Origin of the sequence: Methanococcoides burtonii DSM 6242 (assembly GCF_000013725.1) — an archaeon.
GTDB classification, from domain to species: Archaea; Halobacteriota; Methanosarcinia; order Methanosarcinales; family Methanosarcinaceae; genus Methanococcoides; species Methanococcoides burtonii.
Genome location: NC_007955.1, coordinates 1,438,255 through 1,495,925, shown reverse-complemented (window position 1 = coordinate 1,495,925; position 57,671 = coordinate 1,438,255). Strand labels below are relative to the sequence as shown.

Sequence of the window (57,671 nt, the reverse complement as noted above, 5' to 3'; positions counted from 1 at the left end):
GTTGGGTGGTTTAGACTCCTGTGACCAGATTAAGTAAAAATACACTTATAACTGTTATAAATATATCCGCACTGTTGATGATCACGGGAATCTTTTCTATTCCATATAAATCTGCAGGGACTGTACCGCTTCCTATCATCCGAGCGATTACTACTCCGGAGAACGATCCTATCATCGCTCCTATTAATCCCAATATCCCACATTCAAGGATGAATATTCTGCTTATTGTAGATACCGGGGTTCCCATTGTCATGGGAGTAAGGCGATAGATGGGTAGGTGGGATGTCAGTGATCTCTAAGAAAAACTGTGAGTTTTTATTTCCTCATCGATTGATTGTTAATTACTATAATTTTGCCAAAAATCAATATCGAATAGCTTCAAATGAATTCGTAGTTTAAGATATGGATATATAGGAACGGGTCATTTCTGTTATTAGGAGATATTACAATGAAACGATATACACGAATGTGCATTCTCGTACTTATTTCAATTGTGGCAGTTACAGTTGCGGCATTTTCGATGGGTTGTACGGATACTGGCACTACTGATGATCCTCTGGATGTTGATGATACGGTTGTTTCAGGAACTGTCTTTTCCGAAGAAGCGAACAGCAGTGAGATATCTCTTAAGATGGGCGACAGTATAGTTCTGAAGCTCAATGAGAATCCTTCCACAGGTTATTCGTGGGACCTTTCTCTTCCTGAAGGCATCGTGCTGGTAAAAGATGAGTTTGTAGGTCCGGATGAGCCAATGCCGGGTGCGGGTGGTGTTCACGAATGGACTCTCAAAGCTTCATCTGAGGGAAATTATCAGATAAATGCTATTTACAAGATGTCCTGGGAGAATGTGACCGGCAACGAGGATACGTTTACTATGAATGTAGTTGTCTTGGCTGACTCGCTTGCATCCGATGACACTGGTGAGGAATATATAGTTGGTACTGCTGTTGTGGATGATGTTCAAATAATGGTCATGGAATCATTCCCCCTTCAGATAAGTGTGACAGCAATCGGGAATCTGCCTGATGGTTGCACTTTCATCGATGAGGAGAACATTGAGACCGTTAATACTGGAAATGGATTTGATATCGCACTGAAGACCAAAAGACCAAAGGATGTAGCATGTACTCAGGCACTTGTTCCTTTTGAAGTAAACATTCCTCTGGATGTATATGGTCTTGAAAAGGGTGTTTATACCGTAAATGTGAACGGTGTTACTGGTACATTTGAGTTCATCATTGACAATGTAATGGAATGAGGTTCTTAAGAACCTCTTTTAATTCATATTTTCTTTGTTCCCTTCTTCCTCTTCCGGGATCATTCCAAGACGCACTCTTATGAAGTTGCACATTTCCTGTGCGATATCTATGCCACAACAGCTTTCCACACCTTCAAATCCTGGCGAGAAATTCGCTTCACATACTTTGAAGTGTTCTCCATCGAAAAGCAGGCCCATTCCTGCGATCTCAATACCGAAAACACTTGCACTTTCGGTAGCCAGCCATTCTATCTCAGGTGTCATTTCAAAGGACCTTATCATTCCTCCTCTTGATAATTTATCTTTGAAATCTCCTTTCTTTGCTACCCTTACCATGCGGGCTATGGCACGTCCTCCAATAATTATGACACGAAGGTCCCGTCCCATACTGGTACTTACGAATTCCTGTAGGGTCAAAAGAGTACGATTATTTTTAATTTATTCTCTGCACATAATTTATTATTGTCGTATAAAGATCGGTACATAATAATTTCAATCATTTCTCACTATTATATATTCAGTTGAATGTATGTGGCAGAAGTTGGGGTATGATGTACACAAGGGCGGATTGATGGCTCAAAGGCAGGAATATGTATGGCTCATAGTTCCATTTCATGTTGGCATTGCTAATGAATTTCTTTGATTCCCAGCGAAAATATGAGCAATTTCAAAATGTAAAAATGTTAAAAAATTGCAGAATTGAAATGATACATTCCGGATATCCGAAATGACCACTTATTCTCCTTCAGAAGGTGTCTCGATCTCAACTATCTCGGCATCCATGGCATTGTTCTTGACAGACTTTATACCATTCATGCAGCCTGCTTTGGTCGCATAGCCCTGCCCTGTTGCTACGATCTCTCCATTCTTTGCTTTGAGCCTGAACCTGTATTTTCCACTCTTGTCAGTATATATTTCAAATTTTGACATATTCTTCCCCTTTTCAGTAATACAATCCATTTACAATGTTTTACACATCAGCAAAACGCTGATGCATTACTCCCATTAAATTCTTGTGCGGTTTGGGTTAAATACCTTTTGTCCAGAAAGGTTGTGGGACAAAAATAAGTATAAACATCGTTCTTTTTTTAACCCTGAAAACAAAAGTTATCAGAAACTAATTGTAGCTATAAGTTCATTGCTTTTCATGGGAAAACTCAAGGATGTGGCTTTACAAACTATTAAAAGATGGATTGCTGACGATGGTACCTCTTTCAGTGCAGCTCTTTCATTTTATTTAATACTCAGTCTTCCTTCCTTACTTTTATTTTCATCATCCCTGGGAGGAATGTTCTTGAAAGTGGAACTACTTCAGGCAACAATTATCGATTACATTTCACCTTTTGCAGATGAAGAAATTATAAATTCATTTAATCTACTCTTCCATCAATTACCGGAAACAAGTTCCCTGACATTTGGATTGATAATCAGTTTTTTACTTTTCCTCTGGAGTGCTGGCAACATCTTCTTACAGTTCCAGAAAACGATCGATCATATGTGGGGAGTTTTGGATTCTAAAAAAGGATGGAGTCAAAGATTGTTCAAGAAACGTATCTCTTCATTTGTTGCGGTTTTTATCTTTAGCTTGTTGCTGATAATAAGCATTCTTGCAGAGATATTTTTAGTAGTGATCTCAAACATGCTCACTATCATTCATCCGTTGCCTTTGGAGCTTATGCAATATATTTCCTCTATCGTAACCTTCTTCGTACTTATATTCTTTTTTATTTATCTTTATATGGCCCTTCCTGACAAGAAGGTCAAAATTAAGTATATTGGCATAGGCTCATTTCTGACTGTCTTTTTCATCACCCTTGGCAAACATCTTTTTAGCTTATATATCTCATATAGCAATTTTACAACTGTTTATACGAAAATTGGTGCTTTTCTCGCTATCTTTTTGTGGATGTATTACTCTTCCATCATCGTAACACTAATGGCTGAATTTATCAAAATTTACTCAGATCTTGAACAATAAATTGTGTAGCCTGCAAATTTCACCAAGAACTTAACTTCTTTTAATTAGTTAAACTTAGATTAAATAGTAAATTCAAAAAAACATCGTTTCTTCTCTTTCTGAACTTAAGATAAATGAACGTGTAATCGGTTCATATCCAACACTGGAAGAGTTCGGAAGAATAAAAGAAGACCTTACACAGCTATTGGTTAAACTAATCCACTTAGTCGACCATTTAGGCTTAGAATACATCACAGATGAATACTTTGAAGGTGGAAAACGCTTCTATCCTCGTCACGATTTTCCAGAATGGGACTACAAGAAAAACCCAGAATCAGCAGAAATACCATTGCCTGATAATCTGGCATCCCTGCGTTTCCTTTCATTTGTAGCATTCAATAAGAATGGATTTCAAGTTTTAGAGACATAGTAGATGCTACCGGAATACCTGAAATGTCAGCGTGGCGATACTTGGAACAATACCACATACTCGGAGTTCTGGATACAATCAGAGATACATGTACAAGGGTCTTTTTCGAAAAGAGAACACATGGATAAATATCAAAGATGCCCTTATCAAGCTCTCCAACTATCTTGATTTCGGCTACAAGAGCGTTTATGGGCACATCATTTATGATACAAAAAAGGTTCGTGCATGGAAAGACAGAGACAAGAACTTAATTCCAATGACACGACACAATAAAGCCATCATAAGAGTGGATACACAACAATATTATGATAGACTAAAAAGAGAGTTCGATGCTCTCGGAATTGTTCGCCGTCTGGTTTTAACCGGACTTGGCGGCTTCAGAGCATCGATGTATAGAGTTTGAGTGGTGGAAGCTATGGATTTTATGATCTAATATCATAAGTTTGACAAACCATGCGAATAATGTAAGTACTCATTTAGATTTCTAGCAAATTCTTTGAATTTACTCAACTCTGAGGGTTATATTATTGGACCGAATCACTCCTTCCCAGTAAGGTTTGGTGAAAGTATTCAAACCACGAACAAAATATTTTGCAGACAGGGAGTGATTACCTTTGCTAAATGGGTTCCACCCGATTGGGTTTACATTGATAGATAATGATTCGTTTGGTTTCAACTCAACAAGTGACTCATCACCCATTAAATCAAGTGCAGGCATATGTTCATATTCAATATCAGAACCATTAGAATAAATTATATTATAAGTAGAAAACTCTTCAAGTATAGCTACATTAACTGTATAATTTCCTTCATTTTTTAAAGTAAGTTGAAGAGTGGATAATTCATTTATCTCTTTGATAGACAATTCAGTTGGCATTAAACCAAGTGTCAGATTCACATCACTAGGATTCATTGATTCTTCAACTGGAGGGTCATTGTCAATTCCAGTGCATCCAGATACTAAAATGCATATGGAAAATAAAATGACGTATTTCAGTAAATGTCTATTTTTCATGTTAACTAAAGTAGCGTTTTCTCTATAAATATTTGTTGGGTTCTCAATATTTATATAATAAAATTATCAAAAATTTATATTTTATTCAATGAAAATGTATCGATATAGTGTATTAATTTTAAGTATGACTAATAATATATTGACTGTGTCGTTAGTCAAATATATTTTTTGTAAATGAAGTGCTAACGTCAAAAATAGAGAGATAAAATGAGAAAACATATAATTCAAACAAGTTCACTTATTTTAATAGGTTTGCTCTTGTTAGCAAGTGTACCAAATATAAGTGCACAGGCTGAAAACAAATATTATGTATAAATGGAAAATGTAGATGCAAAACGAGAATCTGGTGATTCACTGAAAAATGTGGGAAATTTTAATAGTGCCATATTTACAATCAAACCAGATGTATTTAATAACGCGGTTAATGAAAACAAAATTATTGTACTGAATCTAATGGGAGAAGAAGTGGCATTAGATTTACATGAAACACATGTAATGGGTAGGGATACAAAGGTAATTACTACTGATGAAAAAGGAACATGGTTTTAGTTGATGCTCCTGACATCCGAACATACCATGGAAAAGTGGTAGGGGATGAAGATAGCAAAGTTGCAATGACCATCAGTAACAACCTTTTGATAGGTATGATCGATGTAGATGAAAATGCGTATTATATTGATTTTACAAAAAATGAGATAGGTGGAAAAAATATCCATAACATTTACAGAGCTGAATCGATTGAGTTTGATCTTACAGACGAACTGAATTTTGAGATCGATGAAAGTGCTGATTATGATAGCAAACTCGAATATTCTACTATGAGCGATAACTTGGTACTTATGTCTGTGGGAATAACATCATTTAATATTTTGCTATGTTATGATAGTGCTTATAAAGATGTATACGGAAGTTACACTTTAGTAGAAATGGAAATTTCAGATATGATTAATACGGCCAATTTAGGACTTGATGATCACGATGCAATGTTGACTTTTGACTATTATAAAAGGTATGGTTCCTTGGACAATGGTACAAGTCAAGAAATTATAGATTTCTTTAAAGATGATATTCCGCCATATAGAGATATTACAGACAGTGACCTTACAACTCTATTTTATGGGCAAGATTTTGATGATAATACCTTAGGGCGGGGATCAACTTATAATGGAAGTTCAGATCGAGCCTACAGTGTACTTCAAATGGTTCCTAGTACAGGATCATATGGAGCAAGTTACTCTGAAAGATGTATTGTTTTAACTCATGAAATTGGACACAATTTAGATGCAAGGTACGATGAACACTATGAATGGGTAGCTCCACCTTTTACTTATTATACAGTGATGTCACCCTTCGTTGTCTATAACAGCACACACCGAGTAAGACCATTGTTTTCAGATGGAGATATTTATGGAAATGCAAGCTGCAATAATGGTCAATATATAGAAGCATGTAAAGCTATGGTGGCTGCCTTCCGCACTGAAATTTAAAAATATTACATTAACAACTGTGAAATTCCACAGTTGTTTCCTTTTTCATAGCTGAGTATTACACACATGATTTAATTCTCTAACTTGCATATTTGAACTCCAGTAATAGCATATTATCTTATCATAATTTATCCTTCTTTTCTCTTTTTTTCCGTGTTTGCTCTGATACATTTCCAATACATCCGTTCGAAAATAGATAGCTCTGGATACCATTAACAAAAACAATTAATAAACCTTATGATGTCGATTTCTAAAAAATATCTAAACTTTTCGGCGCTCGTATTCGGCAATTTTTGCGGCACAATATGCCGTATGTGGCTTTTTTTACTTGTTGCCTTAGCTACACGATTAAGGACTGTGTGCCACAATTGGCACAGACTCCCCAATCCCTCTAAATTACAACCTTCGAAACTCCAACTGAAATTAAAGTAAACTCTAATTTAGTGGGCATTGGTATTTAAGTAGAGTTTATATAGTATCAGGGCCTATGTTTGTGCATGAACTGTCCCAGGTGCAAGAGCTCAAATCATAAAAAGAACGGTAAAATCGATGGACGCCAACGCTACAAATGCCATGATTGTGGGTATAGCTATTCAGTAGAGATTAAATCAACTGCTAGTCCCATGTCTGTTAAACGGCAGGCTTTACAACTCTATCTCGAAGGATTAGGATTTCGTTCAATTGGACGTTTTTTAGGAGTTAGCCACGTTTCTGTCCAAAAATGGATAAAGAAGTTTGGTCGTGAATTAGAGGATCTAAAGAGCGAAAATGAAATATCGATTGTTGAATTAGATGAAATGCACACTTATATTGGGAACAAAAAAAATATTGTTGGATCTGGATTGCTGTTGATAGAGATGGAAAAAGGTTCATCGACTGCTCTTTTGGTAGCAGGGGAACGGAAACAGGACTAAAACTCTGGAAAAAATTAAAGGGGAAGGAGATTGGAGAAGTGATGACTGATCACTGGAGGGCATATGCAGAGTTTGTTCCAGAGAAAATTCACACTCAATCCAAAGCTGAAACATATACTGTTGAAGGATATAACAGCATATTCAGGCACTTTCTGGCAAGATTGAGAAGAAAGTCAAAGTGTTATACTAAGAGTCTTGAAATGTTGAAGTACTCTGTTCTTCTTTTGATGAAGTACAGAAATAAAGAATTAGCGATGTTTAATTAACAATGCCATTTAGTGATCTTTCAACTCATGACAAACCTTCTTTGAGTGGTGTTTTCTCCCCAATAGGGGTATAATATCACTTTTACAAGGAACGGTGTTCACGTCACTAATGTTGAGTTATGCCCAATCATCATTAAACTAAGTGGAGTGAATATATTAGGATTTAAACATAAAATAGAACGCCGAGGTTGGGATTCGAACCCAAGCACTCCGTTAGGAGAAACAGGTCTCGAGCCTGCCGCGTTTAGACTCCGCGGCATAAATACACCGTTGGATTAGTCCGCTCTGCCACCTCGGCACTGTTCTGTGTGATAGTGTTAATTGAATATAAAAGTGTCGTAAAAGTTATCAGAAATCGAAAAGGGAACTCTGGGCTTTTGTTTTATTCTGGTTTTGTGGTTCTTTTCCCTCGTTCTTTGAGCCTGGTAGCTCTATGTGGCCGTATTCTCCGCCGCCACCAGGGTGAATAATCACTTCACCGTTTCTGAATGCCATTATAGCATCGACTATCCTTTGGTCTACTATATTAAGCTGTTCTGAATTGGTATCAAGAAGAACTGCTACTTCGTTGCCGAATTTTTCGATAAGGGTTGTCCATGCTGAAGTTACACCTTTTGTGGTGATGCTGGCATGTCCGAGTGCCATCATAATTATTTCGGCAAGTGGGGCAAGGTGTAGGTAATCGGGGCGGTGGTCGGGATGTTCTGGCAGCTCCAGGTCTGCAAGTTCGTTCACCCTGTCATGAACTCCCTTCTTGATCAGTCCTCTGCATTCGGAACATCTCCAGTTCTGCCTTATGCATTCTTCATGGGTATAATGGGTGTAGCATTTGATGCACGCGGATTCGTTATATTTTCCTTCTCCCGGGAAGAATCCTACGTTAAGGGTTGCTTTGTATCCTTCCTTGCGTAGTATTGCTTTTTCAAGTCCTTCAAAGTCGATACTCGGGACCTCGAATCTTGTGAATTCGCGTGCGAGCTTGTTGGACCAGGGGGAATGTGCATCGGAGTTAGTGAGGAAAGTAAGTCTGTGCAGCTCGCTTATGCGGTCCGCATAATCGCTGTCTGCGCTTAATCCGAGTTCGAGGAATGATATGTAGTCCGTCATGTCTCCATAGCAGCTCCCAAGTGAATCGTGATGTGCATAAAGGGCAGTCCAGGGTGTGAAAGCATGGCAGGGTCCGATAAGAGCACCAACTTCCTTTGCTATCTGTGCAATTTCACAACCGTCAAGGCGTACTGTGGGTCGGCCATCAACGGCGAGGTTTCCATATTTCGACATAGCCTCTGCCAGTTCTTCGGCTTTGGATATCGATGGCAGGATCAAAAGGTGGTGTACTCTATTCTTATCCTCGATCTCAGTCGTGGGTATGAAATGAGTCTCATTGATAAAAATAGTCTCATTGTTTGTGGCAGCTTGTTTAATTTCTTCAAGCCATTTCGGATGTATACAGTCTCCTGTGGCAACAAGGTCAATTCCCTTTTTCTTTGCTTCAATAGAAATTGTTGACAGCTCCATATTCTTGGAGCATGCCATGGAATATTTTGAATGAAGGTGAAGATCAGCATTGATCTGCATCAGACCATCTTACCCGATATATCTTAGATCTTCATCTGTGGCAGTGTCTCTCAACATTTCCGGTGGTTGCTGCTGTTCCTGTTGTTTTGCTTCCATCAGGTTTGCAACGATCTTTTCCATGTCCTTAGCTCTTTCTTCGAGTTCACTTACATCTACTTCGATGCTCAGTATCTTGCTAAGTAATGCGAGGAGTGCCTGTGCACTTTTCGGATCGACAAGGTATCCTGAAGTGAGTCCCATCAAGCATGCTGCCCTGATGTTCTTGAACTTGCTAAGCCCGAGTAAAAGTCCGGAAGCACCAACGATACCCCCTCCGGGTTCGTTTGGTTTAAATGTGACCTCATACTCTTTGAGCTCTGTTACCATTTCCAGATCATTGGCAGCGCCCATAATCTCATCAGTATGCGTCAATTGACCTGTGGGGAAGCCACCAAGGGTGAATATCCTTTTAACTCCGAGTTCTTCAGCAATGTCAATATAAATTGCACCCAGCTCGTAATGGCCTTCTGTACTTGTGCTTTGATGATCGCCTGCAAGTAGTACGATGTCATTTCCGTTAGCTTTGCAAATGTATATCTCGTTATTGACGAGTTTGACCGTACTCTCTTCGTTCACCATTACCTGTGGTGGGAAATGGGGGGAATATATCTCAAATACCTTTTCAGCATCGAGCTTTTCAATAAGGTGGTCGACAACAAGTTTACCAACATGCCCGACTCCGGGTAATCCTACAAGAAGTGTGGGATTCTTCAGTCGGATATCTTCCTTAAGGCGAATTACGGTTGTTTCACGCATGTTCCATCTCCCGTTTTTTAGAGATACGTCTGTATTTCCCATAAGTATCAAGTGGAGAAAATCGTGCCGGAAGGGGATTGCCTGAGCTTTCACCACATTCCGGGCAGTTGTCTTTCAAAGTATAAATGTTGCATTGGGTGCATTTTCTAAGCTTATTTCCCAATGAAAATCACGCCTTTGCTGTTTCTATATGTCTGTGGAAAATACCTTTTCCGCCCTTCTTCTCAATTGTCTCGATAGCTTTTTCAGAAGCTTTCTTCAAAGCAGCTTCAGCGGTCTTGTACTCTGGTGCGATTACCTTGATCCTATATCTTGGTGCACCGGTGTAAGTGACATCTATTCTTACATCGTCTATTTTGACCTTTGCTGCTGCTTTCAATGCTTTCTTTATTAGCTCGATCCCGTCAGGAAGATTGCTTGTAAGGTCCACATATCCTGCGATATCTACGAATGGAAGTTTAATGTTCTCTTGAGCGATACTGGCTATCTTTTCAGCAAGTTCCTTGCTAATAACAATGTCTTCGAAAGCATCTTCGCCATTAATGGCTGCTTCTTCAAAAGCTATGTAGCAACTTCCGAACTCATTAGACAGTGTAGCTGTTACAGCTCCCATCTCTTCCGGACTGGTGCCCATGTCCTCTGCTACGAACTGAAGCCATTTTGTAGCTTTCTGCTCGTTCTTCCAGTCCTGTATTTTTGCACGCTTCTGGTGCTCGTTCACATCTTTCAATGAAAGATCGATGTGACGTCGGTTTGGATCTACGTTCAGCACTTTGCAGACGATCTTCTGTCCTTCCCTTACGTAATCACGAACATATTTTACCCAGCCGGCCTTGACCTCGGAAATATGGATGAATCCTTCTTTGCCTCCATATTCTTCAAGAGTGGTGTAGGCCCCAAAGTCGACTACGTTCTTTACAGTACAAACTACAAAGTCGCCGCTTTCTGGCCAATTATTATTATCCATTCTACACCCTTTATTCAAGGACTTCTAGAATATGTGTTGTTATTGTTGACTTTCCGCCGGTAGACTCCGCGAGTGTTCTTCCACAAACAAGGCAGTTCACCTTGCGGCTTGCACTACCAAAGATCACCTGTTCGTTAGAACAGTCGTTACATTTTACACGTAAAAATCTGCTTTTAGGGTTTGTCATGATCATCATTCCTTAAACTCGAATTTCTTTGCTCTGAAGCATGGTCTCTGATGGGACTTGTTGCAAGTTGCACAGCGGTATTTAAGTTGTACTCTCTTGGTTGGTTTGTCTCCTCCAGGAACCTTTGAGAACTTTCCACTGTTTCCGATTCCGGTCTGTCTCTTTTTTTGCCTTGCAATATGTGTCATTGCTGATGCTTTGCCTTTTTTCACTCTTTCTGCAATGTGTTCAGTGTGTGTTTTGCAGGAAGGGCAATAAGTTCTGAACCTCTTTGGAATTTTCATTATTTATACCTTCTATCAATTTGAATTTGTTATCTTTGTGATAAGATGAGCTGCGCCTCGTTTTACCAGAACGTTTGCGTTCATTGCGGGTAAAACAACAACATCTTCTGCATGAGTAGTATAATTTCGTTTATCTACGGCATTGAATGTCGGTAGGTCTTTCAATATTCGGACAACAAAGTATTCTTCATTTATATTCCTTTTGGCTATCTCCGACTTCTCACCGTCTTCAATTTCTGTTGGGATCTCAGCTGCTGTTGTCCTTTCTATCTCTTTGGCAGCATTCCCCCCTTCCCGTGTCCTTGTTTTTGCAGTTTCGACCTTCTCTGCATTATAACTTGCTGTCGGATCAAGTATCGGTTCCAGTAATTCTCCTCTTGCAACCTGTATTGCAGAAAGGGTTGCTTCATAGACCTTTTGCTCAGCAGGAAGCAGCTTGTCAAGGTCCTGCTTTGGAGAGCTGCTTGAAAAAGCATTCGAAGTAGCCCTGGATGTTATCTTGCGTATGCGTCGGATGAATATGGTTTCCACATCATTGATGGCACTCTGAAGCTCATCTTCAAGTATCTTCGACTCGGGAGAACGCTGGTTACTTATCTGCCTTATCTCTCCTTCCAGTTCGTGGATATATTTGTCCACAAGGCCATAGAACCCATGGGGTAATCCTCTTAATGCGGAACTGTTCTCTTCACGGAGTATGCTCTTAAGCTCATTACGGTCCATATTCTGCTGCACCTCTGCACATTAGGTATATCGCTGCATATTCCGGTAGTTCCTGCACACCTTCCTCAACATGGAGGTCCTTACCTTTCATCTGTACGGCAAAAGTTCTTATCACTTTTAATTTTACCGGCTTGTCCGAAAAAACAATAGCATCGTTCAATGGGTCAAAATCCTCAAGCTGTGAGATAGACAACGATGTGACACACATCCCCGATTTCCCATGCAGCGATCCCGGAAGGCGAATTAGGCGCTTTATATCTCCGGTGACCGGCTCATCCACACTTGCAGACAGTTCCGTGACAGATCGCTCGGCAAGTGTCTGTATAATATCCTTGTTCACACGTGACAAAGCTTCCATATTTCCTTTCTTGAGCAGATCTACCTGGGTCTCGTCTCTTAATATTTCCACGATTCTCTTGGCAGTTTTTTTTCCGATTCGGTCAAATCCGGTAAAAAGTTTTTCTGCATCTTCCTTTGCTGCCAGTTCTCTAAGGTATGCTATCATATGATGGTTTATCCTTCCACCCCATCCTCCGTCATCTTCGGAAGGGAATACGTTCATTGTGGCCTTCTCACTCCCAGCATCTCCGCTAACTCCCTTTTTCACAAATATTTTATCAAGGTTCAGTCCTCTTCCGCTGATATAATCCACGATCTCCCTTCTTTCTGCACTTTCAAGGGAAAGCACACGCGGGTCACTTATGTGGAAATGATATCCTCTTCCTCCTGAAAAGACTGCACCGATATCTTCTTCCTTGAATCCAAAATCGTCCGTCAGGAGGTCATAGAGCTTCAATGTCTCCTTTTTGACATGGTCGAGCATATCAGAATATGAATTCGGTGCTCCCGGGATATGGTCTGCATCAAGGTCAAATATAAGGTCTGCAGCCAGCCACTGCTTCTCTTTCATGGTCGGAGCGTTCGGATATGTATAATATGCAACGGAATAATATACATGAGCAGGTGCCATTCCTGTAAGGTAATCCTCAACCTCGCCGGCAGAACCAAATGATTTATGCCTTCTCATCACAGTTTCGGGCATATCATCAAAAGAAAGAACTCCCCATTCCCGTTCTGGTAGCTTTGCAGGCAGATGAATCTTAGCAGTCCTGTAATATTCCTGGAATTTTGATTTGAGATAATATTTGGTTTTGAGGTCCATGTATCATTTTCCAATAATCATGTAATTGTTGGTTTTAACCAATTGATGTATTAATACTATTTCTTTATTGCTTAATCTGTTTGTTCTCTGATTATTTCTGGTGATCCCGGATGGATAAACCTTAAGTCCGGTCGGAAGGTATAAGCATCTATGAAACAGGAGATGACGAGTGCAGATGTAGCTGCTCTTGTATCTGAACTTGGCGATGGGGAAGGTTCCCTTATCGATTCCAAGATCGGGAAGATATATCAGCCGGCACCGGATGAGATAAGGATAAATCTCTTTATATTTGGGAAAGGTCGGTACAACCTGGTGATAGAGGCAGGTAAAAGGGCACACATGAGCAATTATGTGCGTGAAAGCCCTAAAACCCCGCAGGCTTTTCCAATGCTACTTAGAAAACATATCCTCGGTGGAAGGATAACCTCTATCAAGCAATATGATTTTGACAGGATAATCGAGATGGGTGTAATACGTGGAGGTATTGAGACCATCCTCGTCTGCGAACTGTTCTCGCGTGGCAATATTGTCCTTTTGAATAGTGACAGGAAGATCATCCTGCCTATGAAACCCGTTACCTTCAAGGGCAGGCGTGTTCGCAGTGGCGAGATATATGAATATCCTGAAGCGCAACTAAGTCCTCTTGATGTCGATGCTAATATAATGTCCGAGCGTTTCCTTTCTTCGGATTCAAATGTTGTCAGGACGATAGCGACAAGTTATAATCTCGGTGGGGTTCTTGCAGAAGAGGTCTGTTTAAGGGCAGGTGTGGACAAGAATACCTCTGCAAAGGATGCAAGTTCTGAGGAAGTGGCTGCACTCAGCAAAGCTGTTACAGACGTTTTTGCTCCGATAGTCAACCATGAATTAAACCCCTGTATCATAAAGAAAACTGTGAAAGACGAGTTGCAGGCAGTGGATGTGCTCCCTCTGGAGCTTACGCAATATTCCGATGCTGAAAAAGAATTCTATCCTTCGTTCAATAAGGCTCTCGATGAGTTCTTTGGTAAAAAGGCATCTGAAGAGGTCATAGAACAGGTAGTTGCTAAAAAGAAGGAAAAGGAGGACGTATTTGAAAGACGTCTGAGGAAACAGCAGGAAGCCATACTGAAATTTGAAACGGATTCTACTAGGTACACACTGATCGCCGAAAGCATCTATGGAAATTACCAGACAGTAGAAGAGGTTCTCTCTGTTCTCGAAGCTGCCCGGGATAAGGGCTATTCCTGGAAAGATATCTGGGACACTCTTAAGAAAGCAAAAGATACCCTTCCAGCAGCGAAGGCTATAGTAAGCATCGATCCAGCGGAAGGGAGTGTGGTAGTGGATCTTGATGTCGTAAATGCGAATATCAATGTTCGCAAGACTATTCCTCAAAATGCTCAGATGTATTATAATAAGGCCAAGAAGATCAGCAAAAAGCGAGACGGGGCCTTGATAGCTATCGAAGATACGAAAAGAGCAATGCAAAAGCGGGAACAGAAAGTTTCTAAAAGGCGAAAGGCCGTCTTCAAGAAGCACTGGTATGACCGGTTCAGGTGGTTCTTCTCATCCGATGGTTTCCTTGTTATCGGCGGAAGGGATTCTGATACGAACGAGGAGATCGTTAAGAAGTATATGGAAAAACGTGATATCGTTTTCCATACTCAGGTTCCGGGTGCTCCGATAACGGTCATTAAGACCGAAGGCAAGGATATACCTGAAACTACCCTCGAAGAAGCGGCAAGGTTCGTCGTATCTTATTCAAGTGTCTGGAAATCAGGGCAGTTCAGTGGGGATTGTTACTGGATAAAGCCTGAACAGGTATCAAAGACGCCTGAATCCGGCGAGTATCTTAAAAAAGGTTCCTTCATCATTAGGGGTGAACGTAATTATTACAAGGATGTTCCTGTTGGTGTTGCCATAGGTCTTGACCTGGGTGCAGAGACGCGTGTTATCGGTGGACCTTTGTCTGCGGTACAGAGTAATGGGAAGTATGTGATAGAGGTCATGCCCGGCAAATTCAATCAGAACGATATCTCTAAGAAGTTATATCGTATGTATGTCGATGAGCTGAAAGACCCTTCCTTTGTCAAACAGATCGCATCACCTGACAGAATTGCAAGAATGCTTCCCCCGGGTGAATCGGATATCAGGAAATAACGGTTTTCCGTTATGGATATATGGTCCGGGAACAATATTGGGTATTATTATGAGGGTAACAAAAAGAGACCTGAAACACAACAGGGAAGGGGAGATCTCCCTGACCCCGGAAACGCTTGATGATCTGTGGCACCTGAAATATATCATCGAGAAGGGTGACCTGGTCTTTTCTCTTACTAAAAGGAAAGCGGATAATGCAGCCGATAAGCTCAGGCCTGAAAAGGCTGAGAAGAAGACCGTACGCCTTGGCGTGAGGGTCGAGGATGTTGAGTTCCATAAATTCTCTAACCGTCTACGGGTCCATGGTCTTATTGAACATGGGATGGATGCGGGTTTTTATCATACGTTGAACATTGAAGATGGTACGAACCTTTCCATCACAAAATACTGGAAAAAGGATCAGTTAGAACGTGTTAATGAAGCGGAAGCAGCTTCCAAAAGACCCAAGGTTATTCTCGTGGCAATTGAGGAAGGGGATGCGGACATTGGTTTTGTACGTCATTATGGAATTGAGATATACTCTCATATAACCCAGTCTTCCGGTAAAGGGGAAGGCACGCTTCGAGAAGTGTTCTTCAGTACTATTCTCGACCAGTTGACCCATGCAATGAGTGGAACTGAGTCGGTGGTAGTTTCAGGTCCTGGTTTTACTAAAGATGATTTCATGAAGTATGCATCGTCTAAGAACTCGGATCTTGTAGCAGGTATCCTTGTTGAGGATACTTCTTCCATAGGCATGTCCGGCTTCCAGGAAGTTCTTCGAAGGGGTGCTGTCGACCGTATCATGGAGGAGTCAAGAATCGCAAGAGAATCCTCTCTCATGGACAGCCTCTTAAAAGAGATAGCACTTGATGGCAAGGTTGCCTATGGTATGGATGAAGTGAAGCAGGCAATTGATTTCGGTGCTGTGGAAACCCTTCTGGTTGCGGATGAGATGCTTCGTCTTGAAAGGGAATCCGGCAACATTGATGGTCTTATACAGAACGTTGAACGTTCACAGGGGAAAATGGTCGTTTTCAGCACAGAATTCGAACCCGGTCAAAGATTACATTCCCTTGGTGGAATTGCAGCGATCTTGCGATTTAAGGTATGAGAGTTTCGCACGCATCGCATATTTATTTTTGTAAGGTCGGTCTTTCCATATAATCAAGGCATAGCAGTTCTTTTCCGTCCATATAGATGCGCACGGTTCCGCCGGATTCCGATATAGTTACTGCTATTGCGAAGGTGTCTCTTGTAATGGCTGCAGCTGAGACATGTCGTCCTCCCAACCCTTGTTCTATGTCTATTTCCTTCGCATCGACATCTAGATATCTGCCGGCAGCCTGAACGATACCCTCTTTTGAAATAACGAACACACCATCAAGAAGTGCGAACTCCTTTACTGATTCCCAGTTTTTCTTATTCAGTAGGTTGCGATGTTCGTCCTTGTGTCCTGCGTAAGGGTTGAGTATCATCTGGTGGGAACGCTGCAATACTTCTTCGATATCTCCCAGAATGAATGCCGTTCCTATCTTATGGCCCTCTCTTCCAGAGGATGCAATGTCAAATGCAATTGCTAAAGCTGCACGCATTACCTCGGGATCTACTCTTTCTTCACATTTCTGAAGGGTTCTAATGAGCGGGCTTTGTGATACTTCATGGGTCACAATAGCACCGGACTCTCTGGTCTGTATGATGCCTACGATAGTTCCTGTTCGAAGTTCACCTATAATATGTTCGATGGCAGCAGCCTGTTCTATATGTTGGGTATTGCCGGTGGCCTCTCTTACCATTGGTTCAAGAATGTTCTTCAGTCTTTTTTCGTCTTCCTGACTGTCAGATATGAGGTTGTCGATGATGCTCTTTTGGCGGCGTGGTACATAATATATGGGGATATTGGTCTCAATATCCGCAAGGTCAAAATCTCCGGATACTATTATGGCAGTGGAGCAGAGTTCTTCTGCGATCTTGATCGCATGTTTTACTAGAATTCCTGTTGTGTCCATAGTACCCATGTCATTCCTCTTAATTACGAAATTATTGTGTATTATTTATTATGTACATTTCTGATATATATATTATAGTCAAAATATTTCATAAAATTAGTTTAAGAGTAGCATTTAACAGGAATATATGTTTTATTCTTATTATGTCAAGACTATTTATTGCGGTGGACCTTCCATCTTCTATACGTAGGGAGCTCATTGATGTCCTCTCTTTATTTGAGGGCTTTAAACTAAAGATTGTTTCTCCTGAGCTGATCCATATAACTCTGAAGTTCCTTGGCGAAGTTTCAGATGATATGGTGCCGGATATTGCATCTTCATTGGATGGTATTGAATGCATGCCATTTAATGCGAATATCAAAGGAGTTGGTGTTTTTTCCAACTTGCGCTCTCCAAGGGTTGTCTGGCTTGGGGCTGAAGGAAATTTCAAAAAGCTCCATGAGGAGGTGGAAACCAGTCTTTCAAAGCTAAGGTTCGACAAAGATAAAAGGGAATTCGCTGCACATGCAACTCTGGCACGTATAAAGTTCATGCCTAAAGAACAGATGAAGGGGCTTTTATATGTACTTGATAAGCTCAAAGATGTGGACCTTGGTGAAATTAGGGTCGATAAAGTTCTTTTAAAGAAAAGTACTCTTACTCCCGATGGTCCTGTTTATGAGACAATACATGAAGTTTTGTTAGGACAAAAATAAACTATATGCAAAAAGAAGTGGGGCGTGGTATCTCATGCCCCTTCCATGTCAGATATCTGTATTTTCGTATGCTGTGAATCCACTGGACCGAAGTATTCTTTTATCGGATGTGATGATCAGGCATTCGATACCTTCAAGGCTTTCAATAAGCTCCGTTCCTTCCTTTTCACCGAGTACGAACACTGTGGTTGCGAGTGCATCTGCATCCATTGTGGTCTCTGCGATAACAGTTGCACTTATGAGTTCCCGGGATAAATATCCTGTTCTTGGGTCGGATATGTGGGATACCTTTGCAGCATCACTGAAATATCGTTCATAGTTCCCACTTGTGGCAACGGCCATGTTCTCCAGTCGCATGACCGTTATGATCTCACCTTGTTTGTCAGGGTTCTGTAAGCCTACTGTCCACTTGATGCCATCTGGTTTTGTGCCGATGTAACGCCCGTCTCCGCCGGCATCCACAAAGCAGCTTTCTATTCCGTTATCGATAAGGGACTCTATTGCCTGGTCAACAGCATATCCTTTTGCTATACCTCCAAGAACGACCTTCATTCCGGGTTCCGTGGAGATGGTATTTCCTTCAATGACTATCTTTTTGCAGTCAACAAGTTCCAGGGTGGTGTCTATCTCTTCCTGGCTTGGGGGCCGGTAAGTTCCACCGGGGCTGAACTTAGCTGACCACAGGTCCAGTATCGGTTTTATTGTTATGTCAAATGCACCGTTGCTTATGTTGGAGTAATATATGGAACGGCCAATTACGAACAATAGTTCCTCTGAAGCGTTTTCGAGTCTGTTGTTCTCATTCAGCATATTGAGCTGGCTGTCATTCTTATAGCTGCTCATCAGTTCGTCGGTTTGGGCTACTCTTCCAAAAGCTTTACCCACAGTTTGTACCGCATGGTCTGTGTCTGAATCATATATTGCAGCCGTAACCGTGGTATCCATTATACTGTGACTGTTGGTATATAAAACAGGGTCATTTTGTAACAAATCACTCTCTTGATAGTCATATAACTGTGTAAATGATATTGAAAATATAACGATTAATACAAACAATAAAACCGCTCTCATGTCCATGGCGTAGGGATAGATGTGCTTCATATTAAGCTTATTTCGAAACGTATAAATATTGGTAATCACTGATTCAGACAATTATATTAATCCGTTAGATGTTAATTATTATTCATTTAGGAAGTGTCAGTATGAGTGATTCTAATGTAGGAATAGCCTCGGGAGGTATTGTTGGGAAGGACAAATACCTTGCAGTTGCTATTCATCAGATCATTGAAGAGTATGGCTGGAAAGGAATTGAGAAGAACTTTGGTGCTGATCATAAGATGATTTATGTAAAGTCTGGTTCTTTATTAGACAAGATCGAAGTGAAGGCACATAAGGTTGGAAATCGCCTGGATGTTAACTTTTTGGGTATAACTCCAAAGAAAGGGCTTTTAGACAAAATTTTCGATTTTAACGTACGTGAAATTCCCAAAAGCTTTGAGTTGCACAAGTATGTTTCCGATGATATGAACGTTCTGGAGAAACAGCACTTATCGACCATCATTGAGGTCGTGCTCAAAGAGTTGGAGGACGTGGCGCAGGATAAATGAGGGGTTTTTATGGCAAGGTTAGAGATAATTCTATTAGGAGCTGCTATTTTCATCTTTGCTTTTGCAGGTGTTTTTGCAGGCATGGGGTATAGTGGGAATGAAGCTATTGCTACTCACTATATGACCGAAGGAGAATGGTCCGATGCAAGCTGTGGTGGTTGTCACTTTACAGCACCTGACCATGTGGCTACCAATACCCATATCCAGAGGGATATCGGGGAATGGGATCCACTGACCAATTTTGATATCGAGGTCGAAGGTGAGGATGAATGGGTGAAGAACTTTGGTGCTTATCATCCAGGTGGCGGAGAGCTTGAAGCGTATGGTGTGGATGTAGATTGTATGATCTGTCACGAACAGTATGGCGAATATGGTTTTGATGCTCGTGCTGAGTTGTTTGCTGCAGGTGATTTTGAAAACGCGAATGCTGCAGCAATGGAAGCTGCAAATATTAAGGTGCAACAGGATACTATTCGTAAGATCACTTATGTGGGAAATGCTGTGACCCCACTGCCATTGTTATTATTATTCCACGACTCTGTTAATGGTGCACCTGTCAAAGAATCCTGTTCTGATAATTGTCATGTTACAAATGTGGAGACCACTGCTGTTACATGGGCATCAGAGGATTACCATAAGTTCGATGCACATGCAGATGTCAATTGTGTGGAATGTCACGAGATATCCCAGTCCAGTATGTTCGTTAAGCAGGACCTTGAAAATATTCATGAGGTTGAGGCAGAAACGAAGAGCTGTGATGATCCTGGTTGTCATAAAGGTATATCACATGGGCCTATAGTCGATGCACACGAGACCGTGGCATGCGAGTCCTGTCATATTCCGGCCCTTCCAGGCGGAGATCTTGGTGGTGTGATCCCACTTGCTTCATTTGACTGGTCGAATGGGGAAAGGGTAGATTCCTATAAGGATGATAGTTTCGAACCGGTTCTTGCATGGTCCAATGGAATTGAAGGACATGAGTTGCCTGCCACTGACGGTAGGGGCGAAGATGGTGTTCTTCTTGAACCGTTCAATGTTGTGACGGGTATCTGGTGGGATGCCGGCATTAACAGTGAGATCGTCAGTTCACCGGATACCAGCAATGAGATCGGTGATGCGATACCTGTGTCAGATGTTAAGGCTGCAGATTCCAATGATGATGGTGTTGTAACTGCTGATGAGATGAGAAGCTTTGATGGTGATATCGATGGTAATGCAGATTATCCGAATGCGGTTCTTAGAACAGTTGAGCTTTACTACAAGCTGAGCCATAATATCGCAAGTTCGGAAGTAGGTCTGGCAGGTCCTCTTGCTTGTGCGGATTGTCATGGTTCAACTGCGAATGCTATCGATTGGGAGTCCATTGGGTTCATTTCGGATCCTGCAGAGACCGACCCGCCAACTGATTTCACATTAAAGGATATTGGCGTGACCATTCCTGGAGCAAAGCCTCCTGAAGTTGAAAGGGAGCCTGCTTTCTAAGGAGTTGATTGTCGTGACAAATGTATATGTTATGGAAAAGATCCCTGAAAAGATCATAATTCCCCTGAAACAGCACGATGGGTGTCTTTGTACACCCCTTGTGAACAAAGGGGATATGGTGTCAATGGGACAAAAGATCGGGGAGTGCGAATGTTATGATTCGGCTGCCGTCCATTCAAGTGTTTGCGGAGAGGTTATATCTATCGAAAAGGCTGCTAATCCGAATGGAACAAAAGTGAACAGTGTTATCATAAAGCCGACCGAAGATGTCGAATGTGTTGATTTTACACCGGTAAAGGATGTTTCTGCATCTAAACTCGTTGATGTGATCAAGGATGCTGGTATCGTAGAACACTATGGTACTCCTACGCATAAGGTCCTGAGGCCGGAAGGGAAGCAGATCGATACAGTTCTGATAAACGCAACTTCTTCGGAATGGATTGGCGGGCATTATGATACATCTGCACAGTATGCCTCCCAGATGATCGATGCTTTGAAGTTGCTGATGAAGGCCGCAGGGGCTTCAAAAGGTGCTGTTGTGCTAAGAAATGATGACCTTGAGTCAATTAATGCTTTTGACCATCTGAGAGTCGATGGTAAGTTGTTGACAGTTGCTCCTTTGATGGGTAAGCGAAAACTCAGCTATTACTTCAAGGATATGGGCTCAGATATCATAGTGGTTTCCCAGGAACGCATTTATGGTCAGAAGATCCTTGACCTTTTGACCTATAATCTGACCGGAAGGAGAGTTTCTTTCTGTTGTGATCCTACTGATGTAGGTGTTGCTATCTGTGGTGTAAAGTCTGCAAAGGCATTGTATGATGCAGTGCACGAAGGCAGACCGTACATAGAAACAGTAGTTTCCGTTTCCGGCAAGGTCAATAGCCCAAAGAAGATCCTGGTTAAGATCGGTACTCCTTTCAAGGATGTTATCGATGCATGTGGTGGTTACATGGGTGATACGGGCAAACTCATTGCAAATGGTGCTGTCACAGGTGTGGCACAGTACACCGATGATGTCCCGGTTACCAAGATGACAACTTCTATTACGGTTTTGTCCGCAGATGAGGTCATAAGGGACGTGTCAATTGACTGTACTCACTGTGCAAGATGTGTGGATGTCTGTCCTGTGGACCTTATTCCAAGCAGGATAACTGCTTTTGCAGACCAGGGTCGTTTCGATGAGTGTCGCCAGATGAATATTTTGAATTGTGTGGAATGTGGTAGATGCTCAGCTGTCTGTCCTTCCAAGATACATTTGTTACAGCTTATCAGATATGCAAAGAATTCCATTGAGAATGCATATGAAGACCTTTCTTCAAAGGAATCTCCTGCGAATCTGAAATTAGGCTGCGGCTGTAGCGGAGGTAACTAATATGACCTTTACGATTTCAGCTCCACCTCATAAGAAAGAGAATATCACTTTTAAGAAGATAATGTGGGCAAAGGTCCTTGCTCTTATGCCTGTAGTCCTTTTGTCCGTATATTTGTTCGGTCTTCCTGCCATAGGGCTGGTGGCTGCAAGTATCTTTGCAGCGATAGCGACCGAAGCAACTATACAGAAAGCATTTGGCCAGAAGATAACTATCGCCGACGGACATGCAGTGTTGATCGGTCTGATGGTAGCTATGATTATTCCACCAGAAGTTCCCCTCTGGATCCCTATGATAGGAACTGTTTTTGCTGTTGGTATTGGAAAGCATGCTTTCGGAGGCATTGGTTCCTACGTTTTCAATCCAGTCCTCGCTGCATGGCTTTTCCTGTCGTTGGCATGGGGTTCTATAATGGCTCCTGCATCCTATCCTCAGACAAGTGCCTTATTTGAACTGGTTCTTGAGAACGGAGCAGGGGTAATGGCTGGAGTGTCGCCTTTTTTCATTTTACTTGCAGGTGCAGTCCTTATATTCCGCAGGTACATCGAATGGAGAATTCCTGTGACTTTCTTTGTGACAACGGTACTGCTGGCATTTTTACTGGGTGATAGTCTGTCCTATGTTGTTCTTGGGGTTGTAGTGTTTGGTGTTCTTTTCATAGCGACCGATACTTCAACTTCACCCACGACAAAGAACGGTCGTGTGATTTATGGTATTGTTTGTGGGGTTCTTGTAGTTGTATATGGACACTTTGCAAATTACGTAGATGGGACTTTCTATGGTCTGTTCCTTGCAAACTGTGTTGCTTCACTGATCGATAACAATACCCTTCCGGCATCATATGGTACCGAGACATTCTTACAATGTAAGTACAGGAGCATTGTTTCAAAGATACCTTTCAAAGACCGTCTGGAGGTGTTCTTAGATGACTGATTCCAACAAAGATATTGTAATAATTATAGGTAAATTGGTATTGATCTCGGTCATTGCTTCAGCCCTTCTGGCTGTTGCCTTTGTGCCTACGAATGAACAATTGAAGAAGAACTATGCAGAAGCAAGGACTTCTACTCTTGCAGAGATTATGCCCTCTGCAGCAGAGTTCGAGGCAGTATATGGTGACACTGTCATAAATGACGAGGGTGACAAAGAGATCCTCTATTATCGTGCAAAGGATAGTTCCGGTAATCTCGTAGGTTATGCTTTCTTCAGAAAACAAGTAGGTGCTCAGGGACTTATTGAAGTGGCAGGCGGTGTTGATTCCTCGTTCAATGCAATTACCGGTATAGGCATCATGGCTCACACTGAGACTCCTGGACTTGGTTCTAAGATCGCTGATGATCCCTTCAAGAGCCAGTTCACCAATGTGAAAGTTGCAGATCTCAGCCTTTCAAAGTCAGGTGGGGCTATTGACTCTATCACAGGTGCTACGATATCCTCGCAGGCAGTAATAGATGCCCTGAATGAACAGGTTGGAGACATTAAAGTGGCAGAGGCCTAAACGGAGATGTAGATATGGATCCCTTAAGTGAATTTATTCGTGGAATTACAAAAGATAATCCTATATTTGGTCTGGTATTGGGTCTCTGTCCTACACTGGCAGTTACCACATCCATTGACAATGCGATCGGTATGTCCGCAGGGACAGCATTTGTTCTGATCTGTTCCAACCTTATGGTCTCAGGTCTGAGAAAGCAAATTCCTGCTTCTGTAAGATTGCCGATATTCATTTTGATAATAGCAACATTCGTTTCCATTGTGAAGATGGTCATGGAAGCGTATTTCCCGCCGATGTATGCGGCATTAGGTGTGTTCATTCCCCTGATCGTCGTGAACTGTATTATCATTGGTCGTGCGGAAGCTTATGCTAATAAGAACAATATGTTCTATTCATTGATCGATGCTTTAGGAAGTTCAGCAGGTTTCCTTCTTGTGCTGGTACTTATCGGTGGAATCAGGGAGCTTCTCGGAACCGGTGGGATCGCGATCTTTGGAACTCAGCTTGTAAGCATTCCTATCAATCCGATAACCTTTATGATCCTGTCACCGGGAGCATTTTTGACAATCGGTATTCTCATGGCAATAGTAAATCACAGAAGAGCAAAGAAGCTTGCAAGGGGTGGCTAATATGGCTGCTGATGTAAGTCTTTTCCAGATATTCATGGATGGTGTGTTCATCAAGAACTTCCTCATCATCCAGTTCCTTGGTCTGTGTTCCTTTGTAGGTGTAACCAAGGATACAAAGAGTGCTGCGGGAATGTCCGGAGCTGTCATTTTCGTAATGACACTGGCAGCTACCGTGTCCTTCCTCATCTATAACTTTGTACTTGTTCCACTAAAGCTAGAGTTCCTTGATCTTATTAGCTTCATTGTGGTAATTGCAGCACTTGTGCAGCTTGTAGAGTTCGTTGTAAGGAAGAATGTGCCATCACTCTATCGTTCACTTGGTATCTACCTGCCTCTCATTACGACAAATTGTGCAGTTCTCGGTGTAGTATTGCTCAATGTTCTGAATGAATATTCTTTCATACAGAGTGTCGTTTTCGGTGTTTCAGCAGGTATTGGTTATGCACTGGTAATGTTGATGATGTCCGGCATCAGGGAAAGAACGACCCTTGTGAACGTTCCGTCATCAATGCGTGGTTTACCTCATGCGTTCCTTATTGCGACAATGCTGTCTATGGCGTTTGTTAACTACTTTGGAGTGATCCCCTTATGAGTCTGATTACATTGATCATTCAGGCAATGGCTACCCTTGGTGGTCTTGGTCTTGTTATAGGTATCATGCTGATCGCGGCATCAAGGATGTTCAAGGTCGAGACAAATCCTCTTGTTGAAGAGGTTGTTGAGATCCTGCCAGGTGCAAATTGCGGTGCTTGTGGTTATGCGGGATGTGCGGACTTTGCGGAGAAGGTAGTTGCTGAAGATGCACCTCTTGATGGCTGTCCTGTTGGAGGTTTTGATACTGCTAAAGAGATCGGTGCTATCATTGGTCAGGAAGTTTCAGAATCCGAAAAGGAATATCCATATGTCAGATGTGGTGGTGGTATCCGCTGTGTCGACAGATTCGATTATGTCGGTATTGAAGATTGTACTGCTGTCATCATGCTTTCAGATGGTGAAAAGGGTTGTAATTACGGCTGCATGGGTCGTGGTACCTGTGTCCGTGCATGTCCATTCGGTGCGATTTCCATTAACGAGAACCGCCTTCCATCTGTGAACAAGAATCTCTGTACAAGTTGTGGTCTTTGTCTCGCAGCGTGTCCAAACGATATACTGATGTTTGCAAAGGACTCTGAGCAAGTTCATGTCCAGTGCAATTCACATGATAAAGGAAAGGCCGTAAAGGCTGTCTGTGAAGTCGGATGTATTGGCTGTAAGATATGTGAGAAGAACTGTCCGGAAGACGCCATCAAGGTCACGAATTTCCTTGCAGAGGTCGATCAGGATAAATGTACTGCTTGTGGGATATGTGTTGAGAAATGTCCGCAGAACTGTATTGAAATGAGATAAGGAGTGAGATGAATGACATATAAGACTTCTATAGGACTCAACGAGAACATTGTGGCAGTATTGTGTTATCTTGGATTCTGGATGACCGGGGTTTTGTTCCTTTTCGTTGAAAAGGAAAATAAGTTCGTTCGTTTCCATGCAATTCAGTCAGCAATGGTCTTCATGGTCCTTACTGCAATCGTCTTCCTTATTGCATGGGTTCCATACGTTGGCTGGTTACTTGCAGATTTTGCAGGTTTCTTTTCCCTTTTCCTTTGGGCATTGTTCATGTTCATGGCATGGAGAGGTTCAAGGCTCAAAATACCTGTCATTGGAAGGATCGCATACAACTATGTTTACCAGTGAGTCTGGATCTTTCCGGTCTCAGTTGTAATTTTCATGTGCTTTTTGCACATGATCTTTGTTTTTTTAAATGATTTGGGATATTTCTCACGAAAGATTAAAAAGTATTATCAACCTTATCATTTCTGCACCGTTATAGCAATTTGCAATTGATTGGAGGGTTTTAAATAAAAGAAGAGATATGGATCGAAAAATACAGGCCTTTTAAGCTTGAAGATGTCGTAGGTCAAAAAGAGACAATTGAAAGGCTAATTTCATATGTAAGGTCTGGAAATCTTCCTCACTTATTGTTCTCAGGTCCCCCGGGAGTAGGCAAGACTGCTACTGCAGTCTCAATTGCAAGACAACTTTTTAAAGATGACTGGCGTGAGAACTTTACAGAGCTTAATGCATCGGATGAGCGTGGTATTGATGTGGTCAGGACCAAGATCAAGAATTTTGCTAAGACCTCTCCTATTGGTGGTGCTAATTTCAAGATAATCTTCCTTGATGAAGCTGATGCACTGACCTCTGATGCACAGTCTGCTTTGCGCCGTACAATGGAAAAATATACCAGTAATTGTCGTTTCATTCTTTCCTGTAATTATTCTTCAAAGATAATTGAACCAATTCAGTCAAGATGTGCAGTTTACAGGTTCCGCCACCTTGCAGATGATTCAGTTGGTGAAAGATGTCTCCATGTAGCTGAAAAAGAGGGTCTTACCATTGCTGATGATGGGATGGATGCTTTGAAGTATGTTGCACAGGGTGATATGAGGAAAGCAATAAATGCACTTCAAGCTGCAGCATTGTTCGATACTACCATTCATAAGGATGCTATCTATAGAATAACAGCGACCGCCCATCCGGAAGAGATCGCTGAACTTCTGAAAACAGCTCTTTCAGGGAACTTCATATCTGCACGCAAAAAACTTGATTCTCTAATGCTTGAAAAGGGTCTTTCGGGAGAGGATGTTGTGGGGCAGATCTACCGTGCTATCTTTGATATGGATGTTTCCGGTAAAAAACTGGTAGCGTTGATGGATATGATCGGTGAAGTCGATTTCAGGCTCACTGAGGGTGCCAATGAAAGGATACAGCTTGATGCTCTGCTGGCCCATTTCGCACTGGCAGAGGAGCAATAAGAAATGCCTTTCGAGCATCAGTTAATTGATCTTCTTGTAAGTGTCCCTCCCTGGCTCTCGACCATTATCTTGAGTGCTCTGCCTATATCTGAACTACGTGGTGCAATTCCGATTGCGATTGGTGTTTATGAAATAGGTCCTGTGGAGGCATACCTTTTAGCAGTATTGGGAAATCTCCTTCCTGTGATCCCACTTTTACTTTTTTTAGAACCAGTTTCCGCTTTTTTGAGAAGGTTCAAAATTGGTGATATGTTCTTTACCTGGCTTTTCACAAGGACACGGCAAAAACATTCTGAGAGTATGGAGAAGTATGGGACACTTGCTCTTACGTTGTTTGTTGCTATCCCTTTACCGGTTACAGGAGCCTGGACCGGTTGTGCAGCAGCATTCGTATTTGGGATAAAGTTCAGGCATGCATTGATAGCTATAGTTGCAGGGGTGTTGATCGCAGGTATTGTGGTAACTCTTTTGACCCTGGCTGGAATAAGTGCCCTTGAGACATTAACTTAAAAAAATAGGGGGAAGTTCAATTACGTGGCTTTGTGAGCATTTCATAAGCCAGTTTTATATCTTCCTCTTTTACTGTCTTTCTTCCTGCATGATTGGCGTAAATTATAGCTTCCTTTGAAATTTTGGTTCCGTATGCTTCGATTATTTCTAAAAGAGCGGATGCTGCAGGTTCGCTAACTCTTTCTGCATCTGCACTACGTATCAATCTTTCTACGGAAGCCAATGGTAGTATTGTCATTATTTTATCCTCTTATTACTTCTTTATCGCTGTTTAATTGAATCTATGCTCTTGATTTGGATAAAAATCTATATATATGTTTGTATTACAAAAATGAAATGGATACTTGTTCATCACGAGATTCCTATCTGACTTCTCTGGGTGTATCTTTTTATGGAAGAAATGCTTAGATTATGTACAGTCTCATTAAAGTGGGAGAATATGATGGATGAGAAATATGCCCCTCACATTGAAGAACTAACAAAGGTGCTTGCTAATGTCGATAGATCTATGATCGAAAATGAATTTGATCTGCTGATCAAATATCGTGTTCCGATCAGTGAAGCAAAACGCACGATAATTAAGAAATTCAGGTCATCGGGCTTTATGATAAGGGGCATCAAAGAGCTTTCTGTCGGTGAGAAAGGTTTTTCTCTTGAGGTTCGTATTCTCAAGATCAGTGAAAAGACCGTTGATCTGAAAGGGGAAAGAACGATTATATTCTCTGGCATTCTCGCAGATCGGTCTGGATTATGTCCCTTTACATCGTGGAAACAACTTGCATTGAATGTTGGGGATGCAGTGCGAATAAGTAATGCGAGTGTCAGGAACTGGTATAACCGAACGGAAGTGAGCATAAGTGCTTATTCTGAGGTGTTATTGCTGGATGATAGCTCTCTTCCGGATATCTCTGAGTTGGCTGTTATTCCTGTAAAAAAGTTCATCGATGTGGGTCCTTCTGATCTTTTTATTAGTTCAGTGGCTGCAATTATTGATCTTTATCATCGGAATGTGGACGTTAAGGGCGAAGATCTTACTATTATTGAAGGTGTCCTGGCGGATGAGACTGGAAGATTGCCTTTTGTTTCGTGGTCTCCTCTTGATGGTGTGGATATAGGTTCGATTATCCGTTTTAAAGATGCATCTGTGCGTGTATATCGTGGAGTTCCCTCGATACATCTTGATAGCTCTACTCCAGTTGAATTGGTTGGTCCCGGTGAGGATCTCTCGTTTGATCCGATGTCAGTGAACAAACCTCCGGAACCAGTGTGCATCTCGGAAGTTTTGCATGCCGATGGAATATTCGATGTTGTTTTAGTGGGCAATATTGTTTCCGTTCGGCCAGGGTCAGGGTTGATAGCACGCTGTCCTATCTGTAATCGTGTAATTCTAAAGAACGTTTGCCGTTCACATGGGGCTGTTGATGGTTTACAGGATATGAGGATTAAACTGGTCCTTGATGATGGAACTGGCTCTGTTCTTGTGATGCTTAATAGAGAACTTTCGGAGATCGTTTATGGAAAGACCCTTCATGAATCGTTCTCTCTTTTGGGCAAGACTATGTCGATGAATGCAATATTTGAAGATATGAAACGTGTTCTTACAGGACGTTATATTGGAGTGCGTGGGAATACTTCTAGATCTGAGTTTGGGGTAACGTTTGTGACAAAGTCTGTATGGGTGCCTGATCATGATGCCGAAAAAAGGATTTATCATCTTCTAAAACGGTTGGATGGGGTGGAGTGATAGTATGGTTGATCGTGAAATCTCATATAGGATGTTTGCAAAAGAGCTTAATGATTCCAGTTCTACGATCCATTCAACTGTGGACGAGGCGATAGACTCTGGTGGGCACACGCCAAATTATCTGTTGACCCCTGGTGGTGTCATGGTCAACCGTGTTTTTGTCACAGGAGTTCTTACAGAGGTGGAAAATATTGATTCCGATGGCGATACCTGGCGAGCTCGTGTTGTCGATCCTTCTGGTGCCTTCACTTTATATGCAGGTCAGTATCAGTCTGATGCAATCGCATTTTTATCATCTGTTGTGCCTCCTGAGTATGTTTCGGTTGTTGGCAAAGTTCGATCATATAAGTCGGAAGACGGTCTTGTGGTTATATCTCTAAGGCCCGAGGAGATAAATCTTGCAGACGAGGATATGCGTAATAGGTGGATATTAGACACTGCAGAATTGACGCTTGATCGATTGGACGCATTTTCTAAGGTCTTGTTGGCATGTGGAAATATTGACTCTATGGACGAATGTATGAAAGATCTTGGTATCTCTTCTTTGCTTTCAGAGGGAATTGGAATGGCAATCCGGCATTATAGCTCTGATGAAAATTATCTTAACAAACTCCGGTCAGTTGTAAAGAAATGTATCATCTCTCTTGATCTGCTTTCGGTTGTGTCTGAAGAAAAAGACCTCGATACACTCGTTTTAAACCTAATGAGTGAACTTGGTGGGGGCAAAGGTGTCGATTATGCTGAACTTATGTCTGTTGCAGTTTCCAGGCAGATTAATGAAAAAACAGTGGACTCTGTGGTAAGGTCATTACTTACAAAAGGGCTATGCTATGAGCCAAAAGCGGGCACTTTAAAGCTCATCTCATGAGATATCAGGCTAATAATTTATATTGATTAATGATCACATAAATATCTCTTTTATCGTGTCGTTATTTTTCATCACTATTATTTAAACTCGATACTAATATTTTCAACACCTTTTGCAAGGGTTTGTGATATTAATCCGAATTCAAGGCTGCATGCATGGAGTATTCCACTCGGAACGATGCAGGTGGCACAACAATTTCCTTCTTGTGCCTTACCGATGACATAATTATCTTTTATGCCAAACATCTGCATCATTGGTACTTCAAGATCGGAAATGTTCTTTACTTTTGGACAATCTGTTTCAATCTTGATCGTAACATTTTTACCGTCCTTTGTTCCATGTATTTTGTGTTTGAATCCACATATTCTTGAGTTTACGGTGATATCTGTCATGTTATACCTCTTGTAGATCTTTGATAATATGTATTTTTAATAAATTTCATTTGTTGGTTTGCTTAATAAACGTATCGTGAACTTTCTATATAAGGTGTTGTGCAAACGATACAAAACCATCTTGTTCAGTATCGCATTCAGATATTATTTTTTTTATATTTAAATTTTTTTTATAAGGGTGAGCAAGATAGCTGGGGCAACATCTCTTTGATATTTTTACTTAAAATTGATGCTGTTGACTGGTTATGTGCTTATTGTTTGTCATTTCCGAGTTTTTGTACGTATTGATTTACATTTATCTAATTGGCAATGGTTCGACCTCCTGTTAAATTGATAGCCCCTTCATGACAAAAAGGTTAAATATCGAAAAGGATTGTTCGATATGATAGAATAAAGAAAATAAAGATGGATTCACAACAATTGTGTCTCTCAAAAACATTTGCGATCATAGTTTTTTGATTTTATAGAAAGGTCAGGGATTTTCATGGAAAAAGATGAGATTATCAAGATGGTAAGGGAAAAATTGGAGTGCATGACTGGAGTTGGCAGAACATTTTTCCTCAATGATGAGGATCGTAAGGTCATAGCAAAACTGGAAGAAAAGGCTGATCAAATGACGCTTATGGGGATTGGCCGGGGCGATAATAAAGGCGTGAAGGCCGTTCTCCAGAGTGATGTTATTATTCCGTTCCAGACTACCATGGAATATAAGTGGCCGTGTGGACCTAACGTTCTTCTTATGCATGATGATAAGGTAGTTGGGGAGGATATTAATGATTCTGAAAAATTACAGATCTTTGAAAAGGATGCGGAATCTCTTGTCATCGGCAATATTGTGGTGTACGATAAAGGTTTCCTGACAGCGCTCAATTCTAAGTCCGATCCTCTAGTGGTCGTTATGCCTCCGAAGCCATGTGATGAGATCGAATGTTTGTCCCATATTTGTAATGCAATTCTTGCTTCTCCTTCTCCTCCTACGGATGAGTATCTGAAAGAAAAGATGGGACTTCAGAGCGATCATGGTACTGGTTCATTCCTCCTTGGATTCAATTTTGAATGTTGTCAGTGTGACTGAATCTCATTTTGTCACTTTCTCTTTTTCATTTCTTTTTGTTGCTTAAGGCATCGAACGACCGGTTTTGTATGGTTTATACAAAGCCCTTATATAGCATTGAATCTTTTGTTTTAATGCATCATTATTATATTGAACTGAAAGTATTATTATGGCAGAGGTAATCAAAATGTATGGTATCGCATTGGATTTGGGAACAAGTGGGTTTCGTGCCCAGTTGATCGATCTGGAATCTAAAAAGGTTCTAAAGACGGCTATTACCATGAAACATCCGCTACCTGGCGGAAATGTCATGGATCATCTGGATTTCGCTATCCAGATTGGAGAAGATGTGGCCAATGAGATAATGTTGGATACGGTCAAAAGGATATTTGATGAGTTCGGCGTTGATCCTTCTCTCATTAAAAGGCTTGCTGTTTGTGGAAATCCTATACAACTCTCCCTTTTCCAGAATATGGAGATAAGAGACCTTGCTTATGCGGGTGAGAACAAGCAGAAAAAGTTGGGTGTTGAGAATGTGGTCAGGGGTTCAAGGGTCTTCCCTGCAAACGAATTGTTCGAAGGTATAATGGACCTCCCAAACTGTACTGTTATAGTTCCTCCTGCAATAAAACATGAAATCGGTGCAGATGCTCTTGCTATGATGATCAAGACCGATTTCATGGACATGGACACTCCTTCAATGGTGACTGATTATGGTACCAATGCAGAGATGGCTATCAAGGTGGGCGATAAGATCATAACCGCTAGTGCGGCAGCAGGTCCTGCTATTGAAGGTCAGGGCATCAAATGTGGAATGCTGGCAAGTCCGGGTGCTATATCAGATGTAACGGTTGAAGATGGTCTGTGGAGGGTCACTATCCTCGATGAGTCCATGACCGAATGCAAAGGGCATTTGATAGATCCTGTTACGGGAGAAATCAAAGAGTCTTCTGACGTTGTTGCAAAAGGTGTGACGGGTACTGGTGTCATTTCTGCTCTGGCTCTTGCATTGGAATGTGGTATCATGAAGAAAATACCTGTGCTTCCCAATGGTAAACTTTTCCTTGATGAGGGCATCGAGATATTTGAAAAGGATATCGAAGAGGCCGGTAAAGCAATTGGTGCTATCAGGGCTGCACAACTTACCCTTATGATCGAATCAGGTACTGCTTATAGTGACCTTGATAATATGTATATGGCTGGTGCAACGGGAGCTTATGTTGATGCGAACAAGGCGAGAAAATTGGGTTCTTGTCCTAATTTTGCACATAATATAGTACAATTCGGGAACACTTCAGTTGCACTTGCAAGAGATCTTGTTCTTGATGAGTCCAAGCTCGATGAGGTTATTGAGATGGCTCATAAGATCACTGCCGATCACTTGATGATGGCAACAAGTACAGTTTTCTCTAATATCTACATGTGTGAGCTTTCTTACTGGACCCAGGGAATGCCTATTGAGATGTACAACCAAATGCTTGAGATGTACAAATTGCCCCCTCTGCCGGAAACTTTCATAAATCCTCGTATAGAGAAGAGAGTTGTAAAGGATATCGATGAAGTTGGTGAAGGTGGGCTTCAGATAGTCAGTGACCTTGGGATAATCATTGAAGAACACGCTCCTGAGTGTATTCGATGTGGGCAATGTGAAGTCGAATGTCCTGAGGATGCTATTAAGATAATTGAGCGCGATGGCGAGCTCTATGCAAATTATAATAGTGAAAGATGTCTTGGCACCAGTTGCAGAAGGTGTGTGGCAGTTTGTCCGGTGGATGCAATTCACTATAAGGTTATCACTGTCAAACATTGAATGCGCTTGTGCATGCGTGTTCAATTACTTTTTTATTTTTTTTATTTATGGACTTGCGCGGCATCTCTTCTTTGTATTTAAATCTTCTGTTATTCGGGGTTTTGCTTTTAAACAACGTACTTTTAAAAAAAACGGTGTTTTAACACCACCGTCATTGTAAATTTAATTGGCATGACGATTGGCACATGTGTATATGTAACAAATAGGAGCAATTTTTCTTGTGTTATTTTGTGACAAATCTTTCATTCTTTCTCTTTAGTATCGATTGATGTTGTTTATCTCTTTAAATCAAGTAGTAGTGTCCTTTTTAGCATCTGAGCAAATCTGCTTGATTTAGCCGATAATCTGAAAATAGTTATGGTGTAATTCTTTTCAAATTGTCCGTTTAAGGGCATTCTATATGATATATTTTTGGAGTTGCTAACCAATAAATATATATCCGAGTATTGAAAAGCAGGTATTATAGTAAAAGCGGAAATGTGTCTGACAACTTATGGTGGATGATCAAATGTTAATGATTTTTCCATTAGATGTTGTAAGACGCCATATGAAACGTTGTTCGTAATAGGCCATTGGTCTATCCTACGGGTTTCATATCGAAGCAATATAATGTTGGTATATCCATCATGTTCGGATGCCCTAACGGGTGATGCGGTCCTCGTGACCTGTCTGAATAAAAAAGGATTGCCGGTATTATGATCGGTGTCATTTGTTTTAGAATGTATCCGGTCTTACTAAAAAGACAAATAAAGGAGTTGTAAAGAAAATGTCAGAACCTAATTACGCAGCTAGATTCCCACTTCAGGGTGTACAGTTAGAGTTGTTCTCCGAAGATGACCTCAGAGCTATCCACTACGCTTCAATGGAAGTTTTCCTTAACCCTGGTGTTCAGGTATCTGATCCGGAAGCAAGGGCAATCTTCAAGGAAGGTGGCTGTGAAGTCGACGAGGCATCACAAATTGTAAAAATTCCTGAGTACGTCGTGAACAGGGCACTTTTCGACGCACCTTCAAGGTTCATGCTTTATGGTCGTGACAAGAAGAACACCATGGAACAGGAGCACAAGGGTAAGGTCCACTACATACCTTTCGGTACTGGTGTCAAGATGTGTAACTACGTCGCACCAGGCAAGTATCAGACAGTTGACTCTGTTGAGCAGGACATTGCAGATACCGCAAAAGTCTGTGACTACCTCGATGAATTCAGCTACATGGCTCTTACCGTTTCCGCAAGGGACTGGGCAGGGAAGGGAGCACAGGATGTCCACGAGACCCTCACACCTCTCATGAACACTACCAAACACTTCCACCACATCGACCCTGTTGGTGAGAATGTAGAGTACTACAAGGGAATTGTCGACGCATACTATGGTGGTGACTCTGAAGCAGCACGCAAGAGGCCAATCATGTCCATGCTTGTTTGCCCAACCAGCCCACTCGAGCTCAGTGTCAACGCATGTCAGGTCATCATGAAGGGTGCACGCTTCGGTATGCCAGTGAATGTCCTGAGTATGGCAATGTCCGGTGGTTCCTCCCCAGTATTCAGGGCAGGTACACTCGTTACACACAACGCAGAGGTTCTCGCAGGTATTGTACTTGCACAGCTCGTTCAGCCAGGTGCTGAAGTATGGTACGGTAGCTCAACCACAACCTTCGACTTGAGAAAAGGAACAGCTCCGGTCGGTGCTCCAGAACTTGGTATTATCAGCGCTGCAGTCGGTAAGATGGGTCAGTTCTATGGCCTTCCAACCTATGTCGCAGGTACTTAGTCAGATTCAAAGGTCCCAGATACACAGTCAGGCCACGAGAAGACAATGACAACCCTCCTTCCAGCATTCGCCGGATGTAACACCATCTACGGTGGAGGTATGCTCGAGCTCGGTATGACATTCTCCCTGGATCAGTTTGTAATCGACGCTGACATCATCAATATGACACGGTCCGCGATGCGTGGCGTCCCTGTATCAGACGAGACACTTGCTGTACCATCCATCCAGAAGGTCGGAATCGGCAACAACTTCCTTGCACACAAAGAAACCAGGGAAAATATCCATCTCGTATCTAACCCAGAACTCATTGACAGGGACATGTTCGGTGACTGGGAAGCTGCAGGTTCAAAAGATCTCTCAGTAGTTGCACACGAGAAGCTTCTTGACATAATGAAGAACCATGAAGTCAAGGCAATCGACAGCGAACTCTTAGCAGACATGAAGGCTGTAGTAGACAAGGCAGATGCTGCGTTCAGAGCTAGCTTATAATTTGGGCTATAATTATCTACATAAATAAAGGAGTTATAAAAATGGTTACACAGGATGAAATTAACGCGAAAGCAAAAGCTGCAGTCATGGAATTTGATGATGAGCTTGTTGAAGAGATTTGTGAAGAAGCACTCGAAGCAAAGGTCGATATTGTTTCCCTTATCCAGGACGGTCTTACTGCAGGTATGAACGAAGTGGGCGACCAGTTCGAACAGGGTACACTCTTCCTTCCTCACGTCATTGCAGCATCTGAAGCAATGAGCGCTGGTGTTGCAATACTCACCCCTGCTCTTGAAGCACAGGGTGGATCTGTAAAATCAAAGGGAACGATCGTTATCGGTACCATCGAGGGTGACATCCACTCCATTGGTAAGGACATTGTCGCAACAATGCTCAAGATTGCTGGATTCAAGATAGTTGACCTCGGCAGGGACGTTGCAATCGGAGCATACGTAGATGCAGTGAAGGAACACAAGCCAATGATTGTTGGTTCTTCCGCACTCATGACCACAACAATGATCCTTCAGATGAACATCGAAGAACAGCTTAAGGAAGCTGGAATTCGTGACTCTGTCATGACCATGGTCGGTGGCGCACCTGTCACACAGGACTGGGCAGACAAGATCGGCTCAGACATCTATGCTGAGAATGCAACTGACGCAGTCGTCAAATGTAACGCAGCAGCTGAGTAAATCTCTCTATAAAAAGGTAAGGGACTCGCTCGGGTCCTTCTTCCTTTTTTTAGAATTTCTATCTATAATTATATATACGTGTATCACTCATAATTATTATTAATAGTTGGAGGAGGAGTCAATTTGGATATTCGAGAACTGAAGAAATTGGAAAATAAGCGTAAAATGAACAAAGGTTATATGTGGGCCTTGTTCTGTGCAATCTTATGGGGTATATGGTATGTTCCTGGTACAATTATCTGGGCAGTACCTCCATTTGATGCAATGTGGGTAGACATTGATGCAACACATGGTGGTTCAATGGCAACCATTGTTGTCGCTCTTTTGATAGCTGCATTCAATGCATTAACTGTTATTGTTGCACTTCTTATATGGAATGCATATCTTGGTAAGTTCGGTGAGATGAAGAGAACATTGAAGGAATTCCATCCATGTAGTAAATGGTTCTTCCTTGCATCTATATTTGGTGGGCCAATCGCAATTCTTGGTTCATTCATAGCTATTGGATTTATTGGAGCAGGATTCGCAGCAGTTGCTGCTTTGATGTACCCTGTGATTGGTTCTGTACTTGCAAGACAATGGTATGGTGAACAGATCTCCAAGAGGGCCTGGATGGGTATTCTTGTCATCATTGTCGGTGGTCTAACCATCTTCGTTGGTGGAGCAATTACTGAGATCACTTCTGGTAGCATCAGCTACCTTGGTTACCTTGGTGGACTGATGGCAGCACTAGGGTGGGGTATTGAAGGCGCAATCGCTGGTAAAGGTCTTGACATCGCAGAACCTGATGTAGGAATTACAATCAGATTCCTTGGTGAGAGCCTCCTGTACTGGGTAATCCTTATACCTATTGCAGCAATTGCTGGTTATCCAATCCTTGAGTATGCACTTCAGGCATTCAACCCACTATCAATTCTGGTACTTGGATTTGCAGGTATCACATTTGGTTACTGCTACGTCTCCTGGTACAAGTCTTTCCCACTTATCGGTGTTGGAAGGGGTCAGGGTATCGGGAATCTTTATGGTCTTTGCGCTGTTATCTTCATGTACCTATTCATGGCACAGGTGCCAGCATGGACAGTACTTGTCGGTGGTGCACTTTGTGTCCTTGGTAGCTTTGTAATGATTTCTGAAGATACAGGTGACATGGAATCTCTGAGAGGTGAGTAATATGGCTGGAGAACGTCCAATAAAATTTAGGTTGCTTGAGCTATTCTCTGATGAGAAAGAACACTGGAACAATGAGATCGTTGTACAGATGCAGAAAGAATACAACATGAACAACAACTTTGGTAGGGATTCGATAAATTTCGATATCATTGAGTTAGCTTCAGGTGGTATGCTTAGATCAGTACAATCAAAAGTAGATGAAGATGGTGTGTATAAGAAAGGTTTCCTTTTACACCAATATGTCATCACAGATTTCGGAAAGACCCGTGCATCAGATGCATGTCTTGAGTATGTATAAGGAGGTTTTGATATGGGTATAATGAATGATTTAACAGTTGCTTACTATGGCCCTGGTTATGATATGACCACCGCTCCTATGCCAGCAGCAGAATATACTTGGATGGTTGCAGTCATTGTTATTGCATTGATTGCATTGTGGCAGGCCAGGACATTCGTGTCCCAATTCTGAAGACCTAAAACACAAAATATATATGTGTAGTTGGACTTTTGGGTAAACGATGGGGTATATGCCTCAGCGCATCCGCCCCAACTACACTTTCAATTTTCTATAAGTCCCTTTGGGATTGTCATAGAATTGTTTTCAAAGGAGGTTTTAAAACGACAAACGAAGAATTATTTAAAACACTATCCGATGCGGTAGTAAGTTGCAAGAAAGATGAAGTAATCGCTGCAGTAGAGAAGGCAAAAGGTAAGGCTCCAGCAGTAGAACTTATCGACAATGGTCTCGCAGCAGGCATGAACGAAGTTGGTGTACTCTTCGAGAGAGGAAAGCTTTTCCTTCCACACGTCATGATGGCAGCAGACGCAATGTCCGCTGGTGTTGAAATGCTCCAGGACGAGCTTGCATCAGGCGAAGGCGCATCCACTAAGCTCGGTGTTATCGTAAACGGTACCGTCGAGGGTGACGTTCACGACATTGGTAAGGCAATCGTATCAACAATGCTTCAGGCAGCAGGCTTTGAAGTCCACGACATTGGCAGGGATGTTCCTGTACAGAACTTCATTGACAAGATAAAGGAAACCAACGCTGACATGGTCGGTCTTTCCGCACTTATGACAACAACCCTTCAGGGCCAGAAAGAAGTCATTGAGCTTCTCAAAGAGAACGGACTCAGGGACAAGGTAAAGGTCATGGTCGGTGGCGCACCAGCAACTGATGCATGGGCAAAGAAATGTGGTGCAGACTGCTATGCAGAAAATGCAAGCGAAGCTGTCGCAAAAGCAAAAGAATTACTTCTCTGATCGTTCGAGGTGTATAATATGGCAACAGAATATTTCTTAAGAATGGGTGACGGTCAGAAGATCTTCATGACAAAGGAAGACATCAGAGCTGACATCGAAGCAGGTAGTGCAGATGCAGCAGACCTTGGTGACATTCCAGCACTTTCTGAAAATGAAATGGATCATATGCTTGATATCATCACTTCACCTGGCAGGATCGTCGGTGTGGAGCCAGGCATGGAAGTTCCTGTAACTCACGATATCGGTGCTATCAGGATCGATGGTGACCAGGGTAACAGTGGTGTAGGTATTCCTGCAAGCAGACTTGTTGGTTCAATGATCCACGAGCGTGCTTTTGGTGCGGATACAATGGAACTCGGTCACATCGACTACAGTTACAAGCCCGTAAAGCCTGTCATCTCTCAGGAATGCCAGACAATGGAGTCCTGCCAGCAGAACATGATCATTCCTATGCTCTATGGCGCAATGCCAAACATGGGTCTTTACTACACTCCTGATGGTCCATTCGAGAACCCTGGTGATCTTATGAAAGCATTTAAGATCTCTGAAGCACAGGATTCTATTTTTCATGCTGCAGAGCACGGTATCCGCGACATGACCTGGATCATGCAAAAACTCCAGAATGTTGGTTGTGACGGTGTCAATTTCGATACCATCGGTGCAGCCGGTGACGGTGACATGTATGCATCACTTAATGCTATCGAGGCACTCAGGAAAGAATTCCCGGGAATCTACATTGAAGCAGGTATGGCAGGAGAACTTGTTCTCGGTATGCACGGAGAGCTTGAGTACGATGGTACAGTACTTGCAGGTCTGTGGCCACACCAGCAGGCACCACTTGTAGCAAAGGCAGGAGCAAACATATTCGGTCCTGTATGTAATACCAACACCAGCAGGACATCTGCATGGAACCTTGGTCGTTCAGTAACATTCACAAAGGCAGCTGTTGAGGCATCAACAATTCCATGTCATGCAGATATGGGTATGGGTGTAGGTGGTATCCCAATGCTTGAGACCCCACCAATAGATGCAGTAACAAGGGCAAGCAAGGCAATGGTCGAGATCGCTGGTGTCGATGGTATATAGATTGGTGTTGGTGACCCAATGGGTATGCCAATCTCACACATCATGGCTTCCGGTATGACCGGTATGAGAGCAGCTGGTGACCTTGTTGCAAGGATGCAGTTTGACAAGAGCATGAGAATCGGTGAAGCAAAGGACTTCGTTGCAAAGAAACTTGGTGTTTCAAATGCAGATCTCTCCGACGAGTATGTCATGAGGGAACTCAGGGAAGAGCTCGACATTGGTGTAATTACCTCTGTGCCAGGTTGTGCAAAGGGTATTGCAGCTAAGATGAACATCGAGAAGCTTCTCGGCATAGACATCAACTGCTGTGATAAGTTCAGGGAAACAATCGCATAATTTCAATAAAAGCAGATAGGGGTCTACCCTGTCTTCCTTTTACCTTTTCTTTTTTTAGTGATCTTTCAAAATCATTTGGTTTCAACGCCATTATATTAGTCTTTTTTGAAAACAGATTTATATTTGAATTGCCTTATCCTTATTAACATTACTCAGGCAGATGCCTAAATGCTTTCTGGAGTTTTAAAGTGGAATCCATATATCTGTTACAGGTCGCGCTTGCGGTATTGGTCATGAGCCTTGTGGCACAAAGTCTGAGCAGACTTTTCAAAATGCCCGTCCTTATTTTTCTGCTTGCAGAAGGTATCATTGCAGGACCTGAAGTACTTGGGCTTCTGGACCCTTCTCTTCTTGGAGAAGGCCTTGCTGCAATTGTCTCCTTATGCGTTGCAGTGATCGTATTCGATGGTGGGCTCCATATTGATCTGAAGTCTATAAGGTCTATCCAGCAAGGTGTGCTCAGTCTTATTACGGTGGGTGTGATCATCACATTCATCTTCGCAACACTTTTCACCCACTATATAGTCGGTCTTTCACTGGAAATATCTGCGGTATTCGGTGCCTTGGTAACTGCGACGGGGCCGACTGTGATAACTCCTGTTGTGAGACAGGTACGGGTAAACCATAGGGTCAGCAAAACGCTTGAACTCGAAGGGGTGCTTAATGATGCAGTGTGTGTAATTCTGGCTGCACTTGTGTTCGAGGTGATTATTTCCCAGCTTTCAGGATTTGAAGCTGTGAGCTTTATAGTATACAGAACTATGATCGGTCTTACTATGGGTATTGCAAGTGGTCTTTTGCTTACTCGTTTTTTATCAAGTTCTGTACTTTCCGAGCAAGTGGTCCGTTTTGTTACATTTACATCCGTGATAGCAACTTTTGTCATAGCTGAGTCATTAGGTGCGGAATCAGGAATCCTTGCAGTAGCGCTGTTCGGTATTATTGTAGGTTCTTCTAACGTTCGTTACAAGGCCGCGCTGAAGGAATTCAAATCCGATCTTGTGCTCATGATGCTTTCTTTGATATTCATTCTCCTGGCTGCAATGTTGAAGTTTGAGGACATTTTCAGAATTGGTTTTGCCGGGATCATTGTTGTATTGTTGTTGGTGTTCTTTGTCAGGCCACTTTCTGTTTTCGTTAGTACTGCAAGGACTAATTTCAGGACAAAAGAAAAGCTGTTCATCTCATTTGTTGGTCCTCGCGGAGTTGTACCTGCATCCATTGCAACTTACTTTGCTATAAAAATGAATAGTTTGAACATTGAAGGTGGGCAAGAGCTTGTAGGTCTGGTATTTTTAACTGTTATTATTACTGTATTAATGACAGGTTCCCTGTCTAAATATGTTGCTAAGTTTTTAGGAGTGATACCCATGGAAATCCTTGTAGTAGGTGGAGGAGAAGTCGGCAGAATACTTGCGGAGAGATTTGAAAAAAGAGGTGAAAATGTAGTTGTCGTTGAATCATCCGAGGAACATTGCCAACGCCTTATGAAATCTGGAATTCGTGTCGTACATGGCGATGCGGAAGATGTGAATGTCCTTAAAAAAGCCGGTATTGAAAATGCAAAATATGTCGTTGCAAGTACCAATCAGGATAATACCAATCTTCTGGTATGTCAGATCGCAAAGACAAAGTTCGGTTTCAAGGAAGATCAGATCGTTGCAAGGGTAAACAATATGGAAAATCTGCATGCATTTTGGGACCTTGAGATACGCGCAATGAGCCCTGCTATGAGTACTGCCCTTTTCCTCGATAATATGGTTGGAAGGCCTCACATGTTCTCCATGTGCGAAGTAGGGGAAGGTGGGGATATACTTGAGGTCAAGGTCACAAACCCAAAGGTTGCCGGAAAATCCATTAAAGAGTTGTCTCTTCCTGAGGACAGTCTTCTGCTAATGGTGAGGAGGGGCGACCAATCGTTCATTGCAAACGGTAACCTCGTACTTGAATTCGATGATGTGGTAACTGTCATTGGTGAAGGGGATGCAGCAAAGATTGTTGCAGACCTTTTGGGTAGGTAATTTCAGCTCTGCGATTACTTTCACCCCGCTTACTTTAATTATTTATACTTAAATGATGTAAGTTAATTTGCCTCTCTATCAGGAACAAACATGAGGCTTGAGGAAATAATATGGATAAAACAGCAGAGAATATAAAAGCAAAATTTTTGGAACTTGGTGTAGATATACCAATTGAGGACATTACAGAACGCCTTGATAAATTGGTGACTAAATTCAAAGTTCCTCTTGATGAAGCTCGCAGAAGTGTCATTACCTATTTCTTAAAGGAAAATGATCTCGACAGAAATGCTTTTTTTGGTGGTCAGTCAACAACACCGGATTCGAGGTCAACACCCGATGTTAAGCTCAATGAGATCGATGAGGGTGGAAAATGGGTGAACATCAGGGCAAAGGTATTACAGTTATGGGATAGTTCCCATGAATCTGTTTCACAGGTAGGTATCATCGGTGATGAGACTGCTACAATAAAGTTCATCAAATGGTCACGTGACATAATCCCTGATGTTGAAGAAGGAAAAAGCTACTATTTCAAGAATATTGTTAGCAATGAATGGAATGGAAGGTTTGAAGTAACTCTTAACAAGAACACTGTGGTAGAAGAACTCGATGAGGACGTTGAAGTTATTTCATCTCCGATGGGCGGGGCCGGGGATGGTCAGCCTGCACCAATGGTTAATGTTGTTGATATTACCGAAGATGGAAAATGGGTGTCTATTAAAGCAAAGGTGGCTCAGTTATGGGATAATTCCCATGAATCTATATCTCAGGTAGGATTGGTCGGAGATAGTACGGGTACTATCAAATTCATCAAATGGACAAGTGCGGATCTGTTAGATCTCACAGAGGGGAATAGTTATCTTTTCAATAATGTCGTTGCACAAGAGTGGAATGACAAATTTGAGATAACTCTAAACAAGAACAGTTCTATAGAAGAACTTGATGAAGATATAGAGATTGCTTCCACCTCCATAACATTTGCTGGTGCAATGGTAGATGTACAGTCAGGTTCAGGATTGATCAAACGTTGTCCGGAGTGTAAAAGAGCACTCACGAAAGGTGCCTGTATGGAGCATGGGAAAGTCGATGGCACTTATGATCTTCGTATCAAGGCTGTTCTTGATGATGGTAACATTGCACAGGAATCTATCCTTAAAAGAGAACTTGCTGAACAGGTAAGTGGTATCACTCTGGATAATGCGATTTCCATGGCTGCGGATGCACTTGATCAGGGCGTTGTTCTCGATCAGATGAAGTTGAAATTACTTGGAAAATATTTCATGGTGACCGGTTCTAAAGTTGATCGCTATATTCTTGTGGATTCAATTGAACCGCAGGGTGGAGTGGACCTGGAAAAGCTTGGTGAACTTATTGCAGATGCGGAGATGATCTAAATGGCTGGCTACGTTAGGGAAGTTTCAAGGCGTGTTTTTGCACAGGAATTCAGAGAATCCAATCTGACCTTCAAGGACGGAGATGATCAGTATTCTCCTCAATATCTGCTGACACCTACCGGTGCAAAGGTAAATCGCCTTTTCATTGTAGGTACTCTCATCGAGAAAGAGGATATAGGTACGGATTCTGAGTATTGGAGAGGTCGAGTGTCTGATCCTACGGGTTCATTCATGATCTATGCAGGTCAGTATCAACCGGAAGCCGCTCAGGCCCTTGCAGAATGTGAAACTCCTGCTTTTGTAGCTATCGTAGGTAAACCAAGCACTTATACAACTGCAGAAGGTACTGTTCTGACATCAGTAAGGCCAGAATCTATCTCGATTGTCGATGTCACAACACGTGACCTCTGGGTTGAGGATACAGCGAGGCGAACTCTTGAGCGTGTAAAGGACCTTGATAATATGGATTCCAATGTCATCAAAGCAAAAGAGCACTATAATACTGATAAAGATCATTATTCATCAATGGTCAGGGAAGCTTTGAGATCATTGAAAGAAGATATCTGATATCTTAACAACTGCACATTTTGTGCAGTTTTCTTTTTTGATGCTTATGACTGGAATAATTCTCAAATGTTAATGAGATACTGACATTTGGTGATAATGTAAACTTCAGTCTTCATAACATTGGTGTTGTGTTCAAAATAAAAAATGTATGGGTTAGGAAAGATAGATCTTCACGAATTCTATTTTTTATCTATCTTTTTCAAGATCTCGTGAAAAATCGATGGCTCCGCATGTTTTTCCTTCTATCTCAACGATACGTGGCAATATTTTTCCATCTTTAATATCTATCAATACCACGGATGGATCAGATTGACGTGGTTCTGTAGGCGAACCCGGGCATATCAGTATCACATCACTTTTTTCGATCAATGGTCTGTGAATGTGTCCGAATATAAGGACATCAACTCCCATCTCAAGAGCCAGATAACGCAAAGCGGTCGTATCCATAATGGATAGGGATCCTTCATGAACTATCCCTATCTTAATTCCTTCTGTTTCAAAAACAAGTCTTTCAGGCAATAATTGTTTTAATTCTGAATTATCTGAATTTCCATGTACAGCCTTAAGTTTACCTGTAGCTGCAAATGCATTATAGCATTCATTTGATGTGAAATCGCCAGCATGGGCGATCATATCGCAGTCATCTACTAATCCTCTGAAAGTGGGGGGTATATCTCCTCCCTTGAGATGTGTGTCAGAAATAGCAAGTATTCTCATAGTATCCCCTTATGAATATCAGCTTTTCCTCACTGAACATTGAGGTCTACAAGCTCATATTCCAGATTTTCAGTTTCCAGCCTGCTCATGATCTGTGGCACTTCTTCATCAATTGCAAGCACGAGAGATGATAATCCGTGGAATGCAGCTTCAACAATTGATTCCTTGGCCCCATACATTACATCTGGTTCCTTGTTTATCTTTTTCAATGCCACAAGCGATTCAACACCAATGACTGCAATAAATGATTTTGAACTGGCAAGTTTTTCCAGCCTTTCGAGATCTACATTTCTTGATCCGCCACGTTCACTTCGTGGTATCTTGCATACGGTAATGCTTGCCGTTTCAAGTTCGATCATTCCCAAAAGGTTCGTAACTCCAACATCATCTCCTTTTTCAACAGAAGATATGGTGATGCCAGTTGCACTTGTTATATTCGTTTTGCTGACGTAAAGTAAACCTTTTCGCATCTGAAGATATACGTCATCCCCTTTCTCAAGATCTTCATCTGCAATGGCTGTCCATGTAGAAACATGACTAATGATGTCGCTCATGACAAAATTAGCGTAACGTTTCATGTCCGCAGCACCTTCCAGGACCCACTCAACACCTTTTTTAGTGATCCTGTAACGTACCCTACCATCAGAAAAGATAAATCCCTCTGCAGTAAGTTCTTTTATATATTCAGAAACTGCCTGGGGAGTTACACCGATCTTTTCAGCGATCTCCTTCTGGCGAACATTTGGCTGATGTGCAGCAACTTCTGTAAGTATCTGAAATTTGGTGATACCACTTTTACTTTGAAGAATATCTATCATTAATTTTCCTCATTCATCTTGAGCCTTTGTCCCATGACAGAAAGCTTTGATGATCTTCTAGCCAAAGAACGAATGTACAATGGATTTTTGTTCATAGCACGTGTCAGACTGCTCATGGAATGATTTCCTTTCTCCACAAGTTCTTCCAGCTCTGTTATGAGATCACTGATCTCTTCATATTTATTGAAAGTAAGTATTATGATATCGCTCAGATCTTCAAAAGAACATTGGAAGTTCGATTGAACTTTAGAATAAGATGAATGATATTCTTTTTCGGGCATTTTGCCTGGTTTCGGCATGTGCCACTGACTTTCAAGAAGGCCACATTTTTTCAGTATGCTAATGCTTTCGGTTGCATCAAATCCCATTTTATCTTCTATGTCTCCTTTTGTCAACCATTCTTCTAAAAGGAGATTAAACACCTGTTTATGTTCTTTTGATTGAAATGTCTGGAGCAGGGGAACCAGTTCTGAGGGGTCATTTATAATTCGAGTCCTTTTCGGCATTATTATAAACCTCTTATAAGGTCAGTTTTGGGGGGTTTGCAGATCCTTTTCGGGTAAAATCCACTTTTTTATTCACTATGCCTATTCCCATATACAACTTTTACTTAATAAAGGTGTTGTGGGGAGATGTCCTCATTATGCATATTTTAGCGTCTTATGCTCTTCTTTTTTCTGAATTGCAGCAGCATCTCTAATTGACCGATACATTTATCCAAGTTTGTTATCAATACTGGTTAGGAAGCATGTCTGAAGATCTATCCAAAAAAATCTATAAGATACTTGATAAAAAGCAATTATCCATAAGCGGTATAAGTAGGGAGCTCAAAGCAGAAGGCTTTGAAGAACACCGTCTTATCATCACAGGTTACCTTCGCGCATTGCGTGATATGGAGAAATTAACTGAAGTCGAGATACCTCCATCCAAGGTATATGTATGTGTGAAAAGTGAGAATGCATCCGAAAGTGAAATCTATTCTGTAATGTCTAAACATTTTCAATCCCTTGAACCGGACATTCGTTTTCCTGTAGCCGTTCATATTGCCACTTCCATTTTTGAAAGACCTGTTTTCAAGGAAGAACTGAAATTAATGGGTATCAATGAATCCCACATCAGGAACTATCGCCGCTCTCTCATTACGGTCACGGACCTAGCGAGTAAAGACCTGAAAGAATTGAGAAGGTCCATAAACCGTATCGTAATTCCCGATTCGGACCCGGCATATAATATTGCAGTCGATCCCACATCAGCCGAGATACTGCTTATCGCGAACACTGTTCTTATTGCTTTGGTCAAAGAGATGTCCGATCTTAGTGGTCTTGTACCAAAGACTAAACAGGTAACTCTTATTTAAGGCTAAGATCATAAAAAAGGGCTAGTGAAGGGATGATCCCTTCACATCATTCAAGATAGATGGCCGGTCTGAGCGGATATGCGAACCTTGCCTTATTTTCGGGGTCATACTCTGCATTATCTGCTGAATATATTTCCACAGAGCATCCAAGTTCGTTCTTAAAAAATTCTAGATTTTCCTCAAGTGCGATCTTCTCATCAAGATCGAAGTTCGAAAGGGTATCGAACTTTTCCTCGTTCATGGCCGTTATGTCCGAAACGACCTTCTGCGCGAACTTAGGAACTTCCTTTCCATGGCTCCTCATTTCCGGATCTCTCATAAGGTCTTTTATAAGTATACCAGGGTTCAGGTTTCCTTCCTTTTGCATTGAAAGGGCTTTCTTGAAGGTCTCCATCTTCCATTCAGGTGAAGTATACAATATGGCCTTCTTTGGTGTGAGCTTCGTAACCCTTATAATCTCATCAACATCTGAAAGGGTGCCGCCGATAAGCTCCTCTGTAAATTCTGCCTGAGTGTCCACGAGACTTTCATCATACTGCGGATAGTCTGCCAATGAAATAAGATCATTGTCCGTATGGCCTATTGCTTCCCATATCTCTTCACAGATATGTGGGGTGAATGGCGCCATGAGTCTTATCCAGACATCCAGTACTTCGCAAAGAAGAGCGTTTCCGCCACGTTTCTGATACCATCTTATATCATTGAACAGCAGGAAGTATGCATTCTGTAATGCATTTCGGGTTCTGATCGTATCAAGCGCTTCATTTGTTTCAAGTATGCGCTGCTGCAATCTGCTGAGCATCCATTTGTCGATGCCTTTCAGGTTCTCCACGTTACAGGTTGGGATGCCGGATCCGATAATATCCTTTGAGAAATTATAGAACCTTTCTATCTGCTTTCTGGCAGTTTCGATTCCGGAGTTCTTCCAGTCAGCATCCTGCATCTGTTCCGCACTGGAAAGGATATACATCCTGGAAATGTCCGCACCATAATTTGTGATGGCATCATTCAGTGTAAGAAGGGGACCCTTTGATTTACTCATCTTCTTCCCTTCGAGTGACACAAAACCATTGATGGCTATTGCACGTGGCCATTTATCCTCATCGAAGATAGCTACGTGGTGGAAGAGGAAGAACAAAAGGTGGTTCGGTATCAGGTCCTTTCCTGAAGACCTCAGGTCAACAGGGTACCAGTACTCGAAATCGCTGCTGATCTGTTCGATAATGTTTGCATCGATACCGCTCCTTTCAGCAGCAGTCTCCAATGAACATTTTTTAAGGAGCACATGGTCGAACAGTTCCGGTACTAGCTGCTCGGTCTCAATTCCCATTGCAATGAACTTCGCAATGATATAATATGACATGTAGATAGTGGAATCCCCAAGGGATTCAATAAGCCACTGGTTATCGAAAGGCAGAAGTGTCCCAAGCCCTTTCTTCCTTGCACATGCCTTGTCCTTGAGCCAGTCCACTTTGTTGTTGAACTCTACCCTGAGGTCTTCAGGGATGATGTCCATGTTCTCTATACAGCGGTAAACCTTGTCCTTCCATTCAGGGTTGGAATAGTTGAGGAACCACTGTCCTTTAACCATATTTACAACACATGGTGTTCCGCAACGGCAGACGACCGGTTCACTGAACTCGTAGAATACTTCGCCGATCCCCATCTCGATGAGGTCCCTTGTAAGAACATCCTTGATCTTGGAAACAGCCATTCCGGAATACTTTCCGGTATTTTCCTTAAGCACACCACCATGGAACTCGCGGCGATAGACGATCTTTGTCGCCTCTTCTGCCTTGGGATCGTCCTGGTCCTTTACTCCGAACTGTTCCACAGCCTCAATCGCAGGGAATTCCCCGAATTCTTTCACTTTGATCAATGAAATGAACTTAAGTTCCCGCAGGTCTTCAGTGATTCCATATTCCCTCAGGTCCTTGTCATAGAGGTCTCTCAAAGCAAGATAATCGTATGGTGCATGTGAAGGCACGCTCATTACGATACCGCTTCCGTTCTCTCCCTTAACAAAGGATGCAGGCAAGGTAATGACCTGTGCGTCGTTCAGGGGGTTAGTGACCTTGATGCCTATCAATGAACTGGCATCGACATCCTCGATGAACTCTACCTCTCTGTCCGTGAAAATAAGTTTACGATATGCTTCCTTGCTTACGACCCATACCTCTTCCCTGCCTTCAAAGGTCACTTTTATCTTAACATGCTCCAGATCTGGATTGATCCACAGATTTGTCACACCGAAGACCGTTTCAGGTCTCAATGTGGCACATGGGATAATCATGCCATCATACTTGAATTTGACAAGAGTGTAATCGATGATCGTAGCTTCTTCTCCGTGGAGGATATCATGGTCTTCCACTGGATTGTCGTCATTAGGGCACCATTTGACAGGATGTGAACCCTTGACGATGAGGTCCTTTTCATAAAGCAGATTGAACTGCCATTCGATGAACTTCTTATAATTTGGATCGGTGGTCGTGAACTTGCGTCTCCAGTCGATGGAATATCCAATGGAGCGCATGGACCTTTCAGCTTCCACACTGAAATAATCCACTATCTTTTCAGGAGTGTCCATGCCCTTGAGCGTTTCCACTGGTATCCCGTGGAACTCGGTATACACCTTCATAGTTTCCGGGTCCCGATTCTGTATGAGCTCTGCAAGCCCGACTATCGGTGTTCCTGTCACATGGAATCCCATTGGGTAGAGGACATTGTTGCCCATCATCCTCTTGTACCTTGCAACGACATCACCGATGGTGAATGTCCTTGTATGCCCGGCATGGAGATTTCCGTTCAGGTATGGGTATGGGATAGTTATGAAATACTTGTCGCGGTCATCGGCTTCAGCTTCAAAGACCTTGCTCTCATTCCATTTTTGTTGCCATTTCTGTTCAATATTGCTTGAATTATAATCCTGTTGCATAAATAACACCGTTCCAACAAGTTCTTATCTTATTTCGAGAACACATCATGGATAGCTTCGATCTTGGTATCCGCGACTTTTGATATGGAAAATTGGAGATATGATAATAGCTCTATTTCTGATAAATTTAGTCTATTTAGTTCTATTTCGTTTAATTAATGACAAACTAAATAAAAGGAGCGGAAAGAACGCTTCCCTTTGATCATATATTGTTTTCTTTATATGGTGACCGTCATACTTATTGAAGGGAAATCTAATCCACATATCATGGATATCCAGCTCATAGAAGGCTCTTTGGTCATAGATGAACTACAAAGGTTCTTGAAAGGTCTTTCTTCAATAGCATCCGAACACGATGTGATAATACAGGGAATGGATGCTGGAAAGATCGCGGGAAAAGCCCATATAGACCATGCAATTTCAAAAGCAATGAAAGCAATGGAGAATGGCACTAACATTGCAAAGGACCTTGGGGTGGAGATGATGCGTTATGCTTCTGGTAAAAAGCAGATCGGCGAGGCATTTTCCATTGGTCTTTCCGAAGGTAGGCTGGATGTTGTGTTCATTATAATAGGAGCTCCTGTGAATGTGGGTGAAGCCGCTAAAAAGATCTCTTCACTGGTTGAGCTTTCGGATGTGCTCAAATATTCAGTATCCAAGAACGAACAACTTATTTCCCAATTCTCTATAACGGACGCTGAACTTGAAGCGGTGGGAGAGGACCGGATACCTGAACTGGTTCTGGAAAGGGTTGCTCTTGTGGATATTCTTAAATAAGTTTATTTCGACCCTGCTTGCACCAATGGTAGTGCTTGATGAAAGTTAATGCAAAACATTAATAGTTTTGAAACATTAGTCAGCTACATACGTTTATCGGAGATGATATTTTGCCTCACCCAAAGACAGTAGAGAACATGATAAAATGCGCAGGTCCTGTCGAATGTGCATTACTTCCAAGCCTTATCCACGTAACAGAAGCTGCAGCCATTGCTGCATCATACCAGATGGGCAAGGGCAACAAGAACTACGCAGATCAGGTTTCCGTAGAAGCCATGCGTAGAATGATGAACACCCTTGATTTCAAAGGTGTTATCAAGATCGGTGAAGGCGAGCGCGATGAAGCTCCTATGCTATTCATCGGCGAGGAAGTCGGTACCGGCAAAGGTGACATCGTAGTAGACATTGCGGTCGATCCTCTTGAAGGGACAAATCTGACCGCAGACGGTATACCTGGTTCTATCTCCGTTATGGCAATGGCAGAGCCTGGTGGATTGTTCCACGGTCCTGATGTTTATATGGACAAGATCGTTGTTGGTCCTGATGTTGTCAGGTATGAAAAGGAACATCCTGATGAAAAGATAGATCTTGATGCACCTATCATAAAGAATCTTGAGATCGTTGCAAAGGCACTGGAAAGGGATATTGGGGAGATCGTGGTTGTCATTCTCGAAAGGGATAGGCACAAGAATATGATCGAGGAGATCCGCGCCACTGGTGCACGTGTAAACCTTGTTTCTGACGGAGATCTCATGCCAGGCGTTTCCACAGCTATACGTGGTTCAGGCATTCATGTCGTAATGGGTTCAGGCGGTTCAGGTGAGGCCGTGCTGACTGCAGCTGCGATCAAGATCCTTGGTGGCAAGGTCCTTGCAAGGCTCGTCCTTCCGACAGTAGCCAATGGTGGATCTGAAGAAGAGATAGCAGAAGAGAAAGCAGAGAAGATGCCTCGTCTTGCTACCATGGGTATCACAGAAGACAACATCAATGATATTCTTGACACTGACAAACTCGTTCCAGGGACTGATTTCATATTTGCAGCATCCGGGGTCACAAGTGGTCAGTTCCTGAACCAGGTGAACCTTTTCGGTGGTGGGAATGCCAGGGTCCACAGTATTTGCATGGGCAGTTCTGGTGTTGTGAAACTAACCGATTCCATCTATATCGGCGACAAAGAACAGACACCTCTGCGTCTGTAATTGTTCCTTGACATGAAAGTACACATCACAACCTATGGATGTTCGGCAAATCAGGCTTCATCCGAGATCATGATCGCATCGGTCAGAGATCTTGGGTATGAGCTTGTGGATGAGATGGATGCCGAAGTAGTGGTCATCAACACATGTACTGTCAAGTATACCACTGAGCAGAAGATCCTTCACAAGATCGAGGACCTTGGGGCTAAGGGCATTGATGTGGTCGTCACCGGCTGCATGCCACAGGTACAGCTCGAAACTATACTTGAAAGGAATCCCGATGCTCATATCCTTGGTGTGAACTCCATTGCAAAGATAGGGCAGGTCCTGAGGTCCATTGAAAACTCCTGCAAAGTCGGTTCACGCGAAAGGGTGGAACTGATCACCTCCGAGCCGGAAGGATTTCTCAAGACTGCTCATTCGCGTTTTAATCCGAACATACACATCTGCCAGATATCTCAGGGATGTGATTATAGCTGTGCCTATTGCATCGTTACGATCGCCCGGGGCAAATTACGCTCTTTCGATGCCGATTCCATTGTTGAGGATATTCGTATGGCAGTGGATGAGGGATGTCGTGAGATATGGCTGACCTCACAGGATAACGGGCAGTATGGCACTGACAGGGATGTTTTGCTTCCTGAGCTCTTAAGACGTATCGTGGCGATCCCCGGCGATTTCAAGATAAGGGTAGGTATGATGAATCCGTTCTCAGTAACTCCTATCCTTGACGACCTTATTGAGGTCTTCAGATCTGACAAGATATACAAGATCGTGCATCTTCCTATACAGTCCGCATCCGATAATGTCCTTAAGAAGATGAACCGTTACCATTCCATAGAAGAGGCCAACGGCATTGTTTTCCGTTTAAGAGAAGCTTTTCCCGATCTCACCCTTTTCACTGATATAATCGTAGGATTTTCCAGTGAATCCGATAATGATTTCAACATGACACTTGAATGGGTGAAGACAATGAAGCCTGACAAGGTGAACATTTCCCGTTATACTCCCCGACCCCTTACAAAAGCACTTGAATATCGCAATCTCGATACACGTATCGTTGTCGAGCGCTCAAATAAGCTTCACAAACTTTGCGATACCATTAAGTTGGATTCAAAGAAAAAAATGATCGGCTGGAAGGGGGAGGTTTTCATTTCAATGGATGCAAAGGTCAAAGGAGTGATGGCACGCACTGCATCATACAAACCGGTCGTTCTTCCAGAAGGTTCTGTTTCTCCGGGAACTTCCTGCAACGTTGAGATATATGATACAACTGCCGGATATTTCCTAGGACGTGTTCTGGACTGATCTCATTTCCTTATATCTTTTTCCTGGACATGAGTGACTATCTCCTTGTTGTAGGATTTGACGATATCACTTCTTGTAATGATGCCTAGAAGGCTTTTGTCATCATCTCTTGAGACAACGGGTAGTCTCCCAACGTCCCTCATTGCAAATCGTTTTAGTACCACGTCCAGAGTTTCGTCAGGGTATGCTGAGATAACATTATGGGTTGCAATTTGGCTTATCCTGATGTCAAGCTCTCCATAATTGACTTTTTCTCTCATATCCTCGAGAGTTACTATCCCGCATAACTTCTTATTACCATCAAGTACTGGGAAGCCTGCGTGCCGGCTTGACTGCATAAGGTCCAGTAGGTCCTTCGCAGTATCATCATCAGATATCGTATGGACATTTGTGCGCATATTGTCCCTGACGAACATTGCTTCCATTATGTTGATCTCTTTTCCTCTGCGTATCGTGAAACCTCTTCGTTTAAGCATTTCTGTGAACATTGATTCTTCGTGAAGGCTGTTGGAAATGGAGTTGCTGACCACACATGCGAACATAAGTGGCAATATGATGTTGTAGTTCTGTGTAAGTTCAAAAAGGATAAGCACCGCTGTAAGTGGAGCTCTTGCTGTTCCTGCAAGTGTGGCCCCCATTCCCACCAGTGCATAAGCTCCTGCAGCGGCAGTGCTGGTCGGGAATATGCTGTGTACTAATGTTCCGTATGCTCCGCCTAGCATGGCCCCTGCGAACATCGATGGTACGATAGAACCACCAGCACCACCGGAGCCTATTGTAAATGAGAATGCGAGTATTTTCAGGACGAATAATACCAGAAGCAGCTGAATGGTAAAGCTGTTCGTTAGCACATCTGCTATGACGTCATAACCTATCCCCCGTATCTGGGGGTAGAAATATCCCATCAGACCTACCAAAAGACCACCAATGGCAGGTTTGAATGCACTGTGGATGGGAAGTTTGCTAAATCCGTCATGTACTGTGAAAAGGGTACGTATCAATAATACGGATGTTATGCCACAAAGAGTTCCAAGTATGAGGTAAAGGATAGATTCGCCTATCGGGTCCACAAGGCCGTAGTACGATATCTGTATCGGCTTGACCTCGAAGATCAGATTTGCTACAAGTGTAGCGAATACGGCTGATATGACAATGGGTATGAAGGTCCTTGTTTCAAGTTCTCCCAATATAACCTCTACAACAAAGACCACACCCGCAAGGGGTGCATTAAAAGCAGCAGCGATACCTCCGGCAGCACCGCATCCTATCAATGTTCTGTATCGATGGTCAGGCGCTTTCAGGGCCTTTGCGAATATCGAGCCGATACCGGAACCTGCAAGGATGCCGGGAGCTTCTTTACCTACGGAACCTCCGGTTGCAATGGATATTATTGATAATACCACTTCCCGAAAAGCACCCCTTACGCTGATGCGCCCTCCATGCAAGGCAGTCCCTTCAATGACCTCTGGTACGTTGCAGCGATGTATATCTCCTGAAAAGAAAACAATGATCCCGACCAATAATCCGCCAATGGCGGGGATGAGTATCACAATATAGCTGCTCGTGATATCACTATTGCTCCAGAATATATCTTCTGCATATTTCAAACAAATATTGTATGCTACGATGGTAAGTCCTGTGAATATTCCTATCAGTATTGCGATATCATTGGTGACCCCATCTTCAAAGTGGGGCCAGCGTTGCATTAATTTAGTGATGTCCGATCTTGAGAACATATTGGTCCACGAACTTCACATATAGATGGATATTCGATATTAATTCTATGGAATGCAAAGGGTGTGCAATATTGCTCATCCTCTGCATGCTGAAATTTTGTAAATAATTTATAACTCATTCTTTTTGAGGGTTGCACAAAGGTTCTCAATGGTATCAATCACGGTCTTCATGCCGATTTCGTCATCATCGACCGGTTTTAGTGCAATTCCGCCAAAGTGTGCCCCATCTCCTACAGGTATCATTCCATGTACCATCATACAGTCGTGGACGTTCTGTATGGTCTTTTCCTGACCGCCATTTCTGGAGCCTCCGACTGCCATTACCGCACCGAATTTACCACGAAGCTGGAATCCCTGACGCCTGAGCAGTACGCTTCTGTCGAACAATGCTTTGAGTTGTGCTGTCATGCCGCCGAAATACACCGGAGTTGAGAATACGATAGCATCAGCTTCTACAAGTTTGCCATATACTTCCTGCATGTCATCGTTGATGGGACATTTTTCCCCTCTTGCACATGTTCCACATGCAATACATGGGGCTATTTTCTTTTGTGAGATCATGATGCTGTCAGTCTCAAAACCTTTGCTTTTTGCGACTTCCAGTACATTCTTTATGATGGTCTCGTTGTTACCTTCTTGTTTGGGACTTCCTGATATTCCAAGTATTTTCATATGATCACTGATTTGCATAGGCAATGTAGGATTATTAGCTTTTGGGTGTTGTTTCCTTCATTTTCCACTCTTTGTCGATAACAATAGTCCAATTATGAGCATTAGTGCAGTGAAACCGGGAAGTTGGTTTTTAGTCTCAGGCTCTTCTTGTGTTGTTTTATTGCCTATGATTACAAGATTTCCATCTTCGTCATAATATGCTTCATCCTTTGTATAGGTTATAAGGTTTCCATCATCACCTATCACTATAATGTCTTCTTCAACCATTTCATCTAGAACAGCGCGCCCTTCCCATTCAAATACTACGGGCACTTCAATTATGCTAGCTTTTTGTTCAAAGTGCCTGTCTATAGTCTGATATATTTCATCAATTACAGACTCATTTACTTTTTCCGGGGTTTCCAAGTCCATTCCCACAGACAGATAGCCATTAATACTGACTCCATAACTTAATACAGGTCCATCAAATTCAGCAAAAAACGGATCAAGTTCCCTGTGTTTTGTATGGCCAAGTAAATCTGTCCACGCTCTTTTATCACTTTCCTGCTCAATTATAGGCATTGTCCCGTAGACAGCTATAACCGATGGATTTCTTTTAGCTTCCTCAAATATCTCCGGACCATAGTCAGGAAGGGGCTTGTCTTCATCATCCTCTGCCCACATAAAAACGATGGGCATATTGCTGATTCCTGCTTCTTGCTCGCAGTGTTCATTTATTTTCCGATAGATTTCATCAATTTTTGACTCGTTAATCTTTTCCTGATAATCAGAATCCAGATGCACTTCCAGTAATTCACCGGTACTAGCTATGGCATATACAGACGGATCTAATTCGACAACCGATCTTTCAGTTGTTATGGATAACCAGCATTTGTTAACCGAATTTTTCCATTGCTGATCAATTGTTTCAGGAATGTTTCCTCTGCTGGCTATGTAAAGCGGATGATCTTTCGATTCTTCAAAATAGGAACTTGTATTATTTGAATCGGTGAATTTATTGGTATTTTTAGAATCATTTAATTCGTCACCAGCAGCATTTGCAGAATTAAATGATAAAAAACAAACAAATAACACTAGCATCAAAATTTTACCAAATTCTCCTCTCTTTAGCATCTAATCGCCTCACTATTAACAATATATTATTGGTATTCAATAGATACCTTCTAATTTACTTAAAGACTTTAATTGATATTATAAAAAATATGCCAAATTATTAATAATAATTTGGCTACTATGCTGAAAGAGTTTATGTACTTAGCTTGTCAAAGGTTCTACGTCTAAATCCAGCGCAATACCACTTATCGGTGAGAAAAAGGTATTAGTGTCGTTATGTCCCCAGTGTACACCAGAAATCATTACTTGACTCCCATACTTTTTAAAGACAGGAGCTCCACTATCGCCACTCGCGGAATTATAATCTGCAACGAATTGGTCATAAAGAGTTCCAAATACGGCGTGGTTTTTATTTATATATCTTTCTGTAACATCGCCATATACTAGACCTGAGGTTATTCCTGACATATAGACTTTGGTGCCTAAGGACGGATCGTAAAAGGAGCGCACATCTCTAACATCATCAATGTCATCATAATAGATGTCGTCGTTGACATCATTGGTTTGCACCCATGCAGCATCTGCAAAATGGGCTGTGATATAAGTGACGTCTCCTACTTTTCGTCCACCTTGGTAAATATCTCCTCCAACACCA

General features: G+C 42.1%; 60 protein-coding genes, 1 tRNA gene and 2 pseudogenes (1 of these 63 running past the window's edge). 39 read left to right on the top strand and 24 right to left on the bottom strand.

Annotation, left to right across the window (positions count from 1 at the left end; genetic code table 11):
- Positions 1-77: 77 nt before the first annotated feature.
- Positions 78-269 (top strand): hypothetical protein, encoded by a 192-nt coding sequence (locus MBUR_RS07265; RefSeq protein WP_157196673.1) that lies wholly within the window; start codon positions 78-80, stop codon positions 267-269.
- 179 nt (positions 270-448) lie between these two features.
- Positions 449-1,258, top strand: coding sequence for a protease inhibitor I42 family protein (locus MBUR_RS13015; protein WP_011499467.1), 810 nt, complete (start codon positions 449-451; stop codon positions 1,256-1,258).
- Between the two features lie 18 nt (positions 1,259-1,276).
- On the opposite strand, the gene MBUR_RS07250 is transcribed toward MBUR_RS13015, so the two are convergent.
- Together MBUR_RS07250 and MBUR_RS07245 are read right to left on the bottom strand one after the other, a co-directional pair.
- Positions 1,277-1,696 (bottom strand): ATP-grasp domain-containing protein, encoded by a 420-nt coding sequence (locus MBUR_RS07250; protein ID WP_332244254.1) that lies wholly within the window; start codon positions 1,694-1,696, stop codon positions 1,277-1,279.
- 297 nt (positions 1,697-1,993) lie between these two features.
- The gene (locus tag MBUR_RS07245) at positions 1,994-2,188 is read right to left on the bottom strand and encodes a YegP family protein (protein ID WP_011499466.1); all 195 of its coding nucleotides are present in this window, start codon (positions 2,186-2,188) and stop codon (positions 1,994-1,996) included.
- A gap of 217 nt (positions 2,189-2,405) precedes the next feature.
- Here MBUR_RS07245 and MBUR_RS07240 point away from each other — a divergent pair, with 217 nt between their 5' ends.
- Both MBUR_RS07240 and MBUR_RS07230 read left to right on the top strand, forming a co-directional pair.
- Positions 2,406-3,236 (top strand): YihY/virulence factor BrkB family protein, encoded by an 831-nt coding sequence (locus MBUR_RS07240; protein ID WP_048063585.1) that lies wholly within the window; start codon positions 2,406-2,408, stop codon positions 3,234-3,236.
- 497 nt (positions 3,237-3,733) lie between these two features.
- Complete coding sequence (locus MBUR_RS07230; protein WP_011499463.1) at positions 3,734-4,048, top strand: hypothetical protein; 315 nt, start codon at positions 3,734-3,736, stop codon at positions 4,046-4,048.
- Positions 4,049-4,147: 99 nt separating this feature from the next.
- Here MBUR_RS07230 and MBUR_RS07225 read toward each other — a convergent pair whose 3' ends face one another.
- Complete coding sequence (locus tag MBUR_RS07225) at positions 4,148-4,660, bottom strand: hypothetical protein (protein ID WP_011499462.1); 513 nt, start codon at positions 4,658-4,660, stop codon at positions 4,148-4,150.
- Between the two features lie 315 nt (positions 4,661-4,975).
- Between MBUR_RS07225 and MBUR_RS07220 the strand changes: the two genes are divergently transcribed.
- From MBUR_RS07220 to MBUR_RS13495, 3 genes are all read left to right on the top strand, one after another.
- On the top strand, positions 4,976-5,209 hold the full coding sequence (locus MBUR_RS07220) for a hypothetical protein (protein ID WP_011499461.1): 234 nt from the start codon (positions 4,976-4,978) through the stop codon (positions 5,207-5,209).
- Positions 5,200-6,147 (top strand): M12 family metallo-peptidase, encoded by a 948-nt coding sequence (locus MBUR_RS07215; protein WP_011499460.1) that lies wholly within the window; start codon positions 5,200-5,202, stop codon positions 6,145-6,147. The genes MBUR_RS07220 and MBUR_RS07215 overlap by 10 nt, the downstream gene beginning before the upstream one ends.
- Before the next feature lie 497 nt (positions 6,148-6,644).
- Positions 6,645-7,327, top strand: a protein-coding gene (locus MBUR_RS13495; protein ID WP_076611659.1) for an IS1-like element ISMbu3 family transposase whose coding sequence is annotated in 2 segments (ribosomal slippage) — positions 6,645-6,965 and positions 6,968-7,327 — 681 coding nt in all. Because the reading frame shifts where the segments join, the coding sequence is not laid out codon by codon here.
- Between the two features lie 180 nt (positions 7,328-7,507).
- On the opposite strand, the gene MBUR_RS13845 is transcribed toward MBUR_RS13495, so the two are convergent.
- The 9 genes from MBUR_RS13845 to priS form a co-directional block, all read right to left on the bottom strand.
- A tRNA-Ser gene (locus MBUR_RS13845) sits at positions 7,508-7,625 on the bottom strand.
- 50 nt (positions 7,626-7,675) lie between these two features.
- The gene (locus MBUR_RS07200) at positions 7,676-8,905 is read right to left on the bottom strand and encodes a TIGR00375 family protein (protein ID WP_011499459.1); all 1,230 of its coding nucleotides are present in this window, start codon (positions 8,903-8,905) and stop codon (positions 7,676-7,678) included.
- A gap of 9 nt (positions 8,906-8,914) precedes the next feature.
- The gene (locus MBUR_RS07195) at positions 8,915-9,700 is read right to left on the bottom strand and encodes a proteasome assembly chaperone family protein (protein ID WP_011499458.1); all 786 of its coding nucleotides are present in this window, start codon (positions 9,698-9,700) and stop codon (positions 8,915-8,917) included.
- Positions 9,693-9,863: an RNA-protein complex protein Nop10 gene (locus MBUR_RS13490; protein ID WP_011499457.1), complete on the bottom strand. Its 171-nt coding sequence runs from the start codon at positions 9,861-9,863 to the stop codon at positions 9,693-9,695. The genes MBUR_RS07195 and MBUR_RS13490 overlap by 8 nt, the downstream gene beginning before the upstream one ends.
- Positions 9,864-9,869: 6 nt before the next feature.
- Positions 9,870-10,667: a translation initiation factor IF-2 subunit alpha gene (locus tag MBUR_RS07190; RefSeq protein ID WP_011499456.1), complete on the bottom strand. Its 798-nt coding sequence runs from the start codon at positions 10,665-10,667 to the stop codon at positions 9,870-9,872.
- 10 nt (positions 10,668-10,677) lie between these two features.
- Positions 10,678-10,863, bottom strand: coding sequence for a 30S ribosomal protein S27e (locus tag MBUR_RS13485; protein ID WP_083754955.1), 186 nt, complete (start codon positions 10,861-10,863; stop codon positions 10,678-10,680).
- Positions 10,860-11,138, bottom strand: a complete 279-nt coding sequence (locus tag MBUR_RS07185) for a 50S ribosomal protein L44e (RefSeq protein ID WP_011499454.1) — start codon at positions 11,136-11,138, stop codon at positions 10,860-10,862. The genes MBUR_RS13485 and MBUR_RS07185 overlap by 4 nt, the downstream gene beginning before the upstream one ends.
- A 15-nt stretch (positions 11,139-11,153) precedes the next feature.
- The gene (locus tag MBUR_RS07180; RefSeq protein ID WP_011499453.1) at positions 11,154-11,861 is read right to left on the bottom strand and encodes a hypothetical protein; all 708 of its coding nucleotides are present in this window, start codon (positions 11,859-11,861) and stop codon (positions 11,154-11,156) included.
- Positions 11,851-13,023 carry a DNA primase catalytic subunit PriS gene (gene priS / locus MBUR_RS07175; RefSeq protein ID WP_011499452.1) on the bottom strand — a complete coding sequence of 391 codons (1,173 nt, stop codon included), beginning with the start codon at positions 13,021-13,023 and terminating at the stop codon, positions 11,851-11,853. Before priS ends, MBUR_RS07180 begins: the two co-directional genes overlap by 11 nt.
- A gap of 150 nt (positions 13,024-13,173) precedes the next feature.
- Here priS and rqcH point away from each other — a divergent pair, with 150 nt between their 5' ends.
- Together rqcH and MBUR_RS07165 are read left to right on the top strand one after the other, a co-directional pair.
- The gene (gene rqcH / locus MBUR_RS07170; protein WP_011499451.1) at positions 13,174-15,165 is read left to right on the top strand and encodes a ribosome rescue protein RqcH; all 1,992 of its coding nucleotides are present in this window, start codon (positions 13,174-13,176) and stop codon (positions 15,163-15,165) included.
- Positions 15,166-15,214: 49 nt separating this feature from the next.
- Positions 15,215-16,258, top strand: coding sequence for an mRNA surveillance protein pelota (locus MBUR_RS07165; RefSeq protein ID WP_011499450.1), 1,044 nt, complete (start codon positions 15,215-15,217; stop codon positions 16,256-16,258).
- 22 nt (positions 16,259-16,280) lie between these two features.
- Here MBUR_RS07165 and MBUR_RS07160 read toward each other — a convergent pair whose 3' ends face one another.
- Complete coding sequence (locus tag MBUR_RS07160; RefSeq protein ID WP_011499449.1) at positions 16,281-17,162, bottom strand: DNA integrity scanning protein DisA nucleotide-binding domain protein; 882 nt, start codon at positions 17,160-17,162, stop codon at positions 16,281-16,283.
- Between the two features lie 134 nt (positions 17,163-17,296).
- On the opposite strand from MBUR_RS07160, the gene thpR reads away from it, so the two are divergent.
- The gene (gene thpR, locus MBUR_RS07155) at positions 17,297-17,848 is read left to right on the top strand and encodes an RNA 2',3'-cyclic phosphodiesterase (protein WP_011499448.1); all 552 of its coding nucleotides are present in this window, start codon (positions 17,297-17,299) and stop codon (positions 17,846-17,848) included.
- Positions 17,849-17,896: 48 nt separating this feature from the next.
- Here the strand turns inward: thpR and MBUR_RS07150 are convergent, their stop codons facing one another.
- Positions 17,897-18,793 carry an FAD:protein FMN transferase gene (locus MBUR_RS07150; RefSeq protein ID WP_232221876.1) on the bottom strand — a complete coding sequence of 299 codons (897 nt, stop codon included), beginning with the start codon at positions 18,791-18,793 and terminating at the stop codon, positions 17,897-17,899.
- Between the two features lie 257 nt (positions 18,794-19,050).
- On the opposite strand from MBUR_RS07150, the gene MBUR_RS07145 reads away from it, so the two are divergent.
- The 11 genes from MBUR_RS07145 to MBUR_RS07095 all read left to right on the top strand — a co-directional run bounded on the left by MBUR_RS07145 (position 19,051) and on the right by MBUR_RS07095 (position 27,796).
- Entirely contained in the window at positions 19,051-19,455 is a 405-nt protein-coding gene (locus MBUR_RS07145; protein ID WP_011499446.1) for a hypothetical protein, read from the top strand.
- A 9-nt stretch (positions 19,456-19,464) separates the two neighbouring features.
- Positions 19,465-20,937: a methanogenesis multiheme c-type cytochrome gene (gene mmcA, locus MBUR_RS07140; protein ID WP_011499445.1), complete on the top strand. Its 1,473-nt coding sequence runs from the start codon at positions 19,465-19,467 to the stop codon at positions 20,935-20,937.
- Positions 20,938-20,950: 13 nt separating this feature from the next.
- Entirely contained in the window at positions 20,951-22,312 is a 1,362-nt protein-coding gene (rnfC, locus tag MBUR_RS07135; RefSeq protein ID WP_011499444.1) for an Rnf electron transport complex subunit RnfC, read from the top strand.
- A 1-nt stretch (position 22,313) separates the two neighbouring features.
- Positions 22,314-23,243: an Rnf electron transport complex subunit RnfD gene (gene rnfD / locus MBUR_RS07130; RefSeq protein WP_011499443.1), complete on the top strand. Its 930-nt coding sequence runs from the start codon at positions 22,314-22,316 to the stop codon at positions 23,241-23,243.
- Entirely contained in the window at positions 23,236-23,808 is a 573-nt protein-coding gene (gene rnfG, locus MBUR_RS07125) for an Rnf electron transport complex subunit RnfG (protein ID WP_011499442.1), read from the top strand. The genes rnfD and rnfG overlap by 8 nt, the downstream gene beginning before the upstream one ends.
- Positions 23,809-23,822: 14 nt before the next feature.
- The gene (gene rnfE, locus MBUR_RS07120) at positions 23,823-24,434 is read left to right on the top strand and encodes an Rnf electron transport complex subunit RnfE (protein ID WP_011499441.1); all 612 of its coding nucleotides are present in this window, start codon (positions 23,823-23,825) and stop codon (positions 24,432-24,434) included.
- 1 nt (position 24,435) lies between these two features.
- Positions 24,436-25,026: an Rnf electron transport complex subunit RnfA gene (rnfA, locus tag MBUR_RS07115; protein ID WP_011499440.1), complete on the top strand. Its 591-nt coding sequence runs from the start codon at positions 24,436-24,438 to the stop codon at positions 25,024-25,026.
- A complete protein-coding gene (locus MBUR_RS07110; RefSeq protein ID WP_011499439.1) occupies positions 25,023-25,820 on the top strand; it encodes a Fe-S cluster domain-containing protein in 798 nt (265 codons plus the stop codon). Before rnfA ends, MBUR_RS07110 begins: the two co-directional genes overlap by 4 nt.
- Before the next feature lie 12 nt (positions 25,821-25,832).
- Complete coding sequence (locus tag MBUR_RS07105) at positions 25,833-26,165, top strand: DUF4870 domain-containing protein (RefSeq protein ID WP_011499438.1); 333 nt, start codon at positions 25,833-25,835, stop codon at positions 26,163-26,165.
- A gap of 164 nt (positions 26,166-26,329) precedes the next feature.
- On the top strand, positions 26,330-27,286 hold the full coding sequence (locus tag MBUR_RS07100; RefSeq protein WP_048063302.1) for a replication factor C small subunit: 957 nt from the start codon (positions 26,330-26,332) through the stop codon (positions 27,284-27,286).
- A gap of 3 nt (positions 27,287-27,289) precedes the next feature.
- Positions 27,290-27,796 carry a COG2426 family protein gene (locus MBUR_RS07095; protein ID WP_011499437.1) on the top strand — a complete coding sequence of 169 codons (507 nt, stop codon included), beginning with the start codon at positions 27,290-27,292 and terminating at the stop codon, positions 27,794-27,796.
- A gap of 16 nt (positions 27,797-27,812) precedes the next feature.
- On the opposite strand, the gene MBUR_RS07090 is transcribed toward MBUR_RS07095, so the two are convergent.
- A complete protein-coding gene (locus MBUR_RS07090) occupies positions 27,813-28,034 on the bottom strand; it encodes a histone family protein (protein WP_011499436.1) in 222 nt (73 codons plus the stop codon).
- 201 nt (positions 28,035-28,235) lie between these two features.
- On the opposite strand from MBUR_RS07090, the gene MBUR_RS07085 reads away from it, so the two are divergent.
- Together MBUR_RS07085 and MBUR_RS07080 are read left to right on the top strand one after the other, a co-directional pair.
- Positions 28,236-29,540 (top strand): Single-stranded DNA binding protein, encoded by a 1,305-nt coding sequence (locus MBUR_RS07085; RefSeq protein WP_232221875.1) that lies wholly within the window; start codon positions 28,236-28,238, stop codon positions 29,538-29,540.
- A gap of 4 nt (positions 29,541-29,544) precedes the next feature.
- Positions 29,545-30,408, top strand: coding sequence for an RPA family protein (locus tag MBUR_RS07080; protein ID WP_011499434.1), 864 nt, complete (start codon positions 29,545-29,547; stop codon positions 30,406-30,408).
- Between the two features lie 77 nt (positions 30,409-30,485).
- Here the strand turns inward: MBUR_RS07080 and MBUR_RS07075 are convergent, their stop codons facing one another.
- The gene (locus tag MBUR_RS07075) at positions 30,486-30,800 is read right to left on the bottom strand and encodes a DUF6951 family protein (protein ID WP_011499433.1); all 315 of its coding nucleotides are present in this window, start codon (positions 30,798-30,800) and stop codon (positions 30,486-30,488) included.
- Positions 30,801-31,284: 484 nt separating this feature from the next.
- Between MBUR_RS07075 and MBUR_RS07070 the strand changes: the two genes are divergently transcribed.
- From MBUR_RS07070 to MBUR_RS07010, 12 genes and pseudogenes are all read left to right on the top strand, one after another.
- Positions 31,285-31,875, top strand: a complete 591-nt coding sequence (locus MBUR_RS07070) for a hypothetical protein (RefSeq protein ID WP_011499432.1) — start codon at positions 31,285-31,287, stop codon at positions 31,873-31,875.
- Between the two features lie 166 nt (positions 31,876-32,041).
- Complete coding sequence (locus tag MBUR_RS07065; protein WP_011499431.1) at positions 32,042-33,664, top strand: methylamine methyltransferase corrinoid protein reductive activase; 1,623 nt, start codon at positions 32,042-32,044, stop codon at positions 33,662-33,664.
- A gap of 766 nt (positions 33,665-34,430) precedes the next feature.
- Positions 34,431-35,921 (top strand): annotated as a pseudogene (mttB, locus tag MBUR_RS07060) ([trimethylamine--corrinoid protein] Co-methyltransferase).
- Positions 35,922-35,962: 41 nt separating this feature from the next.
- Positions 35,963-36,613 (top strand): corrinoid protein, encoded by a 651-nt coding sequence (locus tag MBUR_RS07050; RefSeq protein ID WP_011499430.1) that lies wholly within the window; start codon positions 35,963-35,965, stop codon positions 36,611-36,613.
- 123 nt (positions 36,614-36,736) lie between these two features.
- Complete coding sequence (locus MBUR_RS07045; protein WP_011499429.1) at positions 36,737-37,783, top strand: DMT family transporter; 1,047 nt, start codon at positions 36,737-36,739, stop codon at positions 37,781-37,783.
- Between the two features lies 1 nt (position 37,784).
- On the top strand, positions 37,785-38,081 hold the full coding sequence (locus tag MBUR_RS07040) for a hypothetical protein (RefSeq protein ID WP_011499428.1): 297 nt from the start codon (positions 37,785-37,787) through the stop codon (positions 38,079-38,081).
- A 12-nt stretch (positions 38,082-38,093) separates the two neighbouring features.
- Entirely contained in the window at positions 38,094-38,252 is a 159-nt protein-coding gene (locus MBUR_RS13840) for a hypothetical protein (RefSeq protein WP_157196670.1), read from the top strand.
- A gap of 125 nt (positions 38,253-38,377) precedes the next feature.
- Positions 38,378-39,046, top strand: a complete 669-nt coding sequence (mtbC, locus tag MBUR_RS07035) for a dimethylamine corrinoid protein MtbC (RefSeq protein WP_048063580.1) — start codon at positions 38,378-38,380, stop codon at positions 39,044-39,046.
- Positions 39,047-39,064: 18 nt separating this feature from the next.
- Positions 39,065-40,468, top strand: a pseudogene (gene mtbB / locus MBUR_RS07030) ([dimethylamine--corrinoid protein] Co-methyltransferase).
- Between the two features lie 188 nt (positions 40,469-40,656).
- Positions 40,657-42,489 (top strand): cation:proton antiporter, encoded by a 1,833-nt coding sequence (locus MBUR_RS07020; protein ID WP_011499426.1) that lies wholly within the window; start codon positions 40,657-40,659, stop codon positions 42,487-42,489.
- A 110-nt stretch (positions 42,490-42,599) separates the two neighbouring features.
- Positions 42,600-43,880 carry a replication protein A gene (locus tag MBUR_RS07015; protein WP_011499425.1) on the top strand — a complete coding sequence of 427 codons (1,281 nt, stop codon included), beginning with the start codon at positions 42,600-42,602 and terminating at the stop codon, positions 43,878-43,880.
- On the top strand, positions 43,881-44,447 hold the full coding sequence (locus MBUR_RS07010; protein WP_011499424.1) for an RPA family protein: 567 nt from the start codon (positions 43,881-43,883) through the stop codon (positions 44,445-44,447).
- A 186-nt stretch (positions 44,448-44,633) separates the two neighbouring features.
- Here the strand turns inward: MBUR_RS07010 and MBUR_RS07005 are convergent, their stop codons facing one another.
- The 3 genes from MBUR_RS07005 to MBUR_RS06995 are packed head-to-tail and all read right to left on the bottom strand — an operon-like array spanning position 44,634 to position 46,488.
- Positions 44,634-45,164: a metallophosphoesterase family protein gene (locus tag MBUR_RS07005; protein ID WP_011499423.1), complete on the bottom strand. Its 531-nt coding sequence runs from the start codon at positions 45,162-45,164 to the stop codon at positions 44,634-44,636.
- Positions 45,165-45,193: 29 nt separating this feature from the next.
- Entirely contained in the window at positions 45,194-45,982 is a 789-nt protein-coding gene (locus MBUR_RS07000; RefSeq protein ID WP_011499422.1) for a winged helix-turn-helix transcriptional regulator, read from the bottom strand.
- Positions 45,982-46,488, bottom strand: coding sequence for an ArsR family transcriptional regulator (locus MBUR_RS06995; protein WP_011499421.1), 507 nt, complete (start codon positions 46,486-46,488; stop codon positions 45,982-45,984). Before MBUR_RS06995 ends, MBUR_RS07000 begins: the two co-directional genes overlap by 1 nt.
- A gap of 242 nt (positions 46,489-46,730) precedes the next feature.
- Between MBUR_RS06995 and MBUR_RS06990 the strand changes: the two genes are divergently transcribed.
- Positions 46,731-47,339: a hypothetical protein gene (locus MBUR_RS06990; RefSeq protein WP_011499420.1), complete on the top strand. Its 609-nt coding sequence runs from the start codon at positions 46,731-46,733 to the stop codon at positions 47,337-47,339.
- A 46-nt stretch (positions 47,340-47,385) separates the two neighbouring features.
- Here the strand turns inward: MBUR_RS06990 and leuS are convergent, their stop codons facing one another.
- Positions 47,386-50,274, bottom strand: coding sequence for a leucine--tRNA ligase (gene leuS, locus MBUR_RS06985; protein ID WP_011499419.1), 2,889 nt, complete (start codon positions 50,272-50,274; stop codon positions 47,386-47,388).
- Positions 50,275-50,541: 267 nt separating this feature from the next.
- Here leuS and cgi121 point away from each other — a divergent pair, with 267 nt between their 5' ends.
- The 3 genes from cgi121 (at position 50,542) to MBUR_RS06970 (ending at position 53,555) form a co-directional block, all read left to right on the top strand.
- The gene (gene cgi121, locus MBUR_RS06980; protein ID WP_048063578.1) at positions 50,542-51,051 is read left to right on the top strand and encodes a KEOPS complex subunit Cgi121; all 510 of its coding nucleotides are present in this window, start codon (positions 50,542-50,544) and stop codon (positions 51,049-51,051) included.
- A gap of 110 nt (positions 51,052-51,161) precedes the next feature.
- Complete coding sequence (glpX, locus tag MBUR_RS06975; protein ID WP_011499417.1) at positions 51,162-52,250, top strand: class II fructose-bisphosphatase; 1,089 nt, start codon at positions 51,162-51,164, stop codon at positions 52,248-52,250.
- A 12-nt stretch (positions 52,251-52,262) separates the two neighbouring features.
- The gene (locus tag MBUR_RS06970; RefSeq protein ID WP_011499416.1) at positions 52,263-53,555 is read left to right on the top strand and encodes a tRNA (N(6)-L-threonylcarbamoyladenosine(37)-C(2))-methylthiotransferase; all 1,293 of its coding nucleotides are present in this window, start codon (positions 52,263-52,265) and stop codon (positions 53,553-53,555) included.
- A gap of 2 nt (positions 53,556-53,557) precedes the next feature.
- Here the strand turns inward: MBUR_RS06970 and MBUR_RS06965 are convergent, their stop codons facing one another.
- The 4 genes from MBUR_RS06965 to MBUR_RS13010 form a co-directional block, all read right to left on the bottom strand.
- A complete protein-coding gene (locus tag MBUR_RS06965) occupies positions 53,558-55,291 on the bottom strand; it encodes a chloride channel protein (RefSeq protein WP_011499415.1) in 1,734 nt (577 codons plus the stop codon).
- Between the two features lie 108 nt (positions 55,292-55,399).
- Complete coding sequence (locus MBUR_RS06960) at positions 55,400-55,963, bottom strand: flavodoxin family protein (protein ID WP_011499414.1); 564 nt, start codon at positions 55,961-55,963, stop codon at positions 55,400-55,402.
- Between the two features lie 57 nt (positions 55,964-56,020).
- Positions 56,021-57,076 (bottom strand): hypothetical protein, encoded by a 1,056-nt coding sequence (locus MBUR_RS06955; RefSeq protein WP_011499413.1) that lies wholly within the window; start codon positions 57,074-57,076, stop codon positions 56,021-56,023.
- Positions 57,077-57,217: 141 nt separating this feature from the next.
- Positions 57,218-57,671, bottom strand: the final stretch of a protein-coding gene (locus tag MBUR_RS13010) for a hypothetical protein (RefSeq protein ID WP_011499412.1). The gene runs 653 nt beyond the window's last position; only the last 454 of its 1,107 coding nucleotides appear in the window; the start codon falls outside the window, past its right edge; it ends in the stop codon at positions 57,218-57,220.

Coding starts and splice junctions, on each gene's coding strand:
- MBUR_RS07265 (WP_157196673.1), top strand. CDS start 78: ATGATCACGGGAATCTTTTCTATTCCATATAAATCTGCAGGGACTGTA.
- MBUR_RS13015 (WP_011499467.1), top strand. CDS start 449: ATGAAACGATATACACGAATGTGCATTCTCGTACTTATTTCAATTGTG.
- MBUR_RS07245 (WP_011499466.1), bottom strand. CDS start 2,188: ATGTCAAAATTTGAAATATATACTGACAAGAGTGGAAAATACAGGTTC.
- MBUR_RS07240 (WP_048063585.1), top strand. CDS start 2,406: ATGGGAAAACTCAAGGATGTGGCTTTACAAACTATTAAAAGATGGATT.
- MBUR_RS07230 (WP_011499463.1), top strand. CDS start 3,734: ATGTACAAGGGTCTTTTTCGAAAAGAGAACACATGGATAAATATCAAA.
- MBUR_RS07225 (WP_011499462.1), bottom strand. CDS start 4,660: ATGAAAAATAGACATTTACTGAAATACGTCATTTTATTTTCCATATGC.
- MBUR_RS07220 (WP_011499461.1), top strand. CDS start 4,976: ATGGAAAATGTAGATGCAAAACGAGAATCTGGTGATTCACTGAAAAAT.
- MBUR_RS07215 (WP_011499460.1), top strand. CDS start 5,200: ATGGTTTTAGTTGATGCTCCTGACATCCGAACATACCATGGAAAAGTG.
- MBUR_RS07200 (WP_011499459.1), bottom strand. CDS start 8,905: ATGCAGATCAATGCTGATCTTCACCTTCATTCAAAATATTCCATGGCA.
- MBUR_RS07195 (WP_011499458.1), bottom strand. CDS start 9,700: ATGCGTGAAACAACCGTAATTCGCCTTAAGGAAGATATCCGACTGAAG.
- MBUR_RS07190 (WP_011499456.1), bottom strand. CDS start 10,667: ATGGATAATAATAATTGGCCAGAAAGCGGCGACTTTGTAGTTTGTACT.
- MBUR_RS13485 (WP_083754955.1), bottom strand. CDS start 10,863: ATGATGATCATGACAAACCCTAAAAGCAGATTTTTACGTGTAAAATGT.
- MBUR_RS07185 (WP_011499454.1), bottom strand. CDS start 11,138: ATGAAAATTCCAAAGAGGTTCAGAACTTATTGCCCTTCCTGCAAAACA.
- MBUR_RS07180 (WP_011499453.1), bottom strand. CDS start 11,861: ATGGACCGTAATGAGCTTAAGAGCATACTCCGTGAAGAGAACAGTTCC.
- priS (WP_011499452.1), bottom strand. CDS start 13,023: ATGGACCTCAAAACCAAATATTATCTCAAATCAAAATTCCAGGAATAT.
- rqcH (WP_011499451.1), top strand. CDS start 13,174: ATGAAACAGGAGATGACGAGTGCAGATGTAGCTGCTCTTGTATCTGAA.
- MBUR_RS07165 (WP_011499450.1), top strand. CDS start 15,215: ATGAGGGTAACAAAAAGAGACCTGAAACACAACAGGGAAGGGGAGATC.
- MBUR_RS07160 (WP_011499449.1), bottom strand. CDS start 17,162: ATGGGTACTATGGACACAACAGGAATTCTAGTAAAACATGCGATCAAG.
- thpR (WP_011499448.1), top strand. CDS start 17,297: ATGTCAAGACTATTTATTGCGGTGGACCTTCCATCTTCTATACGTAGG.
- MBUR_RS07150 (WP_232221876.1), bottom strand. CDS start 18,793: ATGGATACCACGGTTACGGCTGCAATATATGATTCAGACACAGACCAT.
- MBUR_RS07145 (WP_011499446.1), top strand. CDS start 19,051: ATGAGTGATTCTAATGTAGGAATAGCCTCGGGAGGTATTGTTGGGAAG.
- mmcA (WP_011499445.1), top strand. CDS start 19,465: ATGGCAAGGTTAGAGATAATTCTATTAGGAGCTGCTATTTTCATCTTT.
- rnfD (WP_011499443.1), top strand. CDS start 22,314: ATGACCTTTACGATTTCAGCTCCACCTCATAAGAAAGAGAATATCACT.
- rnfG (WP_011499442.1), top strand. CDS start 23,236: ATGACTGATTCCAACAAAGATATTGTAATAATTATAGGTAAATTGGTA.
- rnfE (WP_011499441.1), top strand. CDS start 23,823: ATGGATCCCTTAAGTGAATTTATTCGTGGAATTACAAAAGATAATCCT.
- rnfA (WP_011499440.1), top strand. CDS start 24,436: ATGGCTGCTGATGTAAGTCTTTTCCAGATATTCATGGATGGTGTGTTC.
- MBUR_RS07110 (WP_011499439.1), top strand. CDS start 25,023: ATGAGTCTGATTACATTGATCATTCAGGCAATGGCTACCCTTGGTGGT.
- MBUR_RS07105 (WP_011499438.1), top strand. CDS start 25,833: ATGACATATAAGACTTCTATAGGACTCAACGAGAACATTGTGGCAGTA.
- MBUR_RS07095 (WP_011499437.1), top strand. CDS start 27,290: ATGCCTTTCGAGCATCAGTTAATTGATCTTCTTGTAAGTGTCCCTCCC.
- MBUR_RS07090 (WP_011499436.1), bottom strand. CDS start 28,034: ATGACAATACTACCATTGGCTTCCGTAGAAAGATTGATACGTAGTGCA.
- MBUR_RS07085 (WP_232221875.1), top strand. CDS start 28,236: ATGATGGATGAGAAATATGCCCCTCACATTGAAGAACTAACAAAGGTG.
- MBUR_RS07080 (WP_011499434.1), top strand. CDS start 29,545: ATGGTTGATCGTGAAATCTCATATAGGATGTTTGCAAAAGAGCTTAAT.
- MBUR_RS07075 (WP_011499433.1), bottom strand. CDS start 30,800: ATGACAGATATCACCGTAAACTCAAGAATATGTGGATTCAAACACAAA.
- MBUR_RS07070 (WP_011499432.1), top strand. CDS start 31,285: ATGGAAAAAGATGAGATTATCAAGATGGTAAGGGAAAAATTGGAGTGC.
- MBUR_RS07065 (WP_011499431.1), top strand. CDS start 32,042: ATGTATGGTATCGCATTGGATTTGGGAACAAGTGGGTTTCGTGCCCAG.
- MBUR_RS07050 (WP_011499430.1), top strand. CDS start 35,963: ATGGTTACACAGGATGAAATTAACGCGAAAGCAAAAGCTGCAGTCATG.
- MBUR_RS07040 (WP_011499428.1), top strand. CDS start 37,785: ATGGCTGGAGAACGTCCAATAAAATTTAGGTTGCTTGAGCTATTCTCT.
- MBUR_RS13840 (WP_157196670.1), top strand. CDS start 38,094: ATGGGTATAATGAATGATTTAACAGTTGCTTACTATGGCCCTGGTTAT.
- MBUR_RS07015 (WP_011499425.1), top strand. CDS start 42,600: ATGGATAAAACAGCAGAGAATATAAAAGCAAAATTTTTGGAACTTGGT.
- MBUR_RS07010 (WP_011499424.1), top strand. CDS start 43,881: ATGGCTGGCTACGTTAGGGAAGTTTCAAGGCGTGTTTTTGCACAGGAA.
- MBUR_RS07005 (WP_011499423.1), bottom strand. CDS start 45,164: ATGAGAATACTTGCTATTTCTGACACACATCTCAAGGGAGGAGATATA.
- MBUR_RS07000 (WP_011499422.1), bottom strand. CDS start 45,982: ATGATAGATATTCTTCAAAGTAAAAGTGGTATCACCAAATTTCAGATA.
- MBUR_RS06995 (WP_011499421.1), bottom strand. CDS start 46,488: ATGCCGAAAAGGACTCGAATTATAAATGACCCCTCAGAACTGGTTCCC.
- MBUR_RS06990 (WP_011499420.1), top strand. CDS start 46,731: ATGTCTGAAGATCTATCCAAAAAAATCTATAAGATACTTGATAAAAAG.
- leuS (WP_011499419.1), bottom strand. CDS start 50,274: ATGCAACAGGATTATAATTCAAGCAATATTGAACAGAAATGGCAACAA.
- cgi121 (WP_048063578.1), top strand. CDS start 50,542: ATGGATATCCAGCTCATAGAAGGCTCTTTGGTCATAGATGAACTACAA.
- MBUR_RS06970 (WP_011499416.1), top strand. CDS start 52,263: ATGAAAGTACACATCACAACCTATGGATGTTCGGCAAATCAGGCTTCA.
- MBUR_RS06965 (WP_011499415.1), bottom strand. CDS start 55,291: ATGTTCTCAAGATCGGACATCACTAAATTAATGCAACGCTGGCCCCAC.
- MBUR_RS06960 (WP_011499414.1), bottom strand. CDS start 55,963: ATGAAAATACTTGGAATATCAGGAAGTCCCAAACAAGAAGGTAACAAC.
- MBUR_RS06955 (WP_011499413.1), bottom strand. CDS start 57,076: ATGCTAAAGAGAGGAGAATTTGGTAAAATTTTGATGCTAGTGTTATTT.